The organism is Paraburkholderia sp. MM5384-R2 (assembly GCF_014201025.1).
In the GTDB taxonomy this organism is placed as follows: domain Bacteria; phylum Pseudomonadota; class Gammaproteobacteria; order Burkholderiales; family Burkholderiaceae; genus Paraburkholderia; species Paraburkholderia tuberum.
Genome location: NZ_JACHDI010000005.1, coordinates 287,106 through 343,868, shown reverse-complemented (window position 1 = coordinate 343,868; position 56,763 = coordinate 287,106). Strand labels below are relative to the sequence as shown.

51 protein-coding genes, 1 tRNA gene and 5 pseudogenes (1 of these 57 cut by a window edge) are annotated in these 56,763 nt (G+C 64.2%); 41 read left to right on the top strand and 16 right to left on the bottom strand.

The window, feature by feature from the left end; translation table 11 throughout:
* The 6 genes and pseudogenes from HDG37_RS38765 to HDG37_RS12025 all read left to right on the top strand — a co-directional run.
* Nucleotides 1-320 (top strand): hypothetical protein (locus HDG37_RS38765; protein WP_221311980.1); only part of this gene is annotated, 320 nt, incomplete at its 5' end.
* The gene (locus HDG37_RS12045; protein ID WP_184047367.1) at nt 317-541 is read left to right on the top strand and encodes a hypothetical protein; all 225 of its coding nucleotides are present in this window, start codon (nt 317-319) and stop codon (nt 539-541) included. The genes HDG37_RS38765 and HDG37_RS12045, both read left to right, overlap by 4 nt.
* A 210-nt stretch (nt 542-751) precedes the next feature.
* Entirely contained in the window at nt 752-1,498 is a 747-nt protein-coding gene (locus HDG37_RS12040; RefSeq protein WP_184047364.1) for a GntR family transcriptional regulator, read from the top strand.
* A gap of 200 nt (nt 1,499-1,698) precedes the next feature.
* A pseudogene (locus HDG37_RS12035) lies at nt 1,699-2,139 on the top strand (gamma-glutamyltransferase); the annotation flags it as partial.
* A gap of 109 nt (nt 2,140-2,248) precedes the next feature.
* Complete coding sequence (gene oxlT / locus HDG37_RS12030; protein ID WP_184047361.1) at nt 2,249-3,538, top strand: oxalate/formate MFS antiporter; 1,290 nt, start codon at nt 2,249-2,251, stop codon at nt 3,536-3,538.
* A 226-nt stretch (nt 3,539-3,764) separates the two neighbouring features.
* Nucleotides 3,765-3,938: a hypothetical protein gene (locus HDG37_RS12025; RefSeq protein ID WP_184047359.1), complete on the top strand. Its 174-nt coding sequence runs from the start codon at nt 3,765-3,767 to the stop codon at nt 3,936-3,938.
* A gap of 188 nt (nt 3,939-4,126) precedes the next feature.
* On the opposite strand, the gene HDG37_RS12020 is transcribed toward HDG37_RS12025, so the two are convergent.
* The 4 genes and pseudogenes from HDG37_RS12020 to HDG37_RS12005 form a co-directional block, all read right to left on the bottom strand.
* Nucleotides 4,127-4,202 (bottom strand) — tRNA-Lys (locus HDG37_RS12020).
* Nucleotides 4,203-4,250: 48 nt separating this feature from the next.
* A pseudogene (locus HDG37_RS12015) lies at nt 4,251-4,813 on the bottom strand (Hsp20/alpha crystallin family protein).
* A 286-nt stretch (nt 4,814-5,099) separates the two neighbouring features.
* Nucleotides 5,100-5,507 carry an Hsp20/alpha crystallin family protein gene (locus HDG37_RS12010; RefSeq protein ID WP_184047357.1) on the bottom strand — a complete coding sequence of 136 codons (408 nt, stop codon included), beginning with the start codon at nt 5,505-5,507 and terminating at the stop codon, nt 5,100-5,102.
* 28 nt (nt 5,508-5,535) lie between these two features.
* Nucleotides 5,536-5,979 (bottom strand): Hsp20/alpha crystallin family protein, encoded by a 444-nt coding sequence (locus tag HDG37_RS12005; RefSeq protein ID WP_184047355.1) that lies wholly within the window; start codon nt 5,977-5,979, stop codon nt 5,536-5,538.
* Between the two features lie 244 nt (nt 5,980-6,223).
* Here HDG37_RS12005 and HDG37_RS12000 point away from each other — a divergent pair, with 244 nt between their 5' ends.
* The 4 genes and pseudogenes from HDG37_RS12000 to HDG37_RS11985 all read left to right on the top strand — a co-directional run bounded on the left by HDG37_RS12000 (nt 6,224) and on the right by HDG37_RS11985 (nt 8,164).
* Nucleotides 6,224-6,607 (top strand): hypothetical protein, encoded by a 384-nt coding sequence (locus HDG37_RS12000; RefSeq protein ID WP_184047352.1) that lies wholly within the window; start codon nt 6,224-6,226, stop codon nt 6,605-6,607.
* A 339-nt stretch (nt 6,608-6,946) separates the two neighbouring features.
* Nucleotides 6,947-7,373 (top strand): annotated as a pseudogene (locus tag HDG37_RS11995) (3-keto-5-aminohexanoate cleavage protein); the annotation flags it as partial.
* 3 nt (nt 7,374-7,376) lie between these two features.
* Nucleotides 7,377-7,517 (top strand): hypothetical protein, encoded by a 141-nt coding sequence (locus HDG37_RS11990; RefSeq protein WP_184047349.1) that lies wholly within the window; start codon nt 7,377-7,379, stop codon nt 7,515-7,517.
* Nucleotides 7,518-7,852: 335 nt separating this feature from the next.
* Nucleotides 7,853-8,164 (top strand): DUF4148 domain-containing protein, encoded by a 312-nt coding sequence (locus HDG37_RS11985; RefSeq protein ID WP_184047346.1) that lies wholly within the window; start codon nt 7,853-7,855, stop codon nt 8,162-8,164.
* A 165-nt stretch (nt 8,165-8,329) separates the two neighbouring features.
* Here HDG37_RS11985 and HDG37_RS11980 read toward each other — a convergent pair whose 3' ends face one another.
* Complete coding sequence (locus HDG37_RS11980; protein ID WP_184047343.1) at nt 8,330-8,908, bottom strand: TetR/AcrR family transcriptional regulator; 579 nt, start codon at nt 8,906-8,908, stop codon at nt 8,330-8,332.
* A gap of 130 nt (nt 8,909-9,038) precedes the next feature.
* Here HDG37_RS11980 and HDG37_RS11975 point away from each other — a divergent pair, with 130 nt between their 5' ends.
* The 3 genes from HDG37_RS11975 to HDG37_RS11965 are packed head-to-tail and all read left to right on the top strand — an operon-like array spanning nt 9,039 to nt 10,610.
* Nucleotides 9,039-9,773 (top strand): SDR family NAD(P)-dependent oxidoreductase, encoded by a 735-nt coding sequence (locus HDG37_RS11975; RefSeq protein WP_184047341.1) that lies wholly within the window; start codon nt 9,039-9,041, stop codon nt 9,771-9,773.
* Between the two features lie 20 nt (nt 9,774-9,793).
* Nucleotides 9,794-9,964 (top strand): hypothetical protein, encoded by a 171-nt coding sequence (locus HDG37_RS11970; RefSeq protein WP_260334588.1) that lies wholly within the window; start codon nt 9,794-9,796, stop codon nt 9,962-9,964.
* Between the two features lie 46 nt (nt 9,965-10,010).
* On the top strand, nt 10,011-10,610 hold the full coding sequence (locus tag HDG37_RS11965; protein ID WP_184047338.1) for an NADPH-dependent F420 reductase: 600 nt from the start codon (nt 10,011-10,013) through the stop codon (nt 10,608-10,610).
* Between the two features lie 7 nt (nt 10,611-10,617).
* On the opposite strand, the gene HDG37_RS11960 is transcribed toward HDG37_RS11965, so the two are convergent.
* Entirely contained in the window at nt 10,618-10,896 is a 279-nt protein-coding gene (locus HDG37_RS11960) for a hypothetical protein (RefSeq protein ID WP_184047335.1), read from the bottom strand.
* Nucleotides 10,897-11,145: 249 nt separating this feature from the next.
* On the opposite strand from HDG37_RS11960, the gene HDG37_RS11955 reads away from it, so the two are divergent.
* Nucleotides 11,146-12,015 carry an NmrA family NAD(P)-binding protein gene (locus tag HDG37_RS11955; protein WP_184047332.1) on the top strand — a complete coding sequence of 290 codons (870 nt, stop codon included), beginning with the start codon at nt 11,146-11,148 and terminating at the stop codon, nt 12,013-12,015.
* 122 nt (nt 12,016-12,137) lie between these two features.
* On the top strand, nt 12,138-12,914 hold the full coding sequence (locus tag HDG37_RS11950) for an AraC family transcriptional regulator (RefSeq protein ID WP_184047329.1): 777 nt from the start codon (nt 12,138-12,140) through the stop codon (nt 12,912-12,914).
* Between the two features lie 54 nt (nt 12,915-12,968).
* Here the strand turns inward: HDG37_RS11950 and HDG37_RS11945 are convergent, their stop codons facing one another.
* The gene (locus HDG37_RS11945) at nt 12,969-14,570 is read right to left on the bottom strand and encodes a DHA2 family efflux MFS transporter permease subunit (RefSeq protein WP_184047327.1); all 1,602 of its coding nucleotides are present in this window, start codon (nt 14,568-14,570) and stop codon (nt 12,969-12,971) included.
* Between the two features lie 293 nt (nt 14,571-14,863).
* Between HDG37_RS11945 and HDG37_RS11940 the strand changes: the two genes are divergently transcribed.
* From HDG37_RS11940 to HDG37_RS11920, 5 genes and pseudogenes are all read left to right on the top strand, one after another.
* Nucleotides 14,864-15,526, top strand: coding sequence for an alpha/beta hydrolase (locus tag HDG37_RS11940; RefSeq protein WP_184047324.1), 663 nt, complete (start codon nt 14,864-14,866; stop codon nt 15,524-15,526).
* Nucleotides 15,527-15,715: 189 nt separating this feature from the next.
* Nucleotides 15,716-16,768 carry a rod shape-determining protein gene (locus HDG37_RS11935; protein WP_184047321.1) on the top strand — a complete coding sequence of 351 codons (1,053 nt, stop codon included), beginning with the start codon at nt 15,716-15,718 and terminating at the stop codon, nt 16,766-16,768.
* A gap of 455 nt (nt 16,769-17,223) precedes the next feature.
* A pseudogene (locus HDG37_RS11930) lies at nt 17,224-17,843 on the top strand (RNase A-like domain-containing protein).
* A 31-nt stretch (nt 17,844-17,874) separates the two neighbouring features.
* Nucleotides 17,875-18,186 carry a hypothetical protein gene (locus HDG37_RS11925; protein WP_184031263.1) on the top strand — a complete coding sequence of 104 codons (312 nt, stop codon included), beginning with the start codon at nt 17,875-17,877 and terminating at the stop codon, nt 18,184-18,186.
* A 222-nt stretch (nt 18,187-18,408) separates the two neighbouring features.
* Nucleotides 18,409-19,272 carry an alpha/beta fold hydrolase gene (locus HDG37_RS11920; protein WP_184047318.1) on the top strand — a complete coding sequence of 288 codons (864 nt, stop codon included), beginning with the start codon at nt 18,409-18,411 and terminating at the stop codon, nt 19,270-19,272.
* A gap of 62 nt (nt 19,273-19,334) precedes the next feature.
* Here the strand turns inward: HDG37_RS11920 and HDG37_RS11915 are convergent, their stop codons facing one another.
* Nucleotides 19,335-19,736 (bottom strand): hypothetical protein, encoded by a 402-nt coding sequence (locus HDG37_RS11915; protein ID WP_184031255.1) that lies wholly within the window; start codon nt 19,734-19,736, stop codon nt 19,335-19,337.
* Nucleotides 19,737-20,117: 381 nt separating this feature from the next.
* On the opposite strand from HDG37_RS11915, the gene gltA reads away from it, so the two are divergent.
* The 4 genes from gltA to HDG37_RS11895 all read left to right on the top strand — a co-directional run bounded on the left by gltA (nt 20,118) and on the right by HDG37_RS11895 (nt 25,381).
* Nucleotides 20,118-21,416: a citrate synthase gene (gltA, locus tag HDG37_RS11910; protein ID WP_184047315.1), complete on the top strand. Its 1,299-nt coding sequence runs from the start codon at nt 20,118-20,120 to the stop codon at nt 21,414-21,416.
* A gap of 329 nt (nt 21,417-21,745) precedes the next feature.
* Nucleotides 21,746-24,025, top strand: a complete 2,280-nt coding sequence (locus HDG37_RS11905) for an amylo-alpha-1,6-glucosidase (RefSeq protein ID WP_184047431.1) — start codon at nt 21,746-21,748, stop codon at nt 24,023-24,025.
* The gene (locus HDG37_RS11900; RefSeq protein ID WP_184047312.1) at nt 24,022-24,648 is read left to right on the top strand and encodes a DUF429 domain-containing protein; all 627 of its coding nucleotides are present in this window, start codon (nt 24,022-24,024) and stop codon (nt 24,646-24,648) included. The genes HDG37_RS11905 and HDG37_RS11900 overlap by 4 nt, the downstream gene beginning before the upstream one ends.
* 49 nt (nt 24,649-24,697) lie before the next feature.
* Nucleotides 24,698-25,381 carry a hypothetical protein gene (locus HDG37_RS11895; RefSeq protein ID WP_409260076.1) on the top strand — a complete coding sequence of 228 codons (684 nt, stop codon included), beginning with the start codon at nt 24,698-24,700 and terminating at the stop codon, nt 25,379-25,381.
* Between the two features lie 133 nt (nt 25,382-25,514).
* Here HDG37_RS11895 and lhpH read toward each other — a convergent pair whose 3' ends face one another.
* Nucleotides 25,515-26,522 (bottom strand): trans-3-hydroxy-L-proline dehydratase, encoded by a 1,008-nt coding sequence (gene lhpH / locus HDG37_RS11890; protein WP_184047309.1) that lies wholly within the window; start codon nt 26,520-26,522, stop codon nt 25,515-25,517.
* A gap of 27 nt (nt 26,523-26,549) precedes the next feature.
* Nucleotides 26,550-27,671, bottom strand: a complete 1,122-nt coding sequence (locus tag HDG37_RS11885) for a branched-chain amino acid ABC transporter substrate-binding protein (RefSeq protein WP_184047306.1) — start codon at nt 27,669-27,671, stop codon at nt 26,550-26,552.
* A gap of 92 nt (nt 27,672-27,763) precedes the next feature.
* Between HDG37_RS11885 and HDG37_RS11880 the strand changes: the two genes are divergently transcribed.
* The 5 genes from HDG37_RS11880 to HDG37_RS11860 all read left to right on the top strand — a co-directional run bounded on the left by HDG37_RS11880 (nt 27,764) and on the right by HDG37_RS11860 (nt 31,797).
* Nucleotides 27,764-28,504: a haloacid dehalogenase type II gene (locus HDG37_RS11880; RefSeq protein WP_184047303.1), complete on the top strand. Its 741-nt coding sequence runs from the start codon at nt 27,764-27,766 to the stop codon at nt 28,502-28,504.
* Nucleotides 28,505-28,567: 63 nt separating this feature from the next.
* A complete protein-coding gene (locus HDG37_RS11875) occupies nt 28,568-29,422 on the top strand; it encodes a MurR/RpiR family transcriptional regulator (protein ID WP_184047425.1) in 855 nt (284 codons plus the stop codon).
* Nucleotides 29,423-29,426: 4 nt separating this feature from the next.
* On the top strand, nt 29,427-29,876 hold the full coding sequence (locus HDG37_RS40305; protein ID WP_409260072.1) for a hypothetical protein: 450 nt from the start codon (nt 29,427-29,429) through the stop codon (nt 29,874-29,876).
* A 5-nt stretch (nt 29,877-29,881) separates the two neighbouring features.
* Nucleotides 29,882-31,210: an aspartate aminotransferase family protein gene (locus tag HDG37_RS11865; protein WP_184047301.1), complete on the top strand. Its 1,329-nt coding sequence runs from the start codon at nt 29,882-29,884 to the stop codon at nt 31,208-31,210.
* 32 nt (nt 31,211-31,242) lie between these two features.
* A complete protein-coding gene (locus tag HDG37_RS11860) occupies nt 31,243-31,797 on the top strand; it encodes a carboxymuconolactone decarboxylase family protein (RefSeq protein ID WP_184047423.1) in 555 nt (184 codons plus the stop codon).
* 141 nt (nt 31,798-31,938) lie between these two features.
* Here the strand turns inward: HDG37_RS11860 and HDG37_RS11855 are convergent, their stop codons facing one another.
* The gene (locus HDG37_RS11855; protein WP_184047298.1) at nt 31,939-32,247 is read right to left on the bottom strand and encodes a DUF4148 domain-containing protein; all 309 of its coding nucleotides are present in this window, start codon (nt 32,245-32,247) and stop codon (nt 31,939-31,941) included.
* Between the two features lie 320 nt (nt 32,248-32,567).
* On the opposite strand from HDG37_RS11855, the gene HDG37_RS11850 reads away from it, so the two are divergent.
* From HDG37_RS11850 to HDG37_RS11835, 4 genes are all read left to right on the top strand, one after another.
* The gene (locus HDG37_RS11850; RefSeq protein ID WP_184039692.1) at nt 32,568-32,993 is read left to right on the top strand and encodes an OsmC family protein; all 426 of its coding nucleotides are present in this window, start codon (nt 32,568-32,570) and stop codon (nt 32,991-32,993) included.
* Between the two features lie 191 nt (nt 32,994-33,184).
* Entirely contained in the window at nt 33,185-33,814 is a 630-nt protein-coding gene (locus HDG37_RS11845) for a TetR/AcrR family transcriptional regulator (RefSeq protein ID WP_184047295.1), read from the top strand.
* Nucleotides 33,815-33,872: 58 nt separating this feature from the next.
* The gene (locus HDG37_RS11840) at nt 33,873-35,420 is read left to right on the top strand and encodes an MFS transporter (RefSeq protein ID WP_184047292.1); all 1,548 of its coding nucleotides are present in this window, start codon (nt 33,873-33,875) and stop codon (nt 35,418-35,420) included.
* Nucleotides 35,421-35,907: 487 nt separating this feature from the next.
* On the top strand, nt 35,908-36,180 hold the full coding sequence (locus HDG37_RS11835; RefSeq protein WP_090809708.1) for a YodC family protein: 273 nt from the start codon (nt 35,908-35,910) through the stop codon (nt 36,178-36,180).
* A 104-nt stretch (nt 36,181-36,284) separates the two neighbouring features.
* On the opposite strand, the gene HDG37_RS11830 is transcribed toward HDG37_RS11835, so the two are convergent.
* Nucleotides 36,285-36,596: a superinfection immunity protein gene (locus tag HDG37_RS11830; RefSeq protein ID WP_184047290.1), complete on the bottom strand. Its 312-nt coding sequence runs from the start codon at nt 36,594-36,596 to the stop codon at nt 36,285-36,287.
* 522 nt (nt 36,597-37,118) lie between these two features.
* Here HDG37_RS11830 and HDG37_RS11825 point away from each other — a divergent pair.
* The 7 genes and pseudogenes from HDG37_RS11825 to HDG37_RS11795 all read left to right on the top strand — a co-directional run bounded on the left by HDG37_RS11825 (nt 37,119) and on the right by HDG37_RS11795 (nt 45,518).
* Nucleotides 37,119-37,835 carry an ABC transporter permease gene (locus tag HDG37_RS11825; protein WP_184047287.1) on the top strand — a complete coding sequence of 239 codons (717 nt, stop codon included), beginning with the start codon at nt 37,119-37,121 and terminating at the stop codon, nt 37,833-37,835.
* On the top strand, nt 37,832-38,743 hold the full coding sequence (locus tag HDG37_RS11820) for a glycine betaine ABC transporter substrate-binding protein (protein ID WP_184047284.1): 912 nt from the start codon (nt 37,832-37,834) through the stop codon (nt 38,741-38,743). Before HDG37_RS11825 ends, HDG37_RS11820 begins: the two co-directional genes overlap by 4 nt.
* A 14-nt stretch (nt 38,744-38,757) precedes the next feature.
* The gene (locus tag HDG37_RS11815) at nt 38,758-39,411 is read left to right on the top strand and encodes an ABC transporter permease (protein ID WP_184047281.1); all 654 of its coding nucleotides are present in this window, start codon (nt 38,758-38,760) and stop codon (nt 39,409-39,411) included.
* Nucleotides 39,408-40,625: a betaine/proline/choline family ABC transporter ATP-binding protein gene (locus HDG37_RS11810; RefSeq protein ID WP_184047279.1), complete on the top strand. Its 1,218-nt coding sequence runs from the start codon at nt 39,408-39,410 to the stop codon at nt 40,623-40,625. Before HDG37_RS11815 ends, HDG37_RS11810 begins: the two co-directional genes overlap by 4 nt.
* A 411-nt stretch (nt 40,626-41,036) precedes the next feature.
* Nucleotides 41,037-42,769: pseudogene (locus HDG37_RS11805) on the top strand (hypothetical protein); the annotation flags it as partial.
* Between the two features lie 61 nt (nt 42,770-42,830).
* Entirely contained in the window at nt 42,831-44,291 is a 1,461-nt protein-coding gene (locus HDG37_RS11800; RefSeq protein ID WP_184047420.1) for a M20 family metallopeptidase, read from the top strand.
* Between the two features lie 123 nt (nt 44,292-44,414).
* Nucleotides 44,415-45,518 (top strand): malate/lactate/ureidoglycolate dehydrogenase, encoded by a 1,104-nt coding sequence (locus HDG37_RS11795; RefSeq protein ID WP_184047276.1) that lies wholly within the window; start codon nt 44,415-44,417, stop codon nt 45,516-45,518.
* A gap of 18 nt (nt 45,519-45,536) precedes the next feature.
* Here the strand turns inward: HDG37_RS11795 and pdeR are convergent, their stop codons facing one another.
* Together pdeR and HDG37_RS11785 are read right to left on the bottom strand one after the other, a co-directional pair.
* The gene (pdeR, locus tag HDG37_RS11790) at nt 45,537-47,543 is read right to left on the bottom strand and encodes a cyclic di-GMP phosphodiesterase (RefSeq protein WP_184047273.1); all 2,007 of its coding nucleotides are present in this window, start codon (nt 47,541-47,543) and stop codon (nt 45,537-45,539) included.
* 205 nt (nt 47,544-47,748) lie between these two features.
* Nucleotides 47,749-52,434: a DEAD/DEAH box helicase gene (locus HDG37_RS11785; RefSeq protein ID WP_184047270.1), complete on the bottom strand. Its 4,686-nt coding sequence runs from the start codon at nt 52,432-52,434 to the stop codon at nt 47,749-47,751.
* A 261-nt stretch (nt 52,435-52,695) separates the two neighbouring features.
* Between HDG37_RS11785 and HDG37_RS11780 the strand changes: the two genes are divergently transcribed.
* Nucleotides 52,696-53,751, top strand: a complete 1,056-nt coding sequence (locus tag HDG37_RS11780; RefSeq protein ID WP_018425310.1) for an aldo/keto reductase — start codon at nt 52,696-52,698, stop codon at nt 53,749-53,751.
* Between the two features lie 170 nt (nt 53,752-53,921).
* Here HDG37_RS11780 and HDG37_RS11775 read toward each other — a convergent pair whose 3' ends face one another.
* Together HDG37_RS11775 and HDG37_RS11770 are read right to left on the bottom strand one after the other, a co-directional pair.
* On the bottom strand, nt 53,922-55,259 hold the full coding sequence (locus HDG37_RS11775; protein WP_184047267.1) for an AAA-associated domain-containing protein: 1,338 nt from the start codon (nt 55,257-55,259) through the stop codon (nt 53,922-53,924).
* Between the two features lie 4 nt (nt 55,260-55,263).
* Nucleotides 55,264-56,763 carry the 3' portion of an ABC transporter permease subunit gene (locus HDG37_RS11770; RefSeq protein ID WP_184047264.1) on the bottom strand. 258 nt of this gene lie beyond the right edge of the window, so only the last 1,500 of its 1,758 coding nucleotides appear in the window; its start codon lies beyond the right edge, outside the window — the gene reads right to left on this strand; its stop codon occupies nt 55,264-55,266.

Sequence of the window (56,763 nt, the reverse complement as noted above, 5' to 3'; positions counted from 1 at the left end):
CGCCACAACGAGGGGTCGGGCATGGCGATATTTTTACTCGCGGGCCACGCGAGCGGGCATGTGCGCGCCCGTGTTACCCAGCTTTCACGGTAACGCTATGGGCAAAGCCGCTTGCCGCCGTCTACGCGCAGCGCACCGACATCACCGCAGCCGAGCGCGCTATCGATTCGCGCGTGATCGAGGCGGGCAACAAGGCCACGCCGTTTATCGACGAGGTGATTGCACGGCAAACCTCCGGCGACCCCGAAGGGGCACGCGGAGCGAAATCCATGACGCGTGTCAGCAGCAAACGCTTCAGATCGGCGAGGTCCGCGAGATGATCGCAAGCCTGGAGCACGGCACGCAACAGAACGTCGCGCTCGTCCAGCAATCGGGCGCCGCCGTGGACGCCTTGAACCGGCAAGCACGAAACCTCCTTGGAGCGGTCAATCTTTTCTCCGTTGGGTCCGAACGCGGCTCGGAACTGAAATCGCTCAACCCACAGCAGCGCGATGCCACTGCGCGCAACCCGGCGCTTTCGCTTGCCAGCAGCTACTCGTGAGCGCGTGGCGACATAACCCGATTTTCAATTCAATCGAAATCGTCCGCGCTGCAGGCGCGCGGACATCGATACGTTTCTGTCGGCTGTAAATGTGTATTTCGCTCGCGGCTGATGTCCGTGCGATGCCGGTTTTTTCATCGCGTGTTGACATGGCGCGTTTGGATCGGACAATAATCTCAGCCCCGACACTCGCCAGCCCAGGTTCCAAGCGTGAACGACATCACCGGCATTCCCCCCTCGCGGGCTGATCATGTCTATGTCAGTGTCCGCGAAGATATCTTCGATATGCGCCTGCTGCCCGGCGACCGCGTGACCGAAGGCAGCATCGCCGAGCGCTTCGGCGTGTCCCGTACGCCTGCGCGCGAGGCCTTGCAGCGCCTGCAAAGTGACGGCCTGATGCGCGGCTATGTGCGCGGCGGCTGGGAAGTCGTGCCGGTCGATTTCAAGCGCTTCGAAGACCTGTACGAAATGCGCAAGCTGATTGAAACCTTTGCGGTCTCGAAGCTTGCGAGTGCCGAAGGAGAGCTTTCCGAAGGCGTCGCACAGATGCTCGGTCAGCTCGAACAAATCTGGAAGATCCCGCCTGCTCACCGTCGGCGTGACGGCCGCGAGATGGTCGCGCTCGACGAAGCATTTCATCACGCCCTCGTGCAGGCCGCCGATAACGCCGAGCTGACCAATGCGATGCAGCGCGTGACCGATCGCATCCGGGTCGTGCGGCGGCTCGATCTGGTGTATGGCGACTGCATCGACGAAACCTACGACGAACATGTCGCGATCCTCGATGCGATTCGTTGTCGCGAAACGGATCGTAGCATTGCGTTGATCGCGCGCCATATCGAGGGTAGCCGCGTTGCGGTGCGCACCTTGACGGGCGAGCGCCTGCAACGCGCACGCACTGCAATGGGGCCGAATGCGGTCCCCTATGCACCACCCAGGTTGCGGGGCACCAGGTAGCGACATCCGCCGCGCGTACCGAGCCGTGCGAAACCCTATGTGGCGCGCATGAGCGGGCGACTCGCGTGCTGGCATGCTTCTCGCATTAGTGATGGGTATGTATACAAGCAAAAACCCCGTCCAATATGTCATCTGGTTTTCTGAATCCGACGCGCGGCGCGCGGGGCATGGCCGTCGCGCCGAATGCGCTCGCGGCGCGCTGCAGTTTCTCGCTCGACGAGCACGCGCTCAATCCGCTGATGCCGCGGCGCAGGCCATTTCATACACTCAATCCGGCGCTGGCGCGCTTTGCCGACGGCCGCACGATGGTGTACGGCAACATGGGCGGAGACGGACAGCCCCAATCGCAAAGCGCCGTGTTTTCACGCATCGCGAATTTCGGCTGGAACCCGCAGGCGGCGATCGACACGCCTCGCTGGCTGCTCGGCCGCATATGGGGCCAATCGACCGACACGCTCAAGCTCAAGCCACGCTTCGCCGCGCACACGGCAGCAACGCTCAGCGCGTTCGGGCACGAGGTCGAGATGATGGCGCCTTACGATGAAGCGATGGGGCATGCCGGCGCAATCGTTCGGCACCCTGATGGGTTAATCGAAGCGGGCTACGATCCGCGCAGTGACGGGGCCGCTGCGGGCTGGTAGACACCGCGCGCTTTTTCTCAAACGACTTGCCGTTCCGGCCGTTCAGGCCCGGAGGACGGCGCACGTCTCGCGCATGCCGGCTGGCATGCGCTCAGGAAACGGAGGCACCATGAACACACGCTTGCAACCGATGGCGCCGCGTATCGAGAATGTCTCGACGTCCGCCACGCATAACCGCTGGATTCAACTTGGACTGGGTCTCGTCTGCATGATGGCGATCTCGAGTCCGCAATATGTCTGGACGTTGATGACCAAACCGCTCGCCGCGAAATTGGGCATCGCGTTGCCTGAACTGCAGGTGACGTTCGCGCTGCTGATCATTCTGCAGACGTTTTTTTCGCCGTTTCAAGGCAAGCTGATCGACCGCTTCGGTCCGCGCACGCTGATCTCGTTCGGCACGGTGATGTCCGGCCTGAGCTGGGTGTTCGCATCGCAGGTCCAGAGTGCGCCGATGCTCTATCTGACGTATGGCGTGATCGGCGGCCTTGGCACGGGCATCGTATATGTTGGCGTTGTCGGGCTGATGGTGCGCTGGTTCCCCGCGCAGCGAGGCTTCGCGGCGGGCGCTGTCGCCGCCGGCTATGGCATGGGCGCGATCGTCACGACGTTTCCGATCGCGGCGTCGTTGCAGGCGCGCGGTGTCGACGCGACGCTGTGGATGTTCGGCACCGCGTTCGCGGTGGTGGGGCTGCTGGCATCGCAGGGCTTGCGCGTGCCGCCAGCGCACGGTGCCGCCGGCGGCAATGTGAATGACGTCGGTTCGGCGGTGGCGAATCTGCGCCCGTCGCAAACGCTCAGGACGCCGGTCTTCTGGCTGATGTTTGCCATGATGACGATGATGTCGACCTCCGGTCTGATGGTCACGTCGCAAATGGCCACCTTCGCCGCCGATTTCGGCGTGACCAAAGTGCTCGTGTTCGGCATGGCGGCGCTTCCGCTTGCGTTGACGATCGACCGCTTCACGAACGGGCTGACGCGACCGCTGTTCGGCTGGGTGTCCGACAAAGTCGGCCGCGAAAACACGATGTTCTTCGCGTTCGCCCTGGAAGGCGTCGCGATGGCGCTGTGGCTGTTCACGCGCGATAACGCGGTGTTGTTCGTGTTGCTCTCGGGCGTGGTGTTCTTCGGCTGGGGCGAAATCTTCTCGCTGTTCCCGGCGACGCTGACGGACACGTTCGGCACGCGGCATGCCACGGAAAACTATGGCTGGCTCTACATTTCGCAGGGCATCGGCTCGATCCTGGGCGGCCCGCTGGCGGCGTTGATGCACCAGCACGCGGGTAGCTGGTTGCCGGTGTTCGGCGCGGCGATCACGCTTGACATCGTTACCGCATTGCTCGCGATTGCGGTTCTCAAGCCGATGCGCCGCCGTTTTCTTGCCGCATCGCGCGGCGTTTGACGGCAACTGGGCGCTCGTTCGTTGTACGACTAATTGCCTGGCGGTGCGCGCCCTTCATGCGCGCGTCGCGCATACCGTCACAGTCACGCCTCTTCTAAGAGGCGTCGTTCAGTCGCCGTCGGTCTTGTAAGTTGAAGCGGGCTCACTCGTGGATGTTCCAGTGACGCTTCGAAATGACTGAAACGTCATCCAGGAGCCATGTTGTGTTAGCGACCGAATTCCGATAATGACAGCCGAGATCATTCCGTCCGCTCGAAACTTCAACGAGGCTCCAAAACATGACTACCCGTCGAGTCAGGTAGCGATCGAGCGCAACCAGAAGCGTTTCCATTCTGCCGAGACTTATTGGGCGAGCAAACAGCAATCGATGCAGTACTCAAAGAGCAATGGGCGCGCCTGACAGGCACGCAGCATAAGTTCGCGAACCTGTTCAGGATCGGTGTCCAGGCTTACCCCGAGATGGACGGCAAGATAGGGCTCTGCGTCACTCCGGCAAGCGCCCAGAATGGAGACGCAGCAGTTTCCAGCCGCCCTCGCGTTTGACCCAGATTTCAGATATGAGCGCAAACGCTAAGCCCTTGAATCTTTTGGTAGGCCGTACTGGATTCGAACCAGTGACCAACGGATTAAAAGTCCGCTGCTCTACCAACTGAGCTAACGGCCCGTCTCGCGCGATGTCCGCCGCGACCAGGGCACTTCTTGCCTGTTTGGCCTAGCCGATATCGATCGTGCGACTCGTGGATCGCGCCGGCTCCGTTTTTGGCACAGTCAACGTGAGCACCCCATTGTCAAACTTTGCCAGGGCGTGATCGGGGTCGGCGTTTTCCGGCATCGGAATCGTGCGCATGAAGCTTCCATAGGCGCGCTCGAGCCGGTAGCAGCCGTCTTCCTCGCTGCGCACGTCCTGTTTCTTTTCGCCGCGCAACACGATCGCCCCATCCTCGACGCTCACACTCAGGTCTTCGCGCTCCATCCCGGGCAGCTCGGCGGTCACGCGCAACACCTTCCCTTCGTCGACCACGTCGATGCGCGGCTGGAAGCGCGATGAACTGAAGTCGCCAAACCATCGTTCGAGGGCGCCGCGACCTGCAAACGGGTCATGGAAGAACTCTTCCAAAGCACGCCACGGTTCGCGTGCGAACAGTCGCGGAATGTCGGGCCACGGGGCACGCCACTGTTCGTTCGCCTGGGGGCTTTCCGGGCTGTCCGCATCGGACTTGCGGGCCCCCCGCGCAGGAACTTGAAGGGATTCCACTTTTTCGGGTCGGTGTTCATCGTATCCTCCTCTACAGTCTGGCCGGAGAACCGGATTCCTGTCACTGCGCTGAAGTCGCGACTCTGCCCTCGACATTCCGGACTGCATCTGCGGAACGCCGCCACGGCCGCCTCGCGATCCGCGGCGCGTCCTGATCTCACGTACCGGCACCGCGCCGTATGCTGAGCGTGCGTGCGCGCCAGCATTCATGTATGACGTCCGCATCCGGGCCTCCGCAGTCAGTAGGGTGGCGGCCAGACGACCGCCACCGGTTTTCTCCCTGTCGTTGCTGCCCATCTGCCGACTTCAGTCCGTCCGCACCTCGATCCGGCGCGGCCGGGCTTCGTCGCGGCGCGGTATCGTCAGTTTCAGCACGCCGTCTTTCAGGTTCGCATCGATTTTCGTTGCGTCGAAGTCAGCCCCGAGAGCGAACGCCCGCGCGAAATGCGGCTGGCGGATCTCCGCATGTTGCAGGCGCAGCTCCGCCGGTGTGGGCACCACCGCCTCGGCCTCGATGTACAGGTTGCCATCGTGCACCTTCACATCAAGGCGGTCCTTTGTAACGCCGGGCAGATCGGCCCACAGGGTGATGCCCTGGCTGTCCTCGAAGATGTCTACGGGCGGCGTTAGCGTGATCGGGCGTTGCGACTGCTCGTCTTCGCGACGGGCCACCGCAGCTTCGTCTTTCCTGGCAAGTTCTGTCGTGTCGTTCATGATGTCCTCCTCAGTTCTGCGACCGGTTTCATTGAACAGTGATGGCCCGCGGCTTCGACGTCTCCCGCTTGCCGATGCTCACGGTCAGGCACCCATTGGTGTACTGCGCCGTGACCTTGTCAGGGTCCGCATGCTGCGGCAGTTCAATGACGCGCCGGAAGGGGCCGACGAACCGCTCCTGCGCATAAGTACGCACGTCGTCGCCGGCCGCTTCCGGCCGTACGGTCTGGCGCTCGCCGCTGATGGTCAGCAGCCCTTTGTCGATGGATACGTCGAGATGCGCCGGATCGATACCGGGCGCGAACGCAACGATCTCGATAGAGTCGTCGGTCGAACCGATGTTGACCTGCGGGAAGGCGCCCAGGCGCCCCGAGCGGATGCTGGACGGGAAACCGCCGAAGAGACTCGCCATCTGCCGTTGCAGACGGTCGAACTCGCTGAAAAGGTCGGTCCCGAAGTAGAGATCACTCATGATCGTTTCCTCCTTGGATGCAGCAGGAAAACGAACCGGCCTACGCGCTCCAGTCCGTCTGCCATGCTGCGGCAAACAAATCGAAACACGCAGCGCGCCGGAATGCCGGCGCGACTGCCTGAGCGATATTCAAGATAGGACTGAAAACAGAAATTTCAAGTGGGCCATGGCGACTTTTTGTTCTTGAATTTGGATTGCCACACCCCTACGTTCACGACACCCTGCAAAACCATGCGAGGACACCATGGAATTCGAATACGATTGGCTCACTCTTGGGCGTCACCGTATCCGGTTGAGCTCAACAAAGGGGTTCCCGACTGAGACGATGCGCACGGCGGTCGAAGTCATCCGGCTGGCGATCGACAGCAACATGAGCGCCCGGGCGCGGCTGGTTGAAGTGGTGTTCCGGCAGGAGTCCGCTTACGAGATTGCTGTCGGCACCACGTTCGCCGATGACCGGCTATGCGCGCCCCAGCTGGAAGCGGCGATCGCGACGGTGCTGGGCCTGCAGCCCGCGCAGATCACTATTTTCGTGACCGTGGTCACCCAGGAAGAGGTCGATCTGCACTTTGGTGTCTACGAAAGGATGCTGGCTGAAAAGCTCGGCGTGGTGCCGCTGATCCAGTGACGTCGCGGCAGGCAAGGAGTGGGGGATCGGCAAGGGGCGAACTGCGCGCCTGCCGGTGCGGACGGCGGCGGCGCTTTTGCTGCAATGCAATGAAGAGTATTCGACCGGATTCGGCCGCCCTCATTGTGGAGCATCCTGCAGCCGGATGCGGGAGGGTCTCGAAGAGCGTGTCATATCCCTGATAGCGCATTCGAACGCAGATTGTTCGCCGCCTGGATTCGATCAATCGGCTTCCGGAACGGCGCGACACAACTGATAAGACGCCCGCATGCGTCAAATTTATGGCGATTTTCGACGATGTAGCCTACGTCGTCGAGGGTCCCCTTGTGTCCGGTCAGCCTCGCCGACTTCGTCCAGGATGTTCAGCGCGCCATCAACGAGGGGCTCGACGACGCGCCGCACTTTATCAATATCGTGATCGGCGCCAATGCGTTCCAGGGCGCGTTGCCCTACACGCCCCGGCTGTTGCAGACGATGATCGATCATCTGCCCCGCAACGCCGTCTTCAACGTCAGCGCTATCGGCGCCGCGCAGTTGCCTGCCGCGATGAACTCGCTGTTGCTGGGAGGGGACGTGCGCGTCGGACTCGAAGACAACCTCTACTAACAGACAAGGTCAGTTGGCCACCAATGTTCAACTGGTCGAGCGGCTTGTTCGCCTGGTCGGCGAGATGGGTTACGAGCCCGCCACGCCGGCTGAAGCACGGAGGATCATTGGGCTGCGGCCGTTGCGCGAAACAATCCACGCTGCCTGCCAGGAGGGCTAACCGATGACAACGCGAGCCGTCAACGTCGCCGTCGTCGGCACTGATGTCATTGGCGCGGGTCGGGTGACACACTTCCTGGCTCGTGGTTTCGCCGTCACGGCGACCGATCCCAGCCAGGGGGCCGCGTCGCGCCTGCGCAACTAGATCGACGATAGTTGGCCTGTAGTGGAGAGGCGCGGGCTTGCAGACGGGGCCTCGCGGGACAAGTTGACGTTCACGCCTGACGTGGGCTCGGCGGTAGCCGGGAGGAACGATGCTTGCTGCTCCCGCGGCGGATCAACCGAAGGAGCGTGATAGGGCCGAAGGGCACAAACCGGGCGAGAAGGTTCAGACGCGTGGCATCTACAAGGTGGTGAGAGAAGGCGACGCCGGTTCCGGCTTTGAAGTGACATGCGTCGAAGGCGGGCATTTTCACCCGCAGCGGCAACGGTGCGCACTACGAGTTGGTTCACGGCGCGGCGCAGGGAAGGAGACGTACTATGAGAAATCGGCCTGGAACACAGTCAATACTTCCCGCTCTGGTGATTTTGCTCGCCGGCTGTGTCGCTGGTGGCATGCCGTACACCGGGCCGCACCTCACTCCGACGGAGTGCCGCGACCTGGCGGCGCTCAAGACAAACGCGCCCCCTACGATGGCGCAGCACCAAAGCGAACTCGCTGCCTTGAGGAAAGCGGGCTACGACCCGTCACCGTGGTTTGATGATCCGTATTACCCGGATGATCTACAAGCGGCACAGCGCCTGGTCGACTATTGGTTCCAAACGGAGTGCCAGCACCTTCAACCCGGCTGAGATAGAGAGATCGAGGACTGACCCGGATGTCACTGCGCGGCCAGAAGCGGCCGATCGATCAAGTGCGGTAATGGCCATTCGAGTGTCGGCTCCAGTCAGCTTTCCGCCGTCTGGTTCGAATCCCCGGGGCTTTCCTGGTAGGAAAGTATGCGTCGGCGATCTGATTCAACACGTTGCCTTCTCAACATCGTTGCTCGACCGATTTGTCAGGATGGCGCTCGCGATAACGTGAAAGAGATGATCGGCCCGTGGCGCGAATGAGGGTTGGTCGACGAGCCAGCCGAGCGCCGACATCAGGGCGAACAGGTCGACCCCATCCATATCGGCGCGCGCCGTTCCCTCGGCCTGAGCACGGAGCAGTAGTCGCGCGCCCGCTGAGTGCACCGCCGCGCATGAAGCGTGAAGCGCGGAGTCCGGGTCCGCGTGGGCGCTCGCCATCAAGGCGACAACGCCGCTATAGCTATGAACGAATGCCACCCCTTCGCGAAACCAGGACACGAGCGCTTCGTCGGGTGGATTCGACGTTTCGAGCTCGCTTGCCTTCTGCGTCAGTGCGTCCAGATTCGTACGCAGCAACGCTTCGAATAAGGCTTCTCGCGTCGGGAAATGGCGAAACAATGTGGCCAACCCGACGTCGGCCCGGCGGGCGATATCTCGCATGGACGCATCGGCGCCATGCTCGGCGATGACGTCGCGCGCGACTGCAAGTAGGTGGCTGTAATTTTTTCTGGCGTCGGCTCGCACGGGTTTCCTTGACAAACGGATCGGTGATCCGTCTATAATGAATTCGTATCTGGATCAGTGATCCACAAGATACAGCACATCCGTGCAAATGGGAACCGAGACGCTGTCCGACACCACGAAAGGAGATGTCATGGGAAAGCTTGAGGGTAGGGTTGCAGTCATCACGGGGGGATCGAGCGGCATGGCGCTGGCGAGCGCCAAGCGGTTCGTCGAAGAAGGCGCCTATGTTTTCATCACGGGCCGCAGGCAGGAGGTGCTCGACGAGGCCGTCAAGCAGATTGGCCGGAACGTGACCGGCGTGCGCGGCGACGCGGCCAATCTCGACGACCTCGACCGCCTGTTCGATACAGTCAAGCGTGAAAAGGGCAAGATCGACATCCTGTTCGCGAGCGCTGGCATGGGCGAAGCCGTCCCACTGGGCGAGATTACCGAGCAGCACTTCGATGCGACCTTCGGCCTGAATACGCGCGGCACGCTGTTTACGGTTCAGAAGGCGTTGCCGTTGTTCAACGACGGCGGATCGATCTTCATGACCGGGTCAGTTGCTTCGGTGAAGGGTTTTCCTGGTTACGGCGTGTATTCGGCGAGCAAGGCGGCGTTGCGCTCATTCGCACGCACTTGGCTCAACGAACTGAAGGGCAGGAATATCCGGGTGAACGTGCTGAGCCCGGGGCCGATTGCCACACCGATGCAGGACCAGGTTCTCACCGAGGACGCGAAGCGGATGTTCGAATCCCTGATCCCGCGGGGAAAGATGGGTCGTCCTGAGGAAATTGCGACGGTCGCGCTGTTTCTTGCTTCAGATGATTCGAGCTTCGTGAATGGGGTGGAATTGTCTGTCGACGGTGGCTTCTCGGCTATCTGAAATCGCGCCGAAAAGCTGGATTGGTTTCGGTGATTGTGCAGCGGGTATTGTCACGTCTGCTCGCGCTGTCGTCGCTGCACACGGCGTTGAAGGCGCGCGGCTCCGCGGGTCTGCTGTGGCTCGCGTGGCGCATCGCGCGCAGCGGGCCGCTTAACGCGGGCAACGGTCCCGCGCGCTCGGTTACCAACTAACACGAGTCCGTGGTTGATCAAAACGTCACCTGAATGGAGAGTTCGCATGAGCTATTCGATTATTGGCTTTGGCGCGGTAGGCCAGGCACTCGCTCGAGCGTTTGCAAGAAAGAACATCGACGTAACGGTCGCCAGCCGGCGCCCTCCCGAGACGTTGATGCAGCAGGCACGAGCGATCGGCCCTACCGTCGTCCCCAGGACGCTGCAGGATGCAATCGCGTCCGACACGATCTTCCTGGCGGTTCCTTTCTGGGAGCACCGCGAGGTCGCGAAGCAGATCAAGAGTTGGAAGGGCAAGACGGTCATCGACGCGACAAATGCTTATGGCGTTCCCGTCGAAGAGCTACAAGGTCTGCCGTCCTCCGCAGTTGTCGCTAAGGCGTTTCCCGGGTCCAGGTTCGTCAAGGGTTTTAACCATCTGCCCGCCGCCGTTCTGGCCGCTGATCCGAGTGTGAATGGCGGCAGCCGCGTCGTGTTTCTGTCGAGCGATGACGAAAGTGCGGTGGCACCGGTCGTGGCTCTGGCTGAACAACTCGGTTTCGCGCCGATTGCGCTAGGACCGCTCAAGGATGGCGGTTCGCTCGTCCAGGCCAGGGGGACTACCTGGGCTCAACTGATCTTCAAGGATCTCGTCAAGTTCAAATAGCGGAGCGTCACGGCAAAGTCACAGCGGCCACGTGCATTGCTGAACGCGTGCTGGTGATCTGACGACATCGTGCGGCCTGCGCAGTCTCGCGACCCGCAAGCTCGACGCAGCGGGAATCGCCTGGATCGACGTGTTCATAGGCGGTGGCACGCCGGCCGTCACCGCCGGTGTCTCGGCCGGGCTTGCGGTCGGTGCGTTCGCGCAGCGGGTCGCGCCGGTCGGTGCCATCGAAGTCGGCGCGCTGCTGGGGCTCCCGGCGCTTCCTCCTTCGGAAATCGTGCTGCATTCGAGCCTCTCTGATACGAGGTCGCGTGGAGCGCTGCGCACGATTGCCGCTCCGTTTAGCGAACATCGAGCGGCGATTCGATAGTTGGCGTTGAGAACACTCCAGCAGACAAGCGCATCACCTGGGCCCGCCAAGGAGGTTTGATGACATTGAGTCATTAAACAAATGACACCCACGCTCTCGCGAAATCATCACGCCACGCCGAGAATGCTTCCCAGCACGGCATCCGCCGTAATCGAGGAGAACAGCATGTTTGCAATTACCGGTGTGACAGGACAGGTGGGCGGCGCGGCGGCACGCGCGTTACTCGACGCGGGGCACGCGGTGCGCGCCGTGCTGCGCGACGCAAGCAAGGCGGCACCGTGGCGCGAGCGCGGCGCGGAGGTGGCGCTCGCGTCGTTCGAGGACGCCGACTCGCTCAGCACCGCGTTTCGCGACACGGCCGGCGTATTCGTGATGATTGCGCCGAATTTCGCGCCGCAGCCCGGTTATCCGAACGCGCATGCGGCGTCCGCGATACTGAAGGAGGCGTTGTCGAAGGCGCGGCCGGGGCGGGTGGCGGCGTTGTCGTCGGTGGGCGGGCAGCGCGATGCAGGGCTCGGCCTCATCACGCAGGTGCATATTCTCGAACAGGCGCTCGCCGATCTGCCGCTTCCGACCGCGATCCTGCAGCCGGCCTGGTTCATGGAAAACTCGTTGTGGGATATCGCACCGGCCCGCAGCGCCGGCGTGATGCCGAGCTTTCTGCAGCCGCTCGATCGGGCGTATCCGATGGTCGCGACCGCGGATATCGGCCGCGTGGTCGCGCAGGCGCTCACGCAGTCGTGGCAAGGGCGGCGCGTGATCGAGATCGAGGGGCCAGGGCGCTATACGCAGCACGAGATTGCCGCGCTGCTCGGCGAGGCGCTCGGGCGGCCCGTCGAAGCGCAGACGGTGCCGCGCGAGCAGTGGGAGGCGCTGTTTCAGGCGCAAGGCACTGAGTGGCCCGCGCCCCGTATCGAGATGCTCGACGGCTTCAACTCGGGGTGGATCGATTTCGAGGAGGGGGTGAACGAGCGGGTGATTGGCATGACGTCGTATCGGACGGTGCTGGAGGAGTTGGTGAAGCGGGCGGGGTAACCAGGCCTTAGGCGGGGTGCGCGCTCACGGTGGCCGGCCCCTGTTAGCCCGCTTCGCAGCCGTGCCCCGCGCGCGTGCTAATCTTGCTCCCTTCGCGGACGTCCCGCGTCAGAGCAGACACCATGACGGAAGCCTTCGATCCGGACGGCATCGAGCAAGCGGTCTTCGTGGTCGGCGAACGCCATGCGACGCTGGACGAGCCGTGGCGCGCGTATCGGCGTGCGCGTCTGATTCATGTCAGCGAAGGCGTGCTGACCGTGCGCACGGCATCAGGCCGTTGGGTCGTGCCGGCCGCCCGCGCGCTGTGGATCGCCGCGAATACGCTGCACTGCCTGCACGCGACGCGGCCGGTGCAGTCGTATTCGCTCTACGTCGCAACCGCTGTCGCAATGGACGCCGCCGCCGCCGCCGCGCCGCTGCCCGCGCAGACCGGCGCGCTGATCCCCGACATACTGGTGCAGGCGCTGCTCGCGGCCGCAGCCGATCTGTCGCACGATCACACGCCCGATGAACCCGCCCGCCGTCTGCTGCAGGTGCTGCTGGATCGCGTCGCCGGCTTGCCCGCCGCGCCGCTTGGCTTGAACTGGCCGGGCGATCCGCGCGCGCGGCGCATCGCCGAGGCGCTCAGCGCGAATCCCGCGCAATCGCTGGTGCTGGAGGAACTCGCCGCGGCCGCGGGCGTGACCGCGCGCACGGCCGCGCGTTTGTTCGCGAAGGAAACGGGGCAGACCTTCGGTCAATGGCGCCAGCAGTTGCGTCTGCTGGCCGCGCTCGAACATCTGGGCGCCGGTGAGAGCGTCACGCAGGTGGCGCTCGAAGTCGGCTATAACGACGTGTCGTCGTTTATCGCGGTGTTTCGCGATGCGTTCGGCGACACGCCGGCGCGCTATTTCCGCTGACGCCGCTTCGTGGCCACCGCGCGAGCGTCGCCGTCGCGCGAAAACGAATCTGCCTCAATGGGCGCCGGCCGCATCCGGTCCACCTCCGCCGCTGGCCGGCCGCGTGATCCAGATCAGCGGAATGATCAGCACGAAGATGATCGCCGACACAAAGAAGACGTCGTTCAGGCCCATCATCGCGGCCTGCGTGTTCACGGTGAAATCGAACAGCGCATTCGCCGATTGTGGATTCAGATGCAGCACCGACTGCGTGTTGTCGATCTGCTGCGCGAACAACGGGTTGTCGACCGACGCCTGCTCGGTGAGCCGCACGTGATGCAGTATCGTGCGGTTGTTCCACGCGGTACCCGCGATCGACGTGCCCACCGCGCCGCAGAACACCCGCACGAAATTCGACAGCCCCGCCGCCGCCGGAATCCGGCTCTGCGGCTGGCCGGACAGGATGATCGCCGTTAGCGGCACGAAGAACAGCGCCATCGGAATGCCTTGCAGCAGCGTCGGCAGCACGAGGTGCCACGTGTCGATCTCGATCACGTACTTCGAGCGCATGTAGAACACGATCGCGAAGCCGACGAACGCGACCGTCGAGATCACGCGCGCGTCCGAGTGCGGCAGCACGCGGCCGAGTATCGGCGCAAGAATGATCGCGAAGATGCCGAGCGGTGCGGTGACGAGGCCGGCGTCGATCGAACGGTAGTTCAGGTACTCCTGCATCCATTGCGGCAGCAGCACGAGATTGCCGAAAAATACCCCGTAGGCGATCGAAATCGCGATAGTGCCGCCGAGAAAATTGCGCTGCTGAAAGAGCCGCAGATCGACGATCGGGTGCTCCTCGGTCAGCTCCCATACGAGGAAAAACGCAAAGCTGATCAGCGCGACGAGGCCGAGAATCGCGATCACCGGCGACGAGAACCAGTCGAGATCCTTGCCCTTGTCGAGCATGATCTGCAGCGACGCGACCCACGTGATCAGCAGGCCGAGGCCGACCACGTCGATCGGCGGCTTGCGCGTCGGCGATTCGCGGGTGCGGTAGATCATCCACGTGACGCCGGCCGCGAACAGGCCGACCGGGATGTTGATGTAGAAGATCCACGACCAACTGTAACTGTCGGTGATCCAGCCGCCTAGCGCCGGGCCCGCGATCGGGCCGACGGTGGCGGTCATCGCCCACAGCGCGAGCGCGGTCGACGACTTCTCCTTCGGATACGAGCCGAGCAGGATCGCCTGCGACAACGGAATCAGCGGCCCGGCCACCGCGCCCTGGAATACCCGCGCCAGCAGCAGGATCGGCAGCGTCGGCGCGATGCCGCACAGCCATGACGCGAGCGTGAAGGACAGGATCGCGCCGACGAACAGCTTCACCTGGCCGATGCGCTGCGTGAGCCAGCCGGTCAGCGGAATCGCCACCGCGTTGGAGGCCGCGAACACGGTGATCACCCACGTGCCTTCGTCGACCGAGACGCCGAGGTTGCCGGAAATGGTCGGAATCGCGACGTTCGCGATCGACGTGTCGAGCACGTTCATGAACGTGGCGAGCGCGACGGCGATCGTCGCGAGAACCAGCCGGCCGCCTTCGAGAGGCGCGGGCGGCGACGGTGGCGCGGGTGGCTGAGGCGGCGGCGACGCGGAATCAGGCGCGGCGTTGGGCTGGCTCAAAAGGCGTTCTCCGGAGTTTTTGCGGCGGACGGCGCGAACGGCGTGAGGACGGACGGCGAGGGCGCGCGATTCGCAATGCATGGTCGGCGCAGGATGCCGTGGACCGTGCACCGCGGCGGCGGGTCCGTCGATGCGCAAAAGCATACCCGCAATCGCCGGCCGGCGCCGTCCATGGCAGCAAACGATGCGGCGCCCGACGGCGCGAACGCGGCACGCGGCGTATGCTCGCGGCTGAGGTTGCGTCAGCAAAGGCCGAAACGTACACCCAATCCCACGGAAAAAAGGACCCCACCATGAGCTGGCAACAATTCGAACACGGCTGGCGGCGCGCGCCGCAAAACACGCCCGCGACGAGCCTCGTCGTGCTGATGCACGGCGTCGGCAGCAACGCGCGCGATCTGATGCCGCTCGCCGACATCTGGAGCGAGGATCTGCCCGGCACGGCGTTCGTGTCGCTCGACGGCACCGATCCGTTCGACGGCGGCTTCGGCGGCCGCCAGTGGTTCAGCCTGCGCGACGTCGGCGCGGCGAACCGCGAGGCGCGCGTCGTCGCCGCCTATCCGGCGCTGCGCCGCGTGCTCGACGCCGAGCTCGCGCATTGGCAGCTGTCTTTCGATCGGCTTGCGCTGGTCGGCTTCTCGCAAGGTTCGATCATGGCGCTGCATCACGTCGCGTCGAGCGTTGAGGGCGCAGCGGGCGTCGTCGCGTATTCGGGGCGGCTCGCCTCGCCGATCGTGTCGTCGAACCGCGCGACGCCGCTCACGCTTGTCCACGGCGAGAACGACGAGGTGATCCCGGTGCGCGAACTCGAATCCGCGGCCGCCGCTTTCAACTCCGCCGGCTATGCGGTCGACGCCTACGTGCTGCCCGGCGTCGGCCACACGATCACCGCCGACGGCGTCGCGCTCGGCCGTGATGCGCTGGAACGCGCACTGGGCGAGCTGTCGCGCGATTGACACAAACCCACTAGAAAGCGGCCCTAAAGATTCTGATGGGCTTGCCGTCATATGGGCAATAGCTTGAAAATCACCCCCGCCGCGCGGGAAGCGCAACGCCCAGCGGGGCGTGTCGCGCGGCTTCGGGGTACCGGGGGCGCATTTCCAGACCGCCTTGGACGGCGCATAACGACACATCAGAGCCTGCATATGGCCAGACCGACGCCGCATTACCCGCTCTTTGAGCGACTGTTCCGCCACGCCGTGGCGGTGGATCTCGGCACGGCCAACACCCTTATCTATACCGACGACGGCGGCATCGTGCTGAACCAGCCGTCCGTCGTGTGCTTCGAGACGCAGCCCACGAGCGGGTCGAAGCGGATCGCCGCGATCGGCGCCGAGGCGCGCCAGCTGCTCGGCCGCGTGCCGCGCAATCTCGAAGCGGTGCGGCCGATGCGCCACGGCGTCATCGCCAATTTCTCCGCCGCCGAACACATGATCAAGCAATTCGTCGACATGGCGCGGCCGCGTTCGCTCTTCAGCCGGCGCGCGGCATTCACGCTGTGCGTGCCGGCCTCCGCGACCCACGTCGAGCGCCGCGCGATCCGCGAAGCGGCCGAGGCGGCTGGCGCGTGGAAGGTCAGCCTGATCGGCGAATCGCTCGCGTCGGCGCTCGGCGCGGGCCTGCCGGTGGGCGACCCGACCGGCTCGATGGTGGTCGACATCGGCGGCGGCACCACCGAGGTCGGCGTGATCGCGCTGGGCGGCACCGCGTATAGCGGCTCGGTGCGCGTCGGCGGCGACAATTTCGACGCGGCGATCATCGGCTACGTGCGCAATCTGTATGGCGTGCTGCTCGGCGAGCAGACCGCCGAGCACGTCAAGAGAGCCATCGGCTCGGCCGTGCACGACGTGCCGCTCGAGCAGATGAACGCAACCGGCCGCAGCGTCGACGATGGGCTACCGCGCACGGTGCAGTTGAGCAACCGCGATATTTCGGAGGCGATCGAAGGGCCGCTGAGTCAGGTGATCGGCGCGGTGAAGCGCGGGCTCGAATTGGCTCCCGCCGAACTCGTGACGGACATCGCGCACAAGGGCATCGTGCTGACCGGTGGCGGCGCGCTGCTGCGCAATCTGGGGCGGCGTTTGAGCCGGGAAATCGGCCTCGACGTGCACGTCGCCGACGAACCGCTGACCTGCGCGGTGCGCGGCGCGGGCGCGGCGGCCGCGGCGGGGTGGGTGGACGAAGCCGGGGACGCGTGAGCGGTGGATAAGGGCTTCACTACAGCTCAGCAAAAACCCGGCATTCGCTGGCAAGGTAACCGGGCTGCTGCTCACCCTTGGCAAGGCGGGCTGCAAATGGACGCTGCGCTTTACCGGCCCTGTGACGGGCAAGCGACGCGATGCGGGCCCGGCGTGTCTCCCGAGGTCTCTATTGCGGACGCACGTGAAGGCGCTTGCGATGGGCCGTTCGATCGACGCTGGCAAACACTCAATTAACGAACGCGACCGCGAACAGGAAGCGGCCAGCGTTGCCGCCGCAGCGCTCCCGTTTCAGAATACCGCGCACGCGCTTCCCAGTGAACTGAGACCCTCCGACGGACCAATATTGACATTTCGTTAACCGAAGCGGAATCCAAAAATCATCCATCGCCCATTCCATACCCCTGTGGATGCCTGCTAGCGTAGCAGCCCTAACAACTACAGAGGACACCGGAATGTCGTATCAACAGGATTCGGACGGCGTGCGGGTGGTGCTCAGTGCGCCGCAACTGGCGGCAGTGCTCTCCCGCCAGTCGATCAGCCCCACGGAGATGCTTTCCAACCGGCTATGGGGCGGTTTGCAGGTGGTCGGCGGGGTGCTGGAAATGGTCGGGGCGGCGGCTCTGTGTGTGCTGCCGGAACCGACGATGGCCAGCAAGGCCGCGTGTGTCGTGTTCGGCGTGCATGGCTCAGATACGGCGTCGGCCGGTCTACGCCAAATCTGGACAGGCCGGGATACGGCCACGAAAAGCATGTGGGACGAACCGAGGCGCAATTGCGCGCCAGGCTGGCTGCTGAAAGTCGCATTGACATCGCATCCTCATTTACGAATTTGCGCGCCGCTGAAAGTGCAGTTTCAAAGGTTATGCAATTCAACTCTGCGAGGGTGAAGGCATGGGCGGCGACAAATGACATACGTCTATGTCTGATTCATGACGTAGGGTCCCCTGCAGGGTATGGAATGACTCGATCAACAGGGAAACTCGTGCCGTTGAGCAAGGTTAAAATGTTTATAAAGCGCGAACCCCACAATGGCATGCCGTACTACATTCTCACAGCGTATCTTGAGCTTTGATGCCAAAATTTTTGACCGGCAGGAGAAGTTAATGAAAGTAATTGTGAGCCACCATATCGACTGCAGTGACCGCGATGAAAATGGAATGTATGAATATTATTACGAGTACGATATCTATGAATTTGTCGAGGGAAATGTCAGTTATATAGTCAGGGCCTATATGGACGAACCAGGCGACGCACACTTCTTAAAGATGAAAGGAGACGGCGACCAGGATTGGCGAATAATGATGGAGCCAGACAAAGATGAGCCTCTGTTTAAAGAGGTCGTCGAACATCTAAAAAATATCGGGAAACCCAATATACGGTGCTTTATGGGGCGCACCGGTTATGTTGATCTTTAGGAAACGGCCTGACTGATGAAGTTCTCTCCAGGCGAGTAATATCCTTGTCGCCACGCGTCAGTGGTTTGGATGAAGACGCCTGCCCGACGCGTCGCTGACGCTTATGTGACAATACGCATCGCGTCCCATTTTCAGGGACACCGGTACGCTCATTTCCCAATGCCTGCAGCCAGCCGGCTCCGCACGCATTCCCGCGCCGATGCCGCTGTCCGTCGATCACCCGTGAATCAATCCGTTTCCGCTTCGTCGCTGTCGTCATCGCCATCCTTCATCGGACTACGCAGCGGCTTGCGCATGCCTTACGTCGAGGCCGGCGACGGCGACTTGCTGCTGTTCGTGCACGGCTCGTTGTGCGACTACCGCTACTGGCAGCCGCAACTGTCCGGTCTGTCGAAGCGCTATCGCTGCGTCGCGGTCAGTCTCACGCATTACTGGCCAGTGACCGATAGCGCGCGGGCGGACCTGCCGTTCAGCTGGGGCAGCCACGTCGATGAAGTGGCGGAGTTCATCGCGCGTTTCGGCGCGGGGCCCGCGCATGTGGTCGGGCATTCGCGCGGCGGCTGCGTCGCCTATCATTTCGCGCGACGCCATCCCGAACACGTGCGCACGCTGACGCTTGCCGATCCGGGCGGCCCGCTGCAGATCGCCGGACGTCCACCCGTGAGCTTGCCGGAGACGGTCAACGCCTTGCGCGCGAAAGCGGCTCGGTTGATCGAAAGCGGCGAGGTCGGAGCAGGCTTGCAACTGTTCGTCGATTCGGTGAGCCGCCCCGGCTTCTGGGCAATGAGCACCCCGGGTTTTCGCCGCATGGCGACGGACAACGCGCACACGCTCGCGCGGCAATTCCGCGATCCGCTGCCCGCCTACATGCCCGAGGACGCGGCCGATCTGCGCTGCCCGGTCCTGCTGATCGACGGCGAGAAGAGTCCCGACATGTTCCACCGCACGGTGACGGCGTTGCAGGGATGGTTGCCCGATGCGCGCCGCGAAACGATACGCGGTGCGTCGCATGGCATGAACCTCGCGCATCCATCCGCGTTCAATCGTTACGTGGATGATTTCATTCAGGCGATGAGCGCGCGCTGAGCAAGTGAAGCGAAGATCAAGGGCGATCGGCCGGCGCGCGCCGCCGATCGCCCGTTACTGCATCAGGCCTTGCGATGCGCGTCCTTGTCGAGCGCGCGTTCGGCCGCCTCGCCGACGAGCCCGTGATAGTACAGATGTACGCCGATCGCGAGCGAGTCGTTGCGGATTTCGTGGAACACCTTCCACGCCTTCACCGGATCCTTGAACAACAGATAGTGCGCTTCCTGCGCGATCAGATCCGCGACTTCATGCAGGCCGTGTCCATGCAGCACGTCGACGAGCGTGTCGAGACTGCGATGCGTGCGCGCGTCGGTGCGCGGATAGAGCATGTGCAGCACCGCGACGTCCTGCGTCTTCAGCGCCGCCGACAACGCGACGACGATATCCTGATGATTCAGCGCGGTGACCGTGTGGTCTTCGGTATGGACGTGATCCGGAAACAGCGTTTCGAGAGAGACATTCATTTGTATTCGTCCTGCTTTTCTGTTTGATCAAAAAAACCCGCTTCGAATCGCGGGCTGCAAGCATCAAGGCACGGATTAAGTATCGCAGATGGATCCAGCCCGACGCAGTGTGCTGGCAGCAAAACATTGTTGCGGCTGGTGTTCCGGCTTTCGCGCAACTTTCATCGGCATCACGATGCACCCGCCGCGTGCCGACAACGAATGTTGCGCCCAAGGAGATGGACTGTTGCGATCAATCGACGCAATCAACGACACGCCGACCCGTAGAATGCGCAGCGGAGCCTGAGCATGCCCGTCTTCGGGAGCGCCGATGTCGCGCCTCGCCATACGACTGCGATGCATGCCGGCGCGAGTGCGGTATCAAGCAAAAGGAAGACGTACATGAACTCGAAGTCACACGCAACGCTGAGCTTTTCCGACAGCGACCAGACCATCGATCTGCCGATCTATCAGGGCTCGTTGGGCCCCGACGTCATCGACATCCGCAAGCTGTACGGCCAGACCGGAAAATTCACGTACGATCCTGGCTTCATGTCGACGGCGGCGTGCAACTCCGAAATCACATATATCGACGGCGACAAGGGCGAACTGCTCTACCGCGGCTACCCGATCGACAACCTCGCGCAGAACGCCGACTTCCTCGAAACCTGCTACCTGCTGCTGAAGGGCGAACTGCCGAACGCCCAGCAGAAAGCCGAGTTCGAGAACACCGTCACGCAGCACACGATGGTGCACGAGCAGATGCACTTCTTTTTCCGCGGCTTCCGTCGCGACGCGCACCCGATGGCGATTCTGGTTGCCGCGGTCGGCGCGCTGTCGGCGTTCTATCACGACTCGCTCGACATCACGAACCAGCAGCATCGCGACGTATCGGCGATCCGCATGATCGCGAAGCTGCCCACGCTGGTCGCGATGGCGTACAAGTACAGCGTCGGTCAACCATTCGTGTATCCGAAGAACGACCTGTCGTACAGCGCGAACTTCATGCGCATGATGTTCTCGAATCCGGCCGAGGAGTACGAGGTCAACGACGTGCTGGTGCGCGCGCTCGACCGCATTCTGATCCTGCACGCGGACCACGAGCAGAACGCGTCGACGTCGACCGTGCGGCTCGCCGGTTCGTCGGGGGCGAATCCGTTCGCGTGTATCGCGGCCGGTATCGCGTGTCTGTGGGGCCCGGCGCACGGCGGCGCGAACGAAGCCGCGCTGACCATGCTGGAAGAGATCGGCTCGGTCGACAACATTCCCGACTTCATCGCGAAGGTGAAGGACAAGAACTCGGGCGTGAAGCTGATGGGCTTCGGCCACCGCGTGTACAAGAACTACGATCCGCGCGCGAAGCTGATGCGCGAAACCTGCCACGAAGTGCTCGAAGAGCTGGGCCTGCACGACGACCCGCTGTTCAAGCTCGCGATGGCGCTGGAAAAGATCGCGCTCGAAGACGAATATTTCGTGTCGCGCAAGCTGTACCCGAACGTCGACTTCTACTCGGGTATCGTGCAGCGTGCGCTGGGCATTCCGACGTCGATGTTCACCTGCATCTTCGCGATGGCTCGCACGGTTGGCTGGATCGCGCAGTGGAACGAAATGATCGCCGATCCCGAGCAGAAGATTGGCCGTCCGCGTCAGCTGTTCATCGGCGAGACGCTGCGCGCGGCGAAGCCGGTCGCGAAGCGGTAACAGGCCGGATAGACGCCCGACAACGCGTTCAACGACGGTCGCCAACCCACGGCTCACGAGGCCGTGGGTTTTTTTACGTTCCGCGCATCCTGCCGCCTGCACGTCCCGTGCCACCGAAAACGCCGTCAAAAAACGGCCCAAAAAGCCGAAACTCCGAGGCGATAAGCTCGTCTCACGCGGAGAGAGCCTCTACAATCGGATGGGCCGGCCAACCGGGGGCCGGCCAACCGGGGCCCGGGTGACGGGGCAACCGGGCAATCCGGCGGCCGATCCGAGGCGAGACCCGAAGTGCAACCAAACGCAGCAGCGAATCCATAGGAGCGACCTTGATACAGCAGCCAGAAGCCCTCGGCGGGCTGACCCACCCGGGCGGCGTCGATCATCGCGAGCCCGAGCAGGACGGCGTTTTCATCCCGACGGAAAACCTTAACGTCGCGAGCGCTACGCAGCACGTGCTCAAGTCGGGCGACACCTTCATCGTCAACGATCCGCTCGGCGATATCACCGGCCACGACGACGGCCTGTTCGTCAACGATACGCGCGTGATGTCGCAACTGCGCCTGACCTTCGGCGGCCGCGCGCCGTCGCTGCTGTCGGGCAGCGTCAGCAGCGACAACACCAGTTTCACCGCGCATCTGACCAACCGCCCGCTGCCGCCGCTCGGCGGTGACAGCACGCCCGAAGGCGTGATCCACGTCGAGCGTGTGCGCGTGCTGTCGGGCACCGTGCTCAACGAGGCGATCGAGCTCACGAACTACGGCACGCGCGATGCGACCGTGCCGCTGTCGATTTCGTTTTCCAGCGATTTCCGCGACATGTTCGAAGTGCGCGGCCTGAAGCGCGACAAACAGGGTCGCGTGCAGCCCGCGCGCATCGAGAATCAGGAGGTGCTGCTCGGCTACATCGGTCTGGACGACGTGGCGCGCAACGTGCGGATCGCGTTCTCGCCGCAGCCGGACAAGCTGTTCGCCGACCGCGCCGACTACACCGTCAAGCTGCCCGCGCAGGCATGCGTGTCGATCTATCTGTCGATAGCGGTGCATGTCGTGCCGATGACCGGCAAGCCCGGCGCCGACGTGTCGCAGCCGATGCATGCGCTGAGCGAAGCGCATCTCTCGCAGATCGATGCGGAGCGCCCGCGCGTCGGCCGCACGGCGGTACGCGCGGCAATGGTGGATGCGCACTTGGTGATGCGCGAGCGACGCAACGCGAGCGCGCGCGTGCGTTCGAGCAATCCGCTGTTCAACGCGTGGATCGACCGCTCGTTCGCCGACCTCGGCCTGCTGACGACGGATCTCGCGACCGGCCCGTACCCGTACGCGGGCATCCCATGGTTTTCGACCCCGTTCGGCCGCGACGCGGTGATCACGTCGCTGCAGACGCTGTGGCTGCAACCGCATCTCGCAGCCGGCGTGCTGCGCTTTCTCGCCGAGCATCAGGCGCGCGAGAACTCGCCGTTTCGCGACGCCGCGCCGGGCAAGATCATGCACGAGATGCGCAAGGGCGAAATGGCCGCGGCCGGCGAAGTGCCGTTCGCGCTGTACTACGGCGGTGTCGACACCACGCCGCTGTTCATCGTGCTGGCCGGCGCCTACGCGGCCCGCACCGGCGACGTCGGCTTGATCGACGAACTATGGCCGGCGCTCGAACGCGCGGCGCAGTGGGTCGCGGGCGTGTGCGACAAAAACCGGCACGGGCTGCTCGATTACCAGCGCGAATCGGATGGCGGCCTCGCGAACCAGGGCTGGAAAGACAGTCACGATTCGGTGTTCCATGCGGATGGGCGCTTCCCTGACGGCCCGATCGCGCTCGTCGAAGTGCAGGCCTATGCGAGCGCCGCGTTCGACACGATGGCTCACTACGCGAAGCTGCGCGGCCTGCGCGACGCGGCCGCGCAATACGCGGAGCGCGCGAAGAAGATCCGCCGCTGCGTCGAAGAAAAGTACTGGATGGACGAGGTCGGCTTTTACGGCATCGCGCTCGACGGTCATGGCGAGTTGTGTCGCGTGATGGCATCGAACGCGGGGCATCTGCTGGCGTTCGGCCTGCCCACGCGCGAGCGCGGCGAGGCGGTGGTGCGGGCGCTCGACTCGACGCTGTTCCACACCGGCTGGGGCGTGCGCACGCTGGCCGCGAGCCAGGCGCGCTTCAATCCGATGGCATATCACAACGGCTCGGTCTGGCCGCACGACAACGCGCTGTGCGCGCGCGGGCTGTCACGCTATGGCGGCAAGGCGTCGGCCGTGAAGCTGCTGCAGGCGCTGTTCCAGGCCGCGGTCAATTTCGACATGCGCTTGCCCGAGCTGTTTTGCGGCTTCCCGCGACGCCGCGGCGAGCCGCCCACGGCCTATCCGGTCGCGTGTTTGCCGCAGGCATGGGCGGCGGGCTCGCCGTTCATGATGCTCGAGGCGTGTCTGGGCATCACGATCGACGCCGAGCGCCGCGAAGTGCTGATCGAACAGCCGATGCTGCCCGAAGGTATCGACTGGCTCGAGGTCAGCGATCTGCGGGTCGGGGATGCGTCGGTGTCGATCACGTTCCGCCGGATCGGCGAGAAGGTGGTGGCGTCGGCGGAGCAGGGCGATGTGAGGGTGGTGGCGCTGCTTTGAGGCCGACCACGGTAGCGGGCATCGATGTTGGCGGCGACCGGAAGGGAAACCATCTGGTCGTCCTGCGCGGCACCGAGATCGTGAGCCATCTCGGCAGCGCGACCCCCGAACAGATGCTGGAACGGTGTCGCGCACTCGAGGTGGCGGCGGTCGGCATCGATGCGCCGTGTCGTTGGCGAACAGGCGCCGCGGGACGACTGGCCGAGAAGGCGCTCGCACGGCAGCGAATCTTTTCGTTTGCGACACCGGCTCGCGAAACGGCGATCGCCAGCAAAAGCGGCTTCTACGGATGGATGTTCAACGGCGAGCGCGTCTACGACGCATTCGGCGCGCACTTTCCGCTTTTCAGCGGCGGCGAAAAAATCAATGGCCGCGTGTGCTTCGAGACATTCCCCCACGCGATCACGTGCGCTTTCCTCGGGACGGACGTCGCATCCGCGAAGCAAAAAGGTCCGCAGCGCCGGGCAATCCTCGAACGGGAAGGTATCGCAACAGCGTCGCTGACTTCGATCGACGACGTCGACGCGGCGCTATGCGCGTTGGCGGCACGTTATCTGCTGGAAGGCAGAGTCGATACATACGGTGACGAGCCAGGCGGATTCATCGTGGTGCCTGGACTTTGACACTCACATTCTGGGAGGACGGGTGCACCTGGCACGACGATTCGGAGTATTGCTGCTATCCATGGCGGCGTTGGGTTCGACCGCGGCATCGGCGAACGACATTCAGTGTGCAACCTCGCAGCAACCCGCTGAGCGCGTCATTTGCGATCACGCGATCCTGAACAACGAGTACGACGAGATCTTCGCGCAGCAACAGGCTTTTCTGAGCAGCGGGAAACTCTCGTCCGCGCAACTGGCGAAGTGGCGGCAGGCGCGAAACGCCTGTATCGATGTGCACTGCGTGGATGGGGTGTTCGCGCAGTGGAAGGCGATGGCCCGGTCCGTCGACGTCGCCCCTCAGGCGGCCGCGCCTCAACCGGCCGCCCCTGTCGTGACGGCCCCGGAAACGGCGATGGCACCTGTCGGTCCCAATCCCGAAGCGCCTCCAGCCGTATCCGCGTCTGATGCATCTCAGGTGTCCCAGGCCTCGCCGACATCGGAGGCTTCTCTGGTGCGTCAAGGGAGTGCCGCCGGTGTGGCGCTTCCGCAGCCCGTCGCGACGGAGGCTTCCGCGCCCGTGGCTGCCTCGGCGGCGCCCAGCCAGAGCGAATCTCGTGGCGTGACCGGCATGAGCGACATCAGTGGCGGCCTGATCGTGGTTCTGCTCGTCGCGCTCGGAGCCGGTGTATTCTTCGCGCTTCGGAACCGAAGCAGGGCGACCGCAAAGAAGACGCAAGGTAAGAACGGGCGATGAAGTGATGCCAACGCGCTGGCCTCGCGCACGAAGCCGCGCTTTGACCTACTGGTCGGGCCGCGCGATTCGCCAAACAAGCAACGCGGAATGCCTGTCACGGCGTTCCGCGCTAAAAGCGACTGCAAGGAACCGATTATCGGACGAGGAAACCGTAAGTCAGCGGGTCACGCTCGTCCACGATCCAGGTTGCGAAACCGCAAACGTATGCGTTGCCCTGGACCTCGGGGACGACGGCCTTGAAGTCGCCGACGGTCGTCTCACTGAGTACACGCCCCTTGAAGACCGTGCCGATGATGGACTCATTGACGAGCGTCTCGTTGCTCGCCAGTTCGCCGCGCAGATAGAGTTGCGCGACGCGTCCGCCCGTCCCTGAGCCGGTGGGCGAACGGTCCACTTCACGGTCGGCGAACACGCAACAGTTGGCTTGCGTCGAGCCTTCGTGCCGTGGTGCGTTCGCAATGATGGTCCCGTAGATGTGGTTGATCTCCGGGATATCGGGATGCTCAACCGGGTACGCGTCGTTTGCAGCTTTTTTGACCTCGGCGCCAAACTTGATCAGTTCCTCGACAGAAGACTCCCGGACTGCGAGACCGTGCGGCGCACCGTCCGTATAGAAGTAGAAGGCACCACCGAAGGCGATGTCACCCTTTACCGTGCCAAACGACGGCGTCTCGACCGTGACATCCCGTTTCCAGATGAACGACGGAACGTTGACGAAGCGTACGTTGCCGGCGTGTTCACCATCCCATTGCACGAACGCCTCGATGAAGCCACATGGAGCGTCGATGCCGATTCGCGTCTCGGGAATCCGGCGCTGAACCCAGCCCAACTCGACCGCCGCGGTAGACAGCGCGATAACGCCGTGTCCGCAGTGGTCGCTATAACCCTCGTTGTGGACGAAGATGATTCCGAAGTCTGCCGTGGGACTAACGGGTTCGGTCAGGTATCCGCCGTACATGTCAGCATGACCACGCGGTTCGAACATCAGCGCGGTACGAATTTCGTCGGCGTTCTCCTTGAGCCACGCTCGACGCTTGACGATGGTGTCGCCGGGAAGACGAGGAAGCCCGCTCGTCACGATACGGAACGCTTCGCCGCCGGTATGGACCTCGACTGTCGAAATAGTGCGAGTGATTTTCATGTGTGCTGGGGGTTATTCGATTGAACGTCACTGCCCGTAGGGCACCGGAAGGCCGTTTCTGATCACGTAGACGGTCGTGGGTGCGCCCTTCAGATCGCCGTTTTCATCGAAAGAGTAGGTGCCTGCCACGCCCTTATAGTTGGTTTTTGCCAACTGGGCGGTGAGCTTTGCCTTGTCGGTCGTGGTTCCCGCTTTGACCATCGCATCGGCCAGCAGTTTTACGCCGTCGTAGTAGCTGACCGCATAAACCTGCGTGTCGGCGTTGAACGCGGCCTTGTATTTCTGCAGAAACTCACGGCCGGCTGGGGTCTTGTCGAGCGCGATGCCGCCCTGGGCGCAATACACGATGGAGGCCGCGTCACCGGCAACCCTGCCCATGTCGGCCGAGCAAATGCCATCACCGCCAAGCAGCTTGGCTCGCAGTCCGCGTGCGCGCATCTGCCTGGCCATCGGCGCGCCTTGAGCAGCGTATCCGCCGAAGAAGACGACATCCGGATTTTTGGCCTTGATGCTGGTGAGAATGCCGAGGAAGTCAGTCGCCGACGAGTTCGTGAACTGTTGGTCCACGATTTGGATTCCATTTGCCTTTGCCTCTTTGACGAACTGCTCGGCCACACCTTGCCCATATGCCGTGCGGTCGTCGATCACCGCGGCGGTCTTGGCCTTCAATGTTTTGGCCGCAAACTGACCCATCGTTCCGCCTAGCTGCTCGTCACTCGCGCCGATACGGAAGATGTTTTTGAAGCCTTGCTTCGTCAGCGCCGGATTGGAGGCAACCGGCAGCATCGGTACCCCGCCGGTGTTATAGACGCGCGATGCCGGAATAGCCACACCTGAGTTGTACGGGCCGAGGACAGCAATCACGCCGCTGTCGACGAGTTTCTGCGCGACCTGAACGCCAACCTTCGGATCTGCCTGGTCGTCCTCGGAGTCCAGTTTGAAAGTTACCTTCTGGCCAGCGACCGTGACACCGCTCCTGTTGAGTTCATCGATAGCAAGGCGGGCGCCGTTCTCGTTGTCCTTTCCGTTCGGCGCCTGGGGGCCCGTAAGCGGAGCCGAGTGACCGAGGGTGACCACCGATTGAGCATTGGCGGATGCGGTGATGCCGGCGGCTGTTAAGACAGCCATTGTTAGGACGAGGTGGCGCATATAGTCTCCAGGTATTGGACCCGTGTTTGACCAGATTAGCTCCGCTTCGGCATGGGTTCAACCTTTGAGCACGCCATCCGACAGGAGGAGCCGTGAAACTGACCGATTTCGATACACTGACATTTGACTGCTACGGCACCTTGATCGACTGGGAGAGTGGCATCCTTGAAGGCCTGAGGCCTCTGCTGGAGCGAGCCAGGACGCCGCTCACGCGTGACGAGGTTCTCGAAGCGCACGCTCGCCACGAGTCGTCGCAGCAGAACTTCACCCCTGCGAAGCGCTATCAGGAACTGCTTCCCATCGTATATAAGCGCATGGCCGAAGAGTGGGGCCTGCCCTATACACACGAGGAATGCGTGGCGTACGGCCAGTCGATCAGAAACTGGCCGGCATTCGCCGACTCCGCGGTCGCGCTGCAATATCTGAAGAAGCACTACAAGCTGGTCATCCTGTCGAACATCGACAACGAAAGTTTCACCTTCAGCAACGCCAGCCTGCAGGTTGAGTTCGACGCCGTCATCACAGCGGAGGACGTCGGGTCCTACAAGCCGTCGCCGCGCAACTTCGAGTACATGCTTCAGAAGCTCGATCAGCGCGGCATCAAGAAGGAAAAAATCCTTCACACGGCAGAAAGCCTCTTCCATGACCACAAGCCCGCAAACGAGTTCGGCCTGGCGTCGTGCTGGATTTACCGCCGTCATTCGCAGCCGGGCTTTGGCGCGACGATGAACCCGGGCTCGCAGCCTGACATCGACTTCCGCTTCGACAGCATGGCGGACTTCGTCGACGCGCATCGGGAAGCGCTGGTGAACCGAGCATCTTCGCGCCGTTGAAACGCGCCTGCCCGGTGGTAACATTTGTTGTCATCTCTCACCTCGGCGCAGACCCACCTCACCATGCCAGACAGCTTCGATCAGCTCGTCGCCCTGATTCGGGCGCGCTTTCCCGAACTGAGCCCGCAGTTCCAGATGGGAGCGGGCTTCCTGCTCGATCATCCCGACGAGGTCGCGGTGTCGTCGATGCGCAAGGTGGCCGAGCGCGCGCAGGTGCAGCCCGCGTCGCTGGTGCGGCTGTCGCAGCAACTGGGGTTTCCCGGCTGGAACGAATTGCGCGATCTGTTCGTTGCGCGCGTGCGCACGCGGCCCGAGCCGTTGACGAGCCGGGCGCGCTCGATGGTCAAATCGAAAGATGCGCTCGCGAACGATCTTCTCGTCGCGCAGCAGCACAATCTCGAAACGACCGCCGCGCATAACGGCCGCGTGATCGTCGAGGCCGCGCGCGTGTTGCGGCGTGCGTCGCACGTGCACGTGGCGGGCTTCCGCTCGTGTTACGCGGTGGCGTTCGGTCTCGTCTATGGCTACCGGCTGTTTCGTCCGTCGGTGTCGCTGCTCAACGGCGAGGCCGGCACGCTCGAAATGCAACTGCGCACGATCGAGCGCGACAGCGCGACCATCGTCATCAGCTTCGCGCCGTATTCGGTCGAAGCCGCGCGCGTCGCCGAGGCCGCGCTCGAAAAAGGCAGCAAACTGATCGCCATCACCGACAGCGCCGTGTCGCCGATCGCGTTGAACGCCGACAAGGTACTGATCTTCTCGCACGAAAGCCCGTCGTTCTTTCCGTCGCTGGTGGCCGCCACAGCGATCGCCGAAGCGCTGGTCGCGCATTTGCTCGCGCTCGAAGGCACGGATGCGCTCGAGCAGCTTGCGCTCGCCGAACAATCGTTGCATGCGAAGGGCGCGTACGTGCCTTGAGCGATTGCGTGAGGCACGCCGCGCTCCGCTCGATGTCGTTCAACGGCATTTGACAACAAATGTTGTATTGGCGTATAAATACGTACCGATTGTTGAATATGGTGCGACCCGTGGCGTCGATGCAGGAATTCAGTGTTTTTCAGGTCAGCGGCGAGCCGTACGACATCGGCTACCGGCTCGGCGAAATCGCCTCGCCGCGGCCGGCCCGCTACAACCGGCGGCCTTGCTCGACGTACTGCACGATCGCGCCCCGTCGGGCTTGCCGATCTATCGCGACGATCCTCACGATCCCGACGACGAAAACACCCTCGCCACCGCGCTGTTCGAAATCGGCAACGCTGGTGTGTCGATGAAAGCGTATCGCCAGAGGCAATGCGCGTTCGACACTTTCGTCGCGTGCGCGACGCCCGAACCGGCCCGCGTTTCAGCGCCCGCCGCCCTTACCAGGAACTGAACATCATGTCCACCGTTTTTCATCGATCTCCGAAGCAATCCTTGCCGGTGGCCGTCGCGGGCGACGGCATCGAAATCATCGACTCCACGGGCAAGCGTTATATCGACGCGTCGGGCGGCGCAGCCGTGTCGTGCCTCGGTCACAGCAACCAGCGCGTGATCGACGCGATCAAGCGGCAAGCCCAACGGTTGCCGTACGCGCACACGTCGTTCTTCACGACGGAGCCGGCCGAGCAACTGGCCGACCGGCTCGTCGCGAGCGCGCCGGCCGGACTCGAGCACGTGTACTTCGTGTCGGGTGGCTCGGAGGCGATCGAGGCGGCGCTCAAGCTCGCACGTCAGTATTTCGTCGAGAAGGGCGAGACGCAGCGGCGCCATTTCATCGCGCGTCGGCAGAGCTATCACGGCAACACCCTCGGCGCACTCGCGATCGGCGGCAATGCATGGCGCCGCGAGCCGTTCCTGCCGATCCTCATCGAAGCGCATCACGTGAGCCCGTGCTACGCATATCGCGAGCAGCGCGCGGACGAAACCGAAGAAGCGTTCGCTCAGCGTCTCGCCGATGAACTCGAGCAGAAGATTCTCGCGCTCGGTGCGGACACGGTCGCGGCGTTCGTCGCGGAAACGGTGGTCGGCGCCACGGCGGGCGCGGTGCCGCCGGTGCGCGAATACTTCCGCAAGATCCGCGCGGTGTGCGACCGCTACGGCGTGCTGCTGATTCTCGACGAGATCATGTCGGGCATGGGCCGCACCGGCTATCTGTACGCGTGCGACGAAGACGGGGTGGCGCCCGATATGCTGACGATCGCCAAGGGCCTTGGCGCGGGTTATCAGGCGATCGGCGCGACGCTGGTCAGCGACCGCATCTATCAGACCATCGTCGGCGGCTCCGGCTTCTTCCAGCATGGCCATACCTATATCGGCCATGCGACCGCGTGCGCGGCCGCGCTCGAAGTGCAGCGCGTGATCGCGGAAGACGATCTGCTGGCGAACGTGCAGGCGCGTGGCGAGCAGTTGCGCGGCCGGCTGCGCGAGCACTATGCGCAACATGCGCATATCGGCGACGTGCGCGGGCGCGGCTTGTTCGTCGGCGTCGAACTCGTCAAGGACCGCGTTACCAAAGAGCCGTTCGACGCCAAACTGAAACTGCACGCGACGATCAAACACGAAGCGTTCGCGCGCGGCCTGATGGTGTATCCGATGGGCGGGACCGTCGACGGCAAGAGCGGCGACCACGTGCTGCTCGCACCGCCGTTCATCTGCACGGAGCGCGACATCGACGAGATCGTCAGCCGCCTCAGCGATGCGATCGGCGCGTCGCTCGCCGCCCGCTGAGATTCGACCCACCGCCTTTTGCGAGAACGATGATGACCGAGCGCTTGCCTCACTTCGACATGTCCACTGCCACGCCCGAACAGAAGGCGGTGCTCGACGAAATCCTGTCCGGCCCGCGCGGCAACCTGAATGGGCCGTTCCTCGGCTGGATTCACAGCCCCGAACTCGCGCAGCACGCGCAACGCCTCGGCGCGTTTTGCCGCTACCAGACCGGGCTGCCGCTGCGGCTGTCGGAACTCGCGATTCTGGTGACCGCTTCGCGCTGGCAGGCCCAGGCGGAGTGGTACATCCACTATCCGATCGCGCTGCAGGCGGGCGTCGGCGAAGCGGACGCCGAGGCGATCCGCCTGGGGCGCCGCCCCGAGTTCGCCGATGCCGACGACGCGCTGATCTACGACTTCGCGAGCGAACTGTACGAGACGAAGCGCGTCACGGCTGCGACGTATGCGCAGGCGGTCGGGCGTTTCGGGCATCAGGTCGTGATCAACCTGGTCGGCCTGCTCGGCTACTACGCGCTGGTCGCGATGACGCTGAACGTGTTCGACATGCGCGCAGTGGGGCAGCAAAGCCTGCCGTTTCCCGAATAGCGCTTTTGCCAACGAGCGGCTGAGCAGCGGCGCCGCGCGCGCCAACGAAAAGCCCCGGTTGCCGAACTTCGCAACCGGGGCTTTTTACTGCGCGCTGCATTAACGACTTGCGCGCTCAGTTATCACGATCAGTTACCGCGCTCAGTTACCGCGATACGTCGAAAAGAGACGTTGCTGCACCGTCGCCGGCGCGCCCGCGTCCGACGAACTGGCCTTCGCGCCGCCGACGTCTTGCGAACCTTGCGCCGAAGCGGTGACGATCGTCGAGTCCTGGGGCACGGCCTTCGGATAGGTGGTGTCGTTCTGGTTCAGGAGGCCTGCTTTTTGCGCGGCTACGAGTTCGGCGCGCACCTGAGCCCGCGTGACCGGACCGTTTGCCTGCTGGGCGAACGCCAGTGCCGGAACGATAAGAGCGGATGCGACGACGACTGCGGAAAGAAGCGATTTCATGACGACCTCCAATTGATTGTGTGGTGGATCGGTGTGAACCGCGTTCCCCGATCCGTTGAACGCAGTCTATTTCTTACGAGGTCCGCAAAAAAGCGGCTTTCTGGCGAAATATTGTTGCCAGTTTTGAGATAGTGAAAAAGGCGCTTTTCCGCGCCGGGACGCGGAAGCGCCTATGATGAAATCCGGTCCACGCCCGCGCCTGCAAGCCGCGCGGCACCTGCGACCGATGCCCAGGCGCGGACACATCCGGGCGGACCGCCGCGGCGGGCATCATCTTTGGTCGAGCAGCGTGCGCGGCAAGGCACAAACAGGAGAGAGCAATGAAGCGCAAGGCATCGGCAGTCTGGCAAGGCGGCCTGCAGAACGGCAAGGGCTCGATTTCCACCGACAGCGGCGTCCTGAAGGACACCCAGTACTCGTTCGCGACGCGCTTCGCGGACGGCATCGGCACGAATCCGGAAGAACTGATCGCGGCTGCGCATGCGGGATGTTTCTCGATGGCGTTGTCGGCGGAGCTGGGCAAGGCCAACATCACGCCGGAGCGCATCGGCACCACGGCCACCGTCACGCTCGACAAGGACGGCGGCGGCTTCGCGATCACCGCGGTGCATCTCGACGTGACCGTGAAGATTCCGGGCGGAGACAAGGCCGCGTTCGACAAAGCCACCGCGGACGCGAAGGCCGGGTGCCCAGTGTCGAAGGTGCTGAATGCGACGATTACGATGGATGCGAAGCTCGAGACCTGAGCCCCGCTGTCACTGTGAGCGCGCAACGAAGCCGGCGACGGGCCGTGTCCGCCGCCGGTTTTTTGATGCCGGTTGTCGAATGAACGGATGACCCCGACGCGAGTAGGCCTACGGGATGCCATCCTTGATTTATTGAACGGCCAGTCATAATATCAACAGACCGACGCAACCAGGCAACAAGGCCATCGCAATTGAGTCATTCAAAGCAAGCCGCGAAAAAAGCCGGTGAAACGTGTCAGCGCGGCCGTCCGCGCGAGTTCGACACGGCCACCGTGCTGGCGAACGCGAGCCAGGTGTTCTGGGATCACGGCTACCACGCGACGTCGATCGACGATCTGTGCAAGGCCACCGGTCTGCTGCGCGGCAGCCTGTACGGCGTGTTCGGCGACAAGCACGGCATCATGCTCGCCGCGCTGGATCATTACTCGGAAGGCGCGGTCGCGCGGCTTGCGCAGCGACTGAGCGCGACGGCCGAGCCGGAGCAGGCGCTGCGCGACGCGCTGCTGCACTACGCGAGGGTGTCCTGCGCATTGAGCGGCCGGCGCAGCTGTTTCATTACGAATACGACGCTCGAAATGCAGCCCGATGACGAAGTGCTGCGCGCGCGCGTCGCCGCGATTCAGCGCCGCATGGCGACTTTGCTCGCGGCGGCGGTGATCCGCGGTCAGGCGAGCGGCGCATTCGATTCGACGCTCGACGAAACAGCCGTCGGCGATTTCCTGCTATGCGTGATGCAGGGCTTGCGGGTCATGGGGCGGGTCGCGCATCAGCAAGATGCGCTGATCGGTATCGTCGATGTGGCGATGCGCGCGCTGGCGTAACCCCTCGGCCGCGAGCAGTGGCGCAAAAATTTTTTAACCAATTTTTGAACGATCGGTCATGAAACCTGAGGCAATCAAGTCCGCTCCGGCGGCATTCGGTGGATCCGCCAACTGCGCGGCGAGCGCAGCCGTGACCGGTCCCGGCCCGGCGACGGCCGGCATGGCTGTGGCCGCCAAAGCGTCGGCGCCCGGCTTTCAGCGCCAGGCGCTCGCGCTCGCCGTGCTGTTCGTCGGCGCCTTTCTCGCGCCGCTCGATTACTTCATCGTCAATCTGGCGCTGCCGTCGATTCACACGGGCCTCAACGCGAGCGACGCGCAACTGCAGCTCGTCGTGTCGGCTTATGCGTCCGCCTACGCGGTGCTGCTGATCACGGGGGGCCGGCTTGGCGATCTGTTCGGCCGCCGTCGCATGTTCATGACGGGCATGGCGGCTTTCGTGATCGCGTCGGCGTTGTGCGGCTTCGCGACGAGCGGCCACATGCTCGTGATCTCGCGCATCGTGCAAGGCATCGCGGCCGCGGTGATGGCGCCGCAAGTGCTCGCGACGATTCGTGCGGTCGTGCCGTTGCATCAGCAGACGCGCGTGATGAGTCTGTATGGCTTCGTGTTCGGCTTGTCGTCGATCGTCGGGCAACTCGGCGGCGGCGCGCTGATCACGTATCACCCGTTCGGGCTCGACTGGCGCGTGATCTTCCTGATCAACATCCCGATCGGCATCGCGGCGTTCATCGGCACATGGAAGTTCGTGCCGGAGAACCAGCCGGCCACGCATACCGGCGTCGATCTGAAGGGCGTCGCGCTGCTGTCGGCGGTGCTGCTGCTCGTCATCTATCCGATGACGCATGGCCGTGAAGCGGGTTGGCCCGCGTGGACCTTCGCCATGTTCGCACTCGCGGTGCCGGTGTTCGCGCTGTTCGTCGCGACCGAGCGGCGCGTCGAGCGCGCTGGCGGGCATCCGCTCGTCGATCTGCAACTGTTTCGCAATCGCGCGTTCGCGCTCGGTCTCGTGCTGGCTTTCCTGTTCTATTGCAATAGCGCGTTCTTCCTGACCTACGGGATCTTTCTGCAAACCGGCCTGCACTGGACGCCGCTCGCGTCGGGCATCGCGATCATGCCGTTCGCGCTCGGCTTCGTGATCGGGCCGTTGACGTCGCCGGCCGTGGTCAAGCGCATCGGCGCCCATGTGCTGACGCTCGGTTTCTCGATGATGGCGCTGGGCTTCACGGTGACCGGCTGGTCCGCGACCCAATCCGCGACGCCCGATCTGCTGTTCTACTGCGGGCTAGTGTGCGCGGGCGTCGGACATGGTCTGCTGTTGCCGTCGATCATGCGCATCGTGCTGCAGGAGGTGGTGCCCGAGAAGGCCGGGCTTGCATCGGGTGTGGTCTCGTCGACGTTGCAGATCGGCTCCGCGTTCGGCACCGCGGCGATCAGCGGCGCGTTCTTCGGGGCGCTCGGCGGCAGTTCGGCACCCGCCTCTTATGCGCACGCGTTCCAACTGAGCCTCGCTATCAATGCCGTGCTGATGTTCGTGTGTATCGGCCTTAGCGTACTGCTGGTACGTCATCAGCAAGGCGTGCGGCGCTCGGTGGCCCCGGCAGTCTGAAATTAATCCGCTGGTAATCGTTTTCATTTGTTAGCTTGCTGAAAAAAATCGTTCAGTTTGAACGAAGCGGTATAACGAACTGCATCGTATTTACCGGCGATCTACTCGTTCACAGGTAATTCTGATTTAGATCAAACTGGCTCATTCCGATTAACGGCTCGACGACATCGCGTCAGCTTCTTCTAATCAGACGAAACCCACCTCGCATTTTCTACCGGCCTGCAAACGGCCTGCAGTAAGTGTTGCGTTTGTGCGGTAGCGCACATAGGGTTAGCCGCAATGTGTCGCGATGATGTTTTCGTAATGCCGGGAACTTTAGCCAGCGAGCATGGACTCCGGGTCTGGTGAAAACGGTATCAATAAAAAAGCGCTTGCCGCGTTTAAATTCGATTGTTAATCTGTCTTAACTTTAGAGTGCACGTTCAACAGGTCGGAGTCGATAAAGCCGGGCTCAAGTTAATAAACGCTCAAGATAGGGGGACCCAATATGCTGACCGCTACCATTGACGCATTCCAGACAACATCCGCCGCCGCCTTCAATGTGGGCGACGTCGTCAAGTTAAAAGAAGGGGGCCCGCGCATGACCGTGACGTACGCAGGTCCGGTCGCGCTGAATCCCGGCGACTGGGTGATCTGCGAGTGGTTCGACGAACACGGCGAACTGCGCCACGAAAGCTTTGCGGCGCAAGCCGTGCGGGCGGAGCCGCGCTCCATTCCGGCGGGCTCGGTACAGTGGAGTCGCATCGGGCGCGCGGCCTGAGTGACGCCCCTGAGTGACGCCCCTGGGTGACGCCCGTGCAAGTCAATCAATCGGTTTCCTGTTGTTCGTTTGCTGCTCGTCTTGCTCGAGCCGCCCGAATCGTTTCAGCGCTCGGGCCGGTCGCGCGCGGCCTGGCGTCGCCGCACGCGCAGCGTCAGCGCCGACGAAAACGCGCGCAAGGTCGACACCTTGCGTGTCTCCACGACGTCCCGCGCGAGGCTCTCCGCCGGATTCGGCTGTAGCGCCCAATACAGCGCGAGCACCCAGCCGAGCACGGTCCAGCCGAGGCAGGCATTGAAGAGCGCGAGCGTCAGCACGTCGCGGCGCTTGCGCCGGTCCGCGATGATCGCCGGCAGAAAATACAAGGCCAGCGCGAACGCCGCGCCGATGGCCTGAACGGCCACGTTGCCACCCATACAAGCTCCTGATGCGCGATGCATGTAGCGATTGTCGCGCGAATGGCGGCCGCGCGCCTCGCACCTGCGCGTTCCAGTCTCCACCCCAATCACCGCAAGGGGTAGACGAACCATCCCAACGCCCGTATAATCTTTTGCACTCCAACCGCGAAATCGTAGCTAAATAGGCTTCGTTAGAAGGGGTTGGGTGCAAATAGCGGCACATTGCATCCATTCCAGCACCGGTGAAAACCCGGTCTCCCAGGGGCCCCAAACCCCGCCGGACAAGCGACCCAGCGCCGCTGTCCACATCATCATCGATGGATCTGGCGCCAGTTTTGTTTTTTGTTAACTGGCAAGCCACCGAGGGCACGAGCAACTCATCGCCGAGACCCTCGCGTCGGGCAACAACACACGCCCGGCACCACTCGGTTCAACTCGCGGCACTTGCCGCGTCCCGAACTTCCCATTCGCAGCGTCGTCACGCACGCCTGTGCGGCGTGGCTATTTCCGCGCGTCGCCCGAACAAGGAGGCGCATCTTCATGATTCATCGTCCTGCCAGACTGATCGGCAGTCTTGTAGCCATCGGCATGGTCGTCGCGTTGCTGTGGCGCGCGATCGACCCCGGCGCACTGCATCAGTACGCGCCCGATCTCGTCTACTACACGAAACGACACCTGCTGCTCGTCGGCTACTCGATGGCGCTCGCGCTGCTGGTCGGCATACCCGCCGGCATCTTGCTGAGCCGCCCGTCGTTCGCGCGTCACGCCGAACGCTTCATGCAGATCTTCAACATCGGCAACACGATCCCGTCGTTGGCGGTGCTTGCGATTGCGCTCGGCATCTTCGGCATCGGCGACATTCCGGCGCTCGTCGCGCTGTTCCTCGCGTCGTTGCTGCCGATCACCCGCAACGCGTACGAAGGCATGAAAAACGTTTCGCCCGCGCTGCGCGAGGCGGCGCGCGGCATCGGCATGACAGGCTGGCAGTCGTTGCTGCGCGTCGAGTTGCCCAACGCGATGCCGATCATCATCGGCGGTGTGCGCACCGCGCTTGCGATCAACGTGGGCAGCGCGCCGCTCGCGTATCTGATCGGCGCGGACAGTCTCGGCACGCTGATCTTCCCCGGCATCTACCTGAACAATCAGCAGCAGCTTCTGCTCGGCGCCGCGGCCACCGCGATTCTCGCGCTGGTGCTGGACGGCATCGTTTCGGCCGGCAGCCGCTACCTGCTCGCACGACGCGGGGTGACGGCATGATGAATCTGTTCAAACGCAGCGGCTGGCGACCCAGCCGCTGGATCGTAGCCGGCGCGCTGCTCTTCACGAGTCTTCACGCGAGCGCGGCGACGCTCGTGCTCGGTGGAAAAAATTTCACTGAGCAGTACGTGCTGACCGAGATCACGTCGCAGTACCTGCGCTCGAAGGGCTACACGATCGACGCGCGCACCGGGCTCGGCAGCACGCTGCTGCGCAGTGCGCAGGAGAACGGCCAGGTTGACGCGGTGTGGGAATACACCGGCACCGCCGCGATCGTCTACAACAAGATCACCGAGAAGCTCGATCCGAAGACGATGTACGAACGCGTGAAAGCGCTTGACGCGCAACGCGGCCTCGTCTGGCTCGATGCATCGCCGCTGAACAACACGTACGCGCTCGGCTTGCCGCAGCAGGTGGCGCAGCAAACCGGCATCCGCACGATTTCGCAGCTTGCCGCGAAGCTCGCGGCGGAGCCGAACAGGAAGCACGTGTTCGCGATGGATGCGGAGTTCGCCAATCGTCCGGACGGTTTGAAGCCGCTCGAAGCCGCTTACGGCATGGAGTTCAGCCGCGCGGAAACGCGTCAGATGGACCCGGGGCTCGTCTACACCGCGTTGCATAACAACCAGGTGCCGATCGGTCTGATCTACACGACGGACGGCCGCGTGAAGGGCTTCAACATCATGCCGCTCGAAGACGACCGTCACTACTTCCCCGCGTACAACGCCACGCCGGTGGTGCGCAAGGCGACGCTCGACCAGAACCCGCAACTCGCGACGCAGTTGAACGCACTATCCGCCGCGCTGAACAACGACATCATGCTGGAGATGAACAAGCAGGTCGACATCGACGGCAAGTCGGTGCGTGAAGTCGCGGCGGAATTTCTGCGCACGCACAAGCTGCCCTGAGCGGAGACTTTTTCATGACTGTATTCGACTATCTGTCGGGCAATTGGCCCGAGCTGCTGCAACTGACCGCGCAACACGTGTGGCTGGTGGGGATCGCGGTGGGCTGCGCGATCATCGTCGGCGTTCCCCTGGGGATCCTGATCGATCGGCACGAGTGGCTCGCCGCGCCGTTGCTGAGCGTGGCAACCGTGGTGCTGACCTTGCCGTCGATCGCGCTGTTCGGCCTGATGATTCCGGTCTTCTCGCGCTTCGGCCAGGGGATCGGCGCGGTGCCGGCGATCACCGCCGTGTTCCTCTATTCGCTGCTGCCCATCATGCGCAACACCTACCTCGCGTTGCGCAACGTCGACGCCGGCATCAAGGAAGCCGGCATCGGCATCGGCATGACCGTCTGGCAACGGCTGCGGCTCGTCGATTTGCCGCTCGCGGTGCCGGTCATTCTCGGCGGCGTGCGGACGGCCGTGGTGATGAACATCGGCGTGATGACGATCGCCGCGGTGATCGGCGCGGGCGGCCTCGGCACGCTGATCATCCGCGCAATCGGCCAGAGCAGCATGATGAAACTGTTGGTGGGCGCGGTGCTCGTGAGCTTGCTCGCGATCGTCGCCGACCTGCTGCTGCAAGCGCTGCAACGCCTGCTGACACCGAAGGGAGTGCAAAAGACATGATCGAACTCGACCAACTCACAAAGTCGTTTACGCAGAAGGACGGCCAGCAGGTAAAAGCGGTCGACTCGGTGAGCCTGACCGTCGGCGCAGGCGAAATCTGCGTGTTTCTCGGCCCGTCGGGTTGCGGCAAGACCACGACGCTGAAGATGATCAACCGTCTGATCGCGCCGACTTCGGGCCGCGTGCTGATCAACGGCGAGGACACCTCGGGCCTGAACGAAGTCGAATTGCGCCGGCACATCGGCTATGTGATCCAGCAGATCGGCCTGTTTCCGAACATGACGATCGAGGAGAACATCACGGTCGTGCCGCGTCTGCTCGGCTGGAACAAGAAGCGCTGCCGCGAACGGGCCACGGAGCTGATGTCGATGGTGGCGCTCGATCCGAAGCTGTATCTGAAGCGTTACCCGCGTGAACTGTCGGGCGGGCAGCAGCAGCGCATCGGCGTGATTCGCGCGCTGGCCGCCGATCCGCCGGTGCTGCTGATGGACGAGCCGTTCGGCGCGGTCGACCCGATCAATCGCGAGTCGATTCAGAACGAGTTCTTTCAGATGCAGCGTCAGTTGAACAAGACGGTGATCATGGTGAGCCACGACATCGACGAGGCGATCAAGCTCGGCGACCGTGTCGCCGTGTTCCGCCGTGGTCAACTGGTGCAATACGATCATCCGGATACGCTGCTTGCGCATCCGCGCGATGAGTTTGTCGGCGCGTTCGTCGGGCAGGACAGCACGCTCAAGCGCCTGTTGCTGGTGAAGGCCGGCGACGCCGCCACGCAGCCGGAAACCGCCCGCGCCGATGTGCCGCTTGCGCGCGCCTTCCAGATGATGGACGACAGCGACAATCGCTATCTGACCATCGTCGACGACAACCGCCAGGCGCTCGGCTATGTAACGCGGCGCGCGGCGCGCGCGGGCCAGGGCGTGTGCGGCGATCATCTCACCGCGTTCAAGGCGACGGTCAGCGCCGACGAACATCTGCGCATCGTGTTGTCGAAGATGTACCAGTTCAATTCGTCATGGATGCCGGTGCTGGATGGCGACGGCCGCTATGTCGGCGAAGTCACGCAGGATTCGATCGCGGATTATCTGAGTTCCGGACGCTCGCGCGGGCACACGGGTGAGCCGGCGATCGTGTCGCCTGCCGTCGCCGCGGCGCAAGCGGCTGCCGCTGCCGCGCCAGCGGCGGTTGCGGAGGACGTCGCGCATTCGTAACGCGATCACGCTGCACGCAGGCCTTCGTTCCGTCGCGAAGCGAGACGGCCTGCGTGCACGCTGCGAGAGCCACCGCGCTCGCACAACCGGTCACAAATTCCAGCCCCGCCACGCACCGTAATGCCGTCGACCCACGTGGCGATGCGCTGATTGCATACGCTTGAAAATCAAATAACACTCCATTTCAGCGTAATTCTTATGCGCTTCGAATTAAATAAATCGAATAGCGCATATTACGATTTTTTTATCAATAAATTTCCGCTTTTTCTATGCGACGATAAAATTCCAACGTTGACGTATGCGCGATAGCTGACAATTGCGCGTACGTGAGAAAGCGCGCCGGACACGTGGCTGCGCGCGCTTCGCGCCTCGCAAGGAAATACCGTCGTGAAACTCATCTCCCGCCTGGGCATGGCCGTGGTTTTATCCCACAGCCTTATTCCCTTGAATGCGTCCGCGCAATCGCAACTCAGCTACACCACTTCCTGGATCGGCAATAGCTTTGGCTTTGGCGACGGTAAATGGATGCAGCAGGATATCCAGGCCATTAGCGTCGGCGCCGACGGCACCGTTTATACCAATGCGCCGTGGGACGAGAGCGGCAGCGAAATCGCCGCCTACCGCGCCGGCGACAAACTCGCGGTGGCCGGTTCGACGCATGGCTGGGGCGCCGCCGGCGGCGATGCGGTCGCGGTGAACCACACGTACCTGTACGCGGCGATGTCGATCGGCAACGAGAACAACGCGCGGTGCCGGCCGACCTCGCGGTGACGCCGTCGGGGCAAATCCTTGTCGCCGACAATGGGCCGTCGCAGCAGATTCTCGTCTTCAACAAGGACGCCAACGGCCAGCCGCAAGCCGGCAGGGCGATCGGCACGCGCAACGGCCTGTTTCACGCGGTCAAGGGCGTGCCGGGCAACATGCGTTTCAACGGCATCACGGGTATCGGCGTCGATCCGGCGGGCAATCTGTACGTCGCGCAGAACGGCGAGGGGCCGCGCGCGCCGGGCTCGGCGTCGGTCGGGCAAGGCGCGGTGCTCGAAAGCTGCGTGTTCAGCTCGCGAGCGTTCAACTGGCGGCTGTACGGGCTGACCTTCGTCGACAGCGCCGCGTTCGATCCGGCCACGCCGAACTCCGTCTATACGGGCTCGAAGCGCTTCACGCTCGACTACAACCAGCCGGCCGGCCACGAATGGTCGTATGCGGCCTTCACGCTCGACCGTTTCGACTATCCCGACGATCCCGCGTTTCACGAGCCGCGCGGTGTGCGTGGCGAGCCGATGGTGCGCCGAATCAACGGTCGGCCGTATCTCTACACGCTCGATCCGGGCGCGCATTATCTGAACGTCTATCGCTTCGACGCGGCACATGGCGAAATGGCGATTCCATCCGGCTTGCTCGCGCAGAATCCGCTGCCGGGCACGTGGCCTGCCGGTCAGCCGACTTACGGCGAATGGCTGTGGCGCGACAGCAATGGCAACGGCACCGTCGACGCCGGCGAAATCAGCAGCAATCCTTCGACCGGCAGCACGGTCGGCAACGGCTTCTGGTGGGTCGACACGCCGGGCAACATCTGGCTCGCCACGCCGCTGAGCGGCATCCGCGAGATGCCGTTGCAAGGGTTCGACGCCGCCGGCAATCCGGTCTGCACGTATGCCAGTTCGAAGATGTTCGCGATGCCGCAACCGTTCACGCGGCTCGCGCGGCTCGTCTACATCGCGGAGACCGACACGATGTACGTGTCCGGTTTCACGAGCGCGACTCCATGGGACGCGACGCATTGGAAGGAAGCGGGCCCTGTGCTCGCGCGCTACGACAACTGGAGTACCGGCACGCCGACGCAACAGTACGCGATCTCGCTGCCGTGGAATACGCAGAGCAATCCGCAGACGACCACGGTGGGCGTCGCGGTGGCGGGCAATTACATCTTCGTCGCGGAGCTGTACACGGCGAAGGTGGATGTGTACGACGCGCGCACCGGCCAGGCGATCGGCTAGATGACGCCGGGCGCGAGCGTGGGCAACACGAGCGGTTGGGTGGACGTGTATCTCGGCATCAGCGCGGTGCAGCGCGGCAATGGCGAGTACGTGGTCCTGCTGGAAGACGACGCCCGCGCGAAAATCCTGATGTATCGAAGGGTTCAGCCCGACACGCATCGGGACTATCATGATCGTTTCGACCGAACAGTACTTCACGGACCCGATCATGATCATCGACGACACGACCCAGCAGGCTCAACTCAACCCGGACACGCTACGAGAATTCGTCGAGCGCAAGTGGAACGACGAGATCGTGCCCGCGCTGACGGACTACATCGCGGTGCCGGCCAAGAGTCCGGCGTTCGATCCCGACTGGGCGAAACACGGTTATCTGGAGCGCGTGATCACCGACGCGGCACAATGGGCCGAGCAGCAACCGGTGCGCGGCCTGAAGCTCGAGGTGATCCGCCTGCCGGGCCGCACGCCGGTGATCTTCTTCGAGACGGCCGCGACGCGCTCGGGCAGCGACGAAACCGTCGTGCTCTACGGCCACCTCGACAAGCAGCCCGAGTTCGATGGCTGGCGCAACGACCTCGGTCCGTGGACGCCGAAGTTCGAAGACGGCAAGCTCTACGGCCGCGGCGGCGCGGACGACGGCTACGCGATCTATGCGAGCCTGACGGCGCTCGCCGCGCTCGATGCACAGGGTGTCGAACGTCCGCGCTGCGTCGGGCTGATCGAAACCTGCGAGGAGTCGGGCAGCTACGATCTGCTGCCCTACGTCGACGCGCTGCGCGAGCGGCTCGGCAACGTCGGGCTGGTCGTGTGTCTCGACTCGGGCGCGGGCAATTACGATCAGCTGTGGCTGACCACGTCGCTGCGCGGACTCGTCGGCGGCGATCTCGAAGTGCAGGTGCTAGACGAAGGGATCCACTCGGGCGTCTACGGCGGCATCGTGCCGTCGAGCTTCCGCATCATGCGGCAACTGTTCGACCGTCTCGAAGACTCCGCCAACGGCACGCTGCTGCCGAAGGGCTTCCACTGCACGGTGCCGGCCGATCGTCTGCGCGAAGCGGAGGCCGCCGCAAAGATTCTCGGCGATGACGTCTGGAAGAAGATGCCGTGGGCGTGCGGCCAGGACGGCCGTCAGGTGCTGCCCACCACGACCGATCCGCGCGAGGCGCTGCTCAATTCGACGTGGCGTCCGTCGCTGTCGGTGACGGGCGCGGCTGGCTTGCCCGCGCTCGCCGACGCCGGCAACGTGCTGCGTCCGCGCACGGCGTTCAAGCTGTCGCTGCGGCTGCCGCCGACCATCGAAGCGGAGAAGGCGGTCGCCGAACTGAAGGCGCTGCTCGAATTCGATCCGCCGTACAACGCGAAGGTCACGTTCAAGCCGGATGCGGGCGCGGCGAGCGGCTGGAACGCACCGGAGGTCGCGCCGTGGCTCGCCACCGCGCTCAACGATGCGTCGCGTCAGCACTTCGGCGCCGACGCGGCCTACATGGGTCTCGGCGGCACGATCCCGTTGATGAACGTGCTGAAGGCGGGCTTCCCGAAGTCGCAGTTCATGGTGTGCGGCGTGCTCGGGCCGAAGTCGAACGCGCATGGGCCGAACGAGTTCCTGCACGTGCCGTACGGCAAGAAGCTGACGGCCGCGGTTGCCGAAGTGATTGCCGCGGCGCCGTGAGTTCTGGTTTCGTTTGAGTGGGGCTCGGGCGTGACCCGGGCCCGCTGTTTATCGATGCTGCTTTGATGCAGCTGTTTTTCCCGCCGTTTCATTCCTTCCGTTCGAACCTCACCGACACGCTGAATGACCGACTCCCAGACTGCCCAAACCACCACGCTCCGGATTCCGGCCGATCAACTGCATGCCTACGTCAGGGCGATCTGGGAGCGAGCGGGCAGTACGCCGCGCGAAGCGGAGCTGGTCGCCGATCATCTGGTGGCCGCGAATCTGACCGGGCACGACTCGCACGGCGTCGGCATGATCCCGCGCTATGTCGAATCGCTCGCCGACCAGCAACTGCAACTGAATCGACACGCCGACGTGGTGAAGGACGCGGGCGCGGTACTGACCGTCGAAGGCGGCAAGGGCTTCGGTCAGGTGATCGCGTTCGAGGCGATGGAGCGGGGCATCGAGCGCGCGCGGCGGCTCGGCGTCTGCGCGGTGGGCTTGCGCGGCGCGCATCATATCGGCCGCATCGGGCATTGGGCCGAGCAGTGCGCGCGCGCCGGGCTGGTGTCGTTTCACTTCGTCAACGTGGCGGGCGATCCGCTCGTCGCGCCATTCGGCGGCGCGGACCGGCGCATCGGCACGAATCCGTTCTGCGCCGCTTATCCGCGGCCCGGCAAACCGCCGCTGGTGCTCGACTTCGCGACCAGCACGATCGCGTTCGGCAAGACGCGCGTCGCTTATAACCAGGGCAAGCACACACCACCCGGCGCGCTGATCGATCACGAAGGCATGCCGACGCTCGAACCGAAAGTCATGCACGAAGCGCCGTTCGGCGCGCTGACGCCGTTCGGCGGCTACAAGGGTTTCGGGCTCGCGGCGATCTGCGAGATTTTCGGCGGCGCGCTGTCGGGCGGCTTCACGACGCATGCGGACACGCTCGGTACCACGCACGCGATCATCAACTGCATGCTATCGGTGATCATCGATCCAACCGCATTCGACGCGCCCGATGCGCAAGCCGAAGCCGATGCGTTCCTCGCGTGGGTGAAGGCCTCGCCGCTCGCGGCGGGCGCGGAGCGCATCTACGAACCCGGCGAGCCCGAGCGCGTGACGCGCGCGCAGCGCGAGGCCGCCGGCATTCCGATCGACGCGGCTACGTGGACGCAAATCCACTGCGCGGCGCGCGCCGTCGGGATGGATGAAGACGAAGTGGGTGGTTGGTCCGCGCGCCTCGGCTGAAGCGCGCGACAGCAGGGCTCAGGCGATCAGCCTGAGCTTGCTGCGCCTATCGAGCAGCCAGAGCTCGAACTCGGTGGCGGGCATCGGCTTCGCGTACAGGAAGCCCTGCACGTAATCGACGCCGAGCCCCTTCATGAAGGATTCTTCCGCCTCGGTTTCGATCCCTTCGGCGACCACCTGGAAATCGAGCTCCTGCGCGACGGCGACCATCGAGCGCACCAGCGCCTGTGCCTTCATATCCGCGTGGATCGAGCCCGTGAAGCTGCGGTCGAGCTTGATCACGTCGAGCGGAATCCGGCCGAGTTGCGACAGCGACGAGTAGCCGGTGCCGAAGTCGTCGAGATGCACCTGCGCGCCGAGTTGGCGGAACTGCTTGATCAGCTCGATCGCGGCCGCTTCGTTTTCGATCAGGCAGCTTTCGGTCAGTTCGAGGTCGACGAGGCATGGATCGAGACTCGCGTGCTGCAATGCCTCGGTGAAATGGCGGACCACGGCTGTATCCGTGAGCTGTCGCGCCGACACGTTGATCGCGACGCGCAGGTCATAGCCGGCCGCTTTCCAGCGGGCCGCCTGTTTCGCTGCGGTTTCCATCACCCAGCGGCCGAGCACGCCGATCAGTCCGGATTCCTCGGCATAACGGATGAATTCCGCCGGCATGATCTGGCCGCGCTCCGGCGAATTCCAGCGCACCAGCGCTTCGGCGCCTTGCACGGCGCCCGTCGCGAGGTTCAGCTTCGGCTGATAGTGCAGCGCCAACTGGCCTTCGTCGAGTCCGCGGCGCAGATTCGTGTCGAGCCACATGAACTCCGCGACGCGGCGATTCATGTCCGGCGAGAACACGCGATGCGTGCGCTTGCCTTCGTCCTTCGCGACGTACATCGCCGTGTCGGCCGAACGGATCAGCGATTCGAGGGTTTCGCCATGCTCGGGCGAACGCGCGATGCCGATCGAGCAGCCGGTATAGACCTCGACGAGCCCGACAGCGAACGGCATGCGCATACGATCGAGAATGCGCTGCGCGGTGTTTTCCAGCTCATGCGCGGAGCCCTTCGCCGCGAGCACGATGAATTCGTCGCCGCCCAGACGCGCGAGCGAGTCGCCCGGATTCAGGCAGTCGCGGATCGCGTCCGACACGTCGCAGATGAGGCGGTCGCCGAACACGTGGCCGTAGTGATCGTTGACCTTCTTGAAGTTGTCGAGATCGAGAAACAGGACGCCGACGGTTTCGCCCGGCGCGGCCAGTTCGATCGCGATCTGGATGCGCTCCTGGATCGCGTTGCGATTGGCGAGGCCTGTGAGCGGGTCGGTGGTGGCCTGCTCGATCAGGCGGTCCTGCGCGAGCCGTTGCTCGGTGATGTCGGTGCCCGAGCAGATCAGGAACTGCTCTTCGATGCCGCTGCCGCTGCGCACGAATTTGTTGCGAAACAGGAACAGCCGTTCGCCGTGCACCGTTTTGATGCGCCGTTCGATCTCGTACGGTTCGCCACGATTGAAAAAATTCGCGCTGACGTCGTTCGAGACCCCGCCGTCGTCGGACGACATGAACAACGTCCAGACGCTGCGGCCGATGATGTCCTCTTCCCTGAGTCCGGTCAGCTCCTCGGCGAGCCGGTTGAAGCGCTGTATCCGGCCGTTCCGGTCGACGATCACGACGACCGAATTGACCTCCGAGACGACCTGTTCAGCGAACGACAGACCGTGCAGCAGCGCTCGCGCGACGGATTCGGTGTCGCCATCGGCCGACGCGGTGCCGCCCCAGCCATGACAATCGAGTTTCTTGCCGACCAGATGCAGCCGCAGCGGCGCGGCGTCCAACTGAACGTCGACGACGACGTGGGAGGTCACGCCGCTCAGCGCGCGGACCTGGGAAGCTTGAGAAGAGGTGAGGGAAATGGCGACGCCGACAGCCGCGTGGCCGTGCGCAGGTACGAGTTCCAGCGTGTCGCTGGCGGCCGCCAGGCGCCAGCAAGGGCTGCTCGTGCCGAACCGCGCGTGAAGCACCTGGTCGTGTAGCTGGTCGCTCATGAAATCCCCGGAATGTGCCGGCGGTCCCTATCAAGGCGGGCGGCGGCAGACGGTCTTCCTCATACTAAAGTGAAACTGCCTCATTGTATCTAAGCGTGACAATTCGAGCGAAGAATCATTGACGTTTTGCTAAGCATGAGTATGGGCCGGCGCGGCCGCGCGCGGCGCGATTATTACCCGCCAGAACGACGCCACGATGACGTCGCTAGAGGCGGCGCGCCAGCAGCGCGCGGGCGCGTTCGCGTTCGGGCGGGTTGGCGTCGAGCGCCGCGTCGAACCGGAACTTGCCGGCCGCCAGCGTGGCCGCCACCACGCCGTCGCGATACAGCACGCGGTTTCCGGTCACGGCCGGCACCTTGTCACCGACCAGCAGCGTGCCGACGAGATTCAGCGGATCGGTCCCAGCAACGCAGATAAAAGCACCGTCGTTCGGCTGCCGGCGCACCTCGCGCAGCAGCGGAATCGCCTCGGGCAGCGCGAACTGCTCGCCCGCGAGTCCGTTGACGAACCGCCCGCCGCGGATCACGCCGCGCGACTCGAGCCGCTGCAGAACGCGCAGCAGATCGCGCCACGGCGGAAGCCATTCGGCCTCGCGTTCGAGCACGCGCCAGAACACGACACCGTAGCGGCGCAGCAACGTCATTGCGACGTGTTCGAGCGCCTCGGGCGGCAACTGGCGCCGCCGTTCGGGGGGATTTTCCGGCGCGACGGCGGACGGACGGCTTACGAGCGCCCAGCGCCCCGCGTCGTCCATGCCGCCGATCAGCGCGCTCGCTCGCGCGCGCCGGCTGCTGGAAAACGCGTTGCGTTTGGCGACTGGCTTCAGCAACGCGCGCAAGCCCGCGAAGCTGTCGGAGTTCGCGAGGCCGGCCGCGACCAGCTCGCCGAGCGCGTTTTCGAGCTCCATGCGCAGCACGCGCAACTCGGCGAGCAGTTCGTCGAAGAACATCGCGCCGTGTTGCGCGAGGGTGTCGTGCACGCTTTGCGCGAGCGCCGACAATTCGAGCTGGCGCGCCGGATCGAGCAGCGCGCGCCACGCACGCAACTGGGCGCGCGGCAGCAGCACGATCGGCGTGCCGCGGACCGGACCGGCGGCGCCGCGCGCCCGCTCGGTCAGGCGGGTCCAGACGATCTTGCCGGCGCGGCATAGCTCATCGAGCGAACTGCTGGTGTAGGCACGCACGCGCGCGGGCAGGATGTCTTCCTCCCACGCGCCGGCCGCGGCCTGGAAGCCTTCGAGCTGGTCGAGCGCGGCGGCGAGCGCGTCGCGGCCTTCGGCGCGCGACCTCGGCGTCAGATGCTGCCATTCGAACAGGAAGCGCATGAAGTCGTGCCGCTCGACCGGCTCGATCTCACGCCGCAGCCGCCTCACCGTGTAGCGGTGGATGCGTGCGAGCAGGTGTCGTTCGCACCATTCCTCGTCGCTCGTGTGCGGCGTGAAGCGGCCGCGCAACAGATAGCCTTCGGCTTCGAGCCGGATCAGCGCCTGTTCGATCCGGTCGGCCGGCAAACCGAGCGGACGCGCGATCGCCTCGACCGTCAGCGGGCCGAAGCCGGTCAGCCGTGCGCGCAACACGTCGACGAGCGCGTCGTCGGCGCTCCAGCTCTCGGTGTAGCCCTTCGGGGCGCTCAGCGGCGGCATGTAGCGATTTCGCGCGATGCCGGGGTACAGCGCTTCGAAGCAGGTGAGGCGTTCGGCGGGCAGCCAGAGTGCGCTGTCGCTGTCGCTGGCGTTGTCGTTGCCCGTGCTCGCGTTGGCTTGCGCGGCCAGCGGCAAGCGCGTCGCCCGGCCGGCTTTCGCCAACGCCGCAAGCAGCGTCGGCCAATCCTCGTGCGCGAGCGCCTCGGCCCCGGTGACGCACGCGAGGCCCGTCAGCGCTTCGTGCATTTCGTCGGCGTTGCGCGCCTGCGGCCACGCCTCGTCGCGCACGCTGTCGATCGCGGCGGCGTCGAGCGCGCCAAGATCGTCGGCGGTTTCAGGGTCCGTCCAGCGGCGGTTCAGCACCGCCTGGGTGCGGCGCTCCTCGATCGGCGCGTCGTCGAGGTACGCGTAGGGCTTCGCGGTCAGGATTTCGGCGGCGAGCGGTGACGGCGCCGGCAGATCACGCGCGACGAGCCGCAACTCGCCGCGCTCGATGCGGCGCAGCAGCGCGAGCCAGCGTTCGCTGTCCATCGCGTCGTGCAGACAGTCGTCGATGGTTTGGTCGACCAAGGGGTGGCGCGGCACCTCGCGTTCGCCGACGACGTTCTCCAGACAAGCGGCCTGCTCGGGAAACACGCTTGCGAGCAGATCCTCGCTGCGCATGCGCTGCAGTTGCGGCGCGGTCTTGCGGCCGCCCGTGTAGCGCGGCAGGCCGAGCGAGGTCGTCGCGTTCCAGCGCCAGCGCACGCCGAACAACGGCGCATCGAGCAGTGCCTGGATCAGCAGATGTTCGGCGCTGTTCGAGTGCAGATAGCGCCAGACCTCGTCGAGCACGAACGAGTGGCCGCCGGTCAGCGACAGCACGATCGCGTCTTCGGTGGCGGCGGCCTGCAACTCGAAGTTGAAGCTGCGGCAGAAGCGCTTGCGCAGCGCGAGCCCCCACGCGCGGTTCACGCGGCTGCCGAACGGCGAATGGATCACGAGCTGGGTGCCGCCCGATTCGTCGAAGAAGCGCTCCATCACCAGCGTGCTCTGCGTCGGCAGTACGCCGAGCGCGGCGCGCGCACGCGCCAGGTATTCGACGATCTGGCGCGCGGCAGGCTCGTCGAGCGCGAGCTCGTCGGCGAGCCAGGCGATGGCGTGGTCGAGGCGCGCGGTCGTGGGTTCGGCTTCGCTCGCGGGCAGCGTGGCTGCGGCAGGTGCAGACGCCGTTGTGGTCTGCGTCGCGCTCTGCGCCGCGGCAGCTTTCGCTTTGCGTCCTCTCTTTGCCGCGGTTTTCGCGGGCGTTGCGGCTGCTTCGAATTGGGCCGCAGCGATTGGCACCGCCGCAACCGCGTGTGACGCCGGCTCGCCCTCCGTCAGCAAACGCTCGACCTGCTCCCGCAATCTCGTGACCGCGAAAGACAGCTCGTCGCTGCGCCCCGGCGCCTCGCCGAGCCAGAACGGAATGTTCGGCGGTTGCCCTTGTGCGTCCTCGACCCGCACCCGGCCACTCTCGATTCGCAGAATCCGGTACGACGCGTTGCCGAGCTGGAACACATCGCCGGCGAGGCTTTCGACCGCGAAGTCCTCGTTGACGGTGCCGATATTGATCGCCTGCGGTTCGAGCACGACGGCGTAATCGGCGTTTTCGGGGATCGTGCCGCCCGACGTCACGGCGACCAGCTTGCCGCCGCGCCGGCCGCGCAGCGTGCCGCTTACCGCATCGCGATGCACGTACGCGGCGCGCGGACCGTGGCGGCTCGTGTAGCCCTCGGCGAGCATGCGCAGCACCGCGTCGTATTGCTCGCGCGACAGATCCGCGTACGGCGCTGCGCGCCGCAGCATGTCGAACAGCGCATCCTCGCTCCACTCGGCGCTCGACACTTCCGCGACGATCTGTTGCGCGAGCACGTCGAGCGGCGCGCGCGGGATGCGTAGCGCATCGAGTTCGCCACGCCGCACGCAATCGAGCAGCGCCGCGCATTCGAGCAGGTCGTCGCGCGAGGCGGGAAAGAGCCGTCCCTTCGGCATGCCGCCGACGTGGTGGCCCGAGCGGCCGACGCGTTGCAGGAACGGCGCGATCGCGCGTGGCGAACCCATCTGGCAGACGAGGTCGACGTCGCCGATATCGATGCCGAGTTCGAGCGAAGCGGTCGCGATCAGCACGCGCAGTTCGCCGCGTTTCAGGCGCTGTTCGGCGTCGAAACGATGTTCTTTCGCGAGACTGCCGTGATGCGCGGCGACCGCGTCCTTGCCGAGCCGCTCGGTCAGATGACGCGCGGCGCGCTCGGCCATCCGGCGCGTGTTGACGAAGATCAGCGTGGTGCGGTGCTGCGCGACCAGCTCGGCGAGCCGGTCGTAGACGCGCTCCCACACTTCGTTGGCCATCACCGCTTCGAGCGGCACCGGCGGGATCTCGAGCGCGAGGTCGCGCGCGCGGACGTGGCCGACGTCGATCACCGCGCACTCGGCCGGTACGTCGCTCTCGAGGCTCGCGCCGCCGACCAGAAACCGCGCGACCGCGCTGACCGGCTTTTGCGTCGCCGACAGCCCGATGCGCGGCAGGCGCCGGGCGCAGAGCGCGTCGAGCCGTTCGAGGCTCAGCGCGAGATGACTGCCGCGCTTGCTGCCGGCGAGCGCATGAATCTCGTCGACGATCACCGTGCGCACCGTTGCCAGCATGCGGCGGCCAGAATCCGAGCCGAGCAGCACGTACAGCGACTCGGGCGTGGTCACGAGAATGTGCGGCGCGCGCTTTTTCAACGCGTTGCGTTCCTGCTGCGTGGTGTCGCCGGTGCGCACCGCGGTGCGAATGTCGAGCGGCGCCAGGCCGAGCCTGTCGAGTTCGGCGGCGATGCCTTGCAGGGGCAGTTGCAGATTCAGGCGGATGTCGTTCGAAAGCGCCTTCAGCGGCGACACGTAGACGACCAGCGTTTGGTCGGGCAGCGTGCCGCCGTTCGCGAGGCCTTGCGAGACCAGGTCGTTCAGCGCGGACAGGAATGCGGTCAGCGTCTTGCCGGAGCCCGTCGGCGCGGCGACCAGCGTCGAGCGGCCGCTACGGATCTGCGGCCACGCGGCGGCTTGTGCGTCGGTCGGGGCGGCGAAGGTTTGCTGGAACCAGTTGGCGACGGCTGGGTGAAAACCGTCGAGCGCCTGCTGGGCTGGCGGTAAGGCTGGCGCGGCGGGGCGCGCCGCGCTCGCGGTGGAGCGGGCCTTGCGGGAGCGGGGCGCCGCGTCGAGTGCGGCGGAAGTCTTTGCCGAAGTCATGCTTGTGCAGATGAGGGCGGCGCGGGGGATATCCAGTCGGTACCGGGCAATGTCGACCGTTTTGGCGGTTGCGGGTCATTCCACGCTGACGGCGCAATAGCCGCCAGTCTCGCAGGTTTTCGCCGCTCGTGCGCGGCGCATCGGGCTTCGCGCCGCTGCTGGAATTCGTAGTCTTTTGCGGCGTGTGTGCCACTCCTACCAACCTCCGCCAATTGCAGTACGCTTGACGACTCTTCCTGCACCCACGATGGAGCGTCGACGATGCGATATAACCAGTTGGGCCGTACCGGTGTGTTTGTTTCAGAGTTGTGTTTGGGCACGATGACCTTCGGGGGTGGCGAAGGCATCTGGCGGCAGATCGGCGACCTGCAGCAGAACGACGCGGAGCGGCTGGTCGGCCGGGCGCTCGACGCGGGCATCAATTTCATCGACACCGCCGACGTTTACGCGGGCGGCCTGTCCGAGCAGATCACCGGCCAGGCGCTGAAGAATCTGCAAGTACCGCGCGACAAGGTCGTGATCGCGACCAAGGTGTTCGGCCAGACCGGCGAGTTCGCAAACGCGCGCGGCGCGTCGCGCTATCACATCCTCGACGGCATCAAGGCAAGCCTGAAGCGTCTGCAACTCGATCACGTCGACCTGTATCAGATCCACGGTTTCGATCCGGCCACGCCGATCGAAGAAACCGTGCGCGCGCTCGATACGCTTGTGCAGCACGGCCACGTGCGCTACGTCGGCGTGTCGAACTGGGCCGCGTGGCAGATCGCGAAGGCGCTCGGCATCGCCGAGCGGCTCGGCACTGCGCGCTTCGAAACGCTGCAGGCGTATTACACGCTCGCTGGCCGCGATCTCGAACGCGAACTCGTGCCGATGCTGCAAAGCGAAGGCCTCGGCCTGATGGTGTGGAGTCCGCTCGCGGGCGGTTTGCTGAGCGGCAAATACGGACGCGAGCAGCAGGCCGAGGCGGGCAGCCGTCGCACGAACTTCGATTTTCCGCCTGTCGATCGCGAGCGCGCGTATGACTGCATCGACGTGATGCGCGAAATCGCTGCAGCGAAAAACGTCTCGGTCGCGCAGATCGCGCTGGCGTGGCTGCTGCATCAGCGTGTCGTCAGCACGGTCATCGTCGGCGCGAAGAAAATCGAGCAGCTCGACGACAACATCGCGGCGACCAACGTCGCGCTATCCGCCGATGAGCTCGCGAAGCTGGCCGAAGTCAGCGCGCTGCCGGCGGAGTACCCCGGCTGGATGCTGGAGCGGCAGGGCGAGCAACGCCGGCAGCAGCTGGCCGAGGTTCGGCACGTCGTGCAGCGATAACGCGACGGCGTACTCGCGCTCGCCCTGGAAGCCCGAATCTTCATCGATGGGCCGCGCGAGTTTCATGCTCGCGCGCGCGGGGCTGAGGCGGTCGACTGGAAAAAACGCCAACTCGTGAAGACGATCCACCGCTCTCAGGTTCTCCGCGGCCATTTCGTTTCGGCACTCGCTCAGGTCTCGACGTCCGCGAGACTGAAAGTCTCCGTCTTGTCGTTGTACGAGAAGATTTCCGCGTAACGACCCCAGTCGATCACCGCATCGAGTGTCTCCTGCGCCGCGCTGTCGGACAGCAGGTCCTCGAGTTCCTGCTCGAAGCGCACGCGCGGCGCGCGATGTCCGGGCCGTTCGTTGAGCACCTTTCTGATTCGCGCGGCGAGCGGCACGCGCTGCAATAGATGATCGGCGAACATGATCTTGCGCTCCTGCGTGCTGCCCTCGGCGAATCGATGCGCGGGTGGCGTCAGGAACACGTCACCCTCGCTGACTTCGGCAAAGCCGAGGTACTGCAGCATCTCCGCGATCGGGAACAGTTCGTCGACTTCCAGCTGCAGTGTGCGCGCGATCTCGGGCATGTCGGCGCGGCCGTTGTAGGGCGCTGCAGCGAGCGTTTCGAGCAGACCGGCCATCAGGTTGGTCGACACGTTCGGCAACCAGCTGCCGGGTTCGAGTTCGCGTTTGGCCGCGGTGTCGCTGGGGCGCGCGGTCATCTTCGCGTAGATTTCGTCGACGAGCGCGCGAAAATCCGGGTCGAGCCGGTTGCGCGGATGCGCGAACGGCACTACGGTCTCGGCCACCACGCGCCCGGGGTTCGACGACAGCACGAGAATGCGATCGCACATGAACACGGCTTCCTCGATGTTGTGCGTGACGATCAGCACCGACTTGATCGGCATGCGGTCCTGGTTCCACAGGTCGAGCAGGTCGGTGCGCAGCGTTTCGGCGGTCAGCACGTCGAGCGCGGAGAACGGCTCGTCCATCAGCAGGATGGTCGGATCGACGACGAGCGCGCGCGCGAAGCCGACGCGCTGCCTCATGCCGCCCGACAGTTCGCGCGGATACGCGTTTTCGAAACCATCGAGGCCGATCAGATCGATCGCGGCGAGCGCGCGCGTGCGCCGCTCCTCGACGCCGACGCCGAGCGCCTCCAGCCCCGCTTCGACGTTCTGCAGCACCGTCAGCCACGGAAACAGCGCGAAGGTCTGGAACACCATCGCGACACCCTCGGCGGGACCGTCGAGCGGCTTGCCCAGGTAGGTCACATTGCCGCTCGTCGGCCGGATCAGACCGGCGATGATGCGCAGCAGCGTCGACTTGCCCGAGCCCGAGCGGCCGAGCAGTCCGACGATTTCGCCCTCGTGCAGCGTCAGATTGACGTCGTCGAGCACCAGCAGGTCGCTCTGGTTTTTATGGAAGCCGCGGCTCACGTGCTCGATGTTCAGCACTTGCGCGCCCACGCGCGGCGACGACTGGAGCCGGTCGGCGGGAATGGCTTGAATGACGTTTTGCATGGGTTCACTCCTGGTCGAGTCGCAGCCTGATTTCGGCAAAGGCATACAGGGGGCGCCACAGCGCGCGGTTGAATAGCGTGACGAATAGCGACATCACGGCGACGCCAAGGATGATCTTCGGAAAGTCGCCCGCGGCGGTCGTCTCGGCGATATAGGCGCCGAGGCCGTGCGCGATCACATTGGTATCGCCCCACTGGACGAACTCGGACACGATGCTCGCGTTCCACGCGCCGCCCGATGCGGTGATCGCGCCAGTTACGTAGTAAGGGAATACGCCCGGCAGCATCAGCTGGCGCCACCATTGCCAGCCCCGGATGCGGAAATTGATGGCCGCCTCGCGGTAGTCGTTCGGATAGGCGGTCGCGCCCGCGATCACGTTGAACAGGATGTACCACTGCGTGCCGAGCACGATCAGCGGCGACAGCCAGATATCCGGATTCAGATGAAAGCGCACGATCACGATCACCAACACCGGGAACAGCAGGTTCGCGGGGAACGCGGCGAGAAACTGCGCGAGCGGCTGGACCTTCTCGGCGAGCGCCGGACGCAGGCCGATCAACACGCCAATCGGTACCCAGATCACCGAGGAGATCGCGATCAGCACGGCGACACGCAGTAGTGTGATGAGCCCGAGCACGAACACGTGACCGACCTCGTCGAGCGTGACGCCGGCACGCACATAGGCGACGACGCGATAGATCGCATAGACCGTCAGCACGAATACGAGCACGCCGCACACGATGTCCCCCACGCGCGTCGATTTCTCGCCGCGCGGTCCGCTGGCGCGTCGCGCGCTCGCGAAAGGCACACGGAACGGAATGCGTGCGGTGGTCGCGAGCATCACGCCCGCCGGCGTCAGCAACTGATGAATCAGACGAGTGCGCCGCATCGTGTCGAGCAGCCAGGACTGCGGCGCGTTGCCCGAAGTCGTGGTCTCCATGCGGAACTTGTCGGCCCACGCGACGAGCGGACGGAACAGCAACTGGTCGTAGGCGAGAATCACGACCGTCATCGTCAGAATGACCCAGCCGATCGCGTGCAGGTTCTTGTCGCTGATCGCCTGCGTCAGGTAGGCGCCGATGCCCGGCAGCGTAACCGTATGATTGCCGACCGTGATCGCTTCGGAAGCCACGACGAAGAACCAGCCGCCCGACATCGACATCATCATGTTCCAGATCAGGCCGGGCATCGAGAACGGCACTTCGAGTTTCCAGAAGCGCTGCCATGAAGTCAGATGAAAGCCGCGCGAGACTTCGTCGAGATCGCGCGGCACCGTGCGTAGCAACTGATAGAAGCTGAACGTCATGTTCCACGCCTGGCTCGTGAAGATCGCGAAGATCGCGGCGAGTTCGGCGCCGAGCACGCGGCCCGGGAACATCGCGAGGAAGAACGTGACCGTAAACGAGATGTAGCCGAGCACCGGCACCGACTGCAGGATGTCGAGAATCGGCACCAGCACGAGACCGGCGCGGCGGCTCTTGGCGGCCAGCGTCCCGTAGACCAG

Excerpts from the sequence above, each read along its gene's own strand:
- HDG37_RS11785 (WP_184047270.1), bottom strand. The coding sequence starts at position 52,434 with ATGACTTCGGCAAAGACTTCCGCCGCACTCGACGCGGCGCCCCGCTCC.
- HDG37_RS11810 (WP_184047279.1), top strand. The coding sequence starts at position 39,408 with ATGATCGAACTCGACCAACTCACAAAGTCGTTTACGCAGAAGGACGGC.
- HDG37_RS11795 (WP_184047276.1), top strand. The coding sequence starts at position 44,415 with ATGACCGACTCCCAGACTGCCCAAACCACCACGCTCCGGATTCCGGCC.
- HDG37_RS11915 (WP_184031255.1), bottom strand. The coding sequence starts at position 19,736 with ATGAATGTCTCTCTCGAAACGCTGTTTCCGGATCACGTCCATACCGAA.
- lhpH (WP_184047309.1), bottom strand. The coding sequence starts at position 26,522 with ATGAAAATCACTCGCACTATTTCGACAGTCGAGGTCCATACCGGCGGC.
- HDG37_RS12005 (WP_184047355.1), bottom strand. The coding sequence starts at position 5,979 with ATGAGTGATCTCTACTTCGGGACCGACCTTTTCAGCGAGTTCGACCGT.
- HDG37_RS11955 (WP_184047332.1), top strand. The coding sequence starts at position 11,146 with ATGTTTGCAATTACCGGTGTGACAGGACAGGTGGGCGGCGCGGCGGCA.
- HDG37_RS11975 (WP_184047341.1), top strand. The coding sequence starts at position 9,039 with ATGGGAAAGCTTGAGGGTAGGGTTGCAGTCATCACGGGGGGATCGAGC.
- HDG37_RS11835 (WP_090809708.1), top strand. The coding sequence starts at position 35,908 with ATGCTGACCGCTACCATTGACGCATTCCAGACAACATCCGCCGCCGCC.
- HDG37_RS11925 (WP_184031263.1), top strand. The coding sequence starts at position 17,875 with ATGAAAGTAATTGTGAGCCACCATATCGACTGCAGTGACCGCGATGAA.
- HDG37_RS11885 (WP_184047306.1), bottom strand. The coding sequence starts at position 27,671 with ATGCGCCACCTCGTCCTAACAATGGCTGTCTTAACAGCCGCCGGCATC.
- gltA (WP_184047315.1), top strand. The coding sequence starts at position 20,118 with ATGAACTCGAAGTCACACGCAACGCTGAGCTTTTCCGACAGCGACCAG.
- HDG37_RS11875 (WP_184047425.1), top strand. The coding sequence starts at position 28,568 with ATGCCAGACAGCTTCGATCAGCTCGTCGCCCTGATTCGGGCGCGCTTT.
- HDG37_RS11840 (WP_184047292.1), top strand. The coding sequence starts at position 33,873 with ATGAAACCTGAGGCAATCAAGTCCGCTCCGGCGGCATTCGGTGGATCC.
- HDG37_RS11855 (WP_184047298.1), bottom strand. The coding sequence starts at position 32,247 with ATGAAATCGCTTCTTTCCGCAGTCGTCGTCGCATCCGCTCTTATCGTT.
- HDG37_RS11965 (WP_184047338.1), top strand. The coding sequence starts at position 10,011 with ATGAGCTATTCGATTATTGGCTTTGGCGCGGTAGGCCAGGCACTCGCT.
- HDG37_RS11820 (WP_184047284.1), top strand. The coding sequence starts at position 37,832 with ATGATGAATCTGTTCAAACGCAGCGGCTGGCGACCCAGCCGCTGGATC.
- HDG37_RS11830 (WP_184047290.1), bottom strand. The coding sequence starts at position 36,596 with ATGGGTGGCAACGTGGCCGTTCAGGCCATCGGCGCGGCGTTCGCGCTG.
- oxlT (WP_184047361.1), top strand. The coding sequence starts at position 2,249 with ATGAACACACGCTTGCAACCGATGGCGCCGCGTATCGAGAATGTCTCG.
- HDG37_RS11950 (WP_184047329.1), top strand. The coding sequence starts at position 12,138 with ATGACGGAAGCCTTCGATCCGGACGGCATCGAGCAAGCGGTCTTCGTG.
- HDG37_RS12010 (WP_184047357.1), bottom strand. The coding sequence starts at position 5,507 with ATGAACGACACGACAGAACTTGCCAGGAAAGACGAAGCTGCGGTGGCC.
- HDG37_RS11850 (WP_184039692.1), top strand. The coding sequence starts at position 32,568 with ATGAAGCGCAAGGCATCGGCAGTCTGGCAAGGCGGCCTGCAGAACGGC.
- pdeR (WP_184047273.1), bottom strand. The coding sequence starts at position 47,543 with ATGAGCGACCAGCTACACGACCAGGTGCTTCACGCGCGGTTCGGCACG.
- HDG37_RS11990 (WP_184047349.1), top strand. The coding sequence starts at position 7,377 with ATGACAACGCGAGCCGTCAACGTCGCCGTCGTCGGCACTGATGTCATT.
- HDG37_RS11775 (WP_184047267.1), bottom strand. The coding sequence starts at position 55,259 with ATGCAAAACGTCATTCAAGCCATTCCCGCCGACCGGCTCCAGTCGTCG.
- HDG37_RS11800 (WP_184047420.1), top strand. The coding sequence starts at position 42,831 with ATGATCATCGACGACACGACCCAGCAGGCTCAACTCAACCCGGACACG.
- HDG37_RS11935 (WP_184047321.1), top strand. The coding sequence starts at position 15,716 with ATGGCCAGACCGACGCCGCATTACCCGCTCTTTGAGCGACTGTTCCGC.
- HDG37_RS11865 (WP_184047301.1), top strand. The coding sequence starts at position 29,882 with ATGTCCACCGTTTTTCATCGATCTCCGAAGCAATCCTTGCCGGTGGCC.
- HDG37_RS11815 (WP_184047281.1), top strand. The coding sequence starts at position 38,758 with ATGACTGTATTCGACTATCTGTCGGGCAATTGGCCCGAGCTGCTGCAA.
- HDG37_RS12025 (WP_184047359.1), top strand. The coding sequence starts at position 3,765 with ATGACAGCCGAGATCATTCCGTCCGCTCGAAACTTCAACGAGGCTCCA.
- HDG37_RS12000 (WP_184047352.1), top strand. The coding sequence starts at position 6,224 with ATGGAATTCGAATACGATTGGCTCACTCTTGGGCGTCACCGTATCCGG.
- HDG37_RS11960 (WP_184047335.1), bottom strand. The coding sequence starts at position 10,896 with ATGCAGCACGATTTCCGAAGGAGGAAGCGCCGGGAGCCCCAGCAGCGC.
- HDG37_RS11860 (WP_184047423.1), top strand. The coding sequence starts at position 31,243 with ATGACCGAGCGCTTGCCTCACTTCGACATGTCCACTGCCACGCCCGAA.
- HDG37_RS11985 (WP_184047346.1), top strand. The coding sequence starts at position 7,853 with ATGAGAAATCGGCCTGGAACACAGTCAATACTTCCCGCTCTGGTGATT.
- HDG37_RS11780 (WP_018425310.1), top strand. The coding sequence starts at position 52,696 with ATGCGATATAACCAGTTGGGCCGTACCGGTGTGTTTGTTTCAGAGTTG.
- HDG37_RS11825 (WP_184047287.1), top strand. The coding sequence starts at position 37,119 with ATGATTCATCGTCCTGCCAGACTGATCGGCAGTCTTGTAGCCATCGGC.
- HDG37_RS11940 (WP_184047324.1), top strand. The coding sequence starts at position 14,864 with ATGAGCTGGCAACAATTCGAACACGGCTGGCGGCGCGCGCCGCAAAAC.
- HDG37_RS12045 (WP_184047367.1), top strand. The coding sequence starts at position 317 with ATGATCGCAAGCCTGGAGCACGGCACGCAACAGAACGTCGCGCTCGTC.